The organism is Plantactinospora siamensis, from assembly GCF_042434095.1.
Taxonomy (GTDB): Bacteria; Actinomycetota; Actinomycetes; order Mycobacteriales; family Micromonosporaceae; genus KBS50.
In genome coordinates this window covers 655,075-711,249 of the sequence record NZ_JBHLUE010000011.1, presented here as the reverse complement: position 1 = coordinate 711,249, position 56,175 = coordinate 655,075, and the positions used below count along the sequence as shown (strand labels likewise).

Here is a 56,175-nt window from a genome sequence, read left to right as displayed (position 1 = left end):
CCGGCTCAGCCCGGGGACCCTGCTCGCCCCGGACATCACAGTGCTCCGGCCGGGCGCTCCACCGGACGGCATGTGGATAGAGCAGCCCCACGTCGCGCTGGTCGTCGAGGTGGAGTCGCCGGGCAGCCGTCGGCACGACCGCCTCACCAAGCCGGGCCTGTACGCGGAGGCCGGCATCGAGGCGTACTGGCGGATCGAACGCGGCGACCGCGGCCCGGTGGCGCACCTCTACCGGCTGACCGCGGCCGGCCACTACCGGCCGCTCGCCTCGGTCGGCGGCGCCGACAGCATGGTGATCGAGCAGCCCTTCCCGATCCGGGTGACGCCGGGCGACTGGGCCGCGACCCACTGAGGCGGCCTCGGCCGGCGCCGGCCTGACCGTCCGAGGGCCGTGACCGCAGTCAGGCCGCAGGTGCGTGATCGCGGTCAGGCCGCGCGTGCGTGACCACGTTCCAGGCCGCGCGTGCGTGACCGCGTTCAGGCCGCGGGCGCAGTTCCGCGGTCAGCGCGCGAGCTTGGCCCGGGAGGCGAGTTGGTCAAGGCCGGCCACGATGCCGCCGGCCAGGTCGCCGCCACCGAAGGCGGCCACCATGGACAGCGCCGCGAGCTTGGCGTCCCGGTCCGGGATGCGTCGACGGGCCTCCGCGCCCGTGACGACCTCCAGCCGGCGCTGGTTCGGCGACAGCGCCACCAGCACGCCGCGATCCGGCTCGGCCAGCTGCCGGTGCAGCCGCTCGGCGTGCTCCCGGATCGGCTCCTCCAGCGCGCCCACGTAAATCGAGAAGACCAGGCCGGTCGCGCGGTCCGCGGTGCGCATGGCCTCGTCGATGCGCAGCAACTGGCGGGTCGTGAACGGACCGTCGAGCACCACCGGCCGCTCCGAACGCTCCGTCATCTCACCAACGGTCACTTGCGCCTCCCGTCGCGCCGATCCGCGCCGCGGTCTCCGGCCGGTGCTCGACCTCGCTGCTGGTCAGCGCCGGAGTCTGCGCGCCGGGCGGCAGCGCCACCCCGGCCGTCTCGGCGAGCTGCTCGGGCGAGGAGAGGAACCAGACCGGCGTGAAGTCGAAGGGCCGGCCCGGCCGGTACCGCCGCGCCGCGCTGCCACCGCGACCCCGGCCGGCGAACACCAGGCCGGAGATCACGAGCACGACGAGGGCCGGGATGCCGACGTAGATCAGCAACGTCTCGGTAACAGACAACCTCAACGCCCCCAGGCGAAGATCTGAAGATTCGAATGGATGGTCGGGACGGCCGACGGCGCCGTCGCCGTCGCCGTACCCGCCTGCCGTGCTTCACGTTAGCGGAGAGCGGGCCGGGCCCTGCCTCCGGGTGCCGATCCGCCACGCCGGGCGATTGTGGTGTTCCCCGTCCGCCCGGGACATACACCACCCGGGCTCATCCCGCCACGACCGGCGACGATCAGGGGCCGAGCAGCTCGGCTCGGTCCGTGGTCGGCGCGTGAAGAATGTCCTCATGGCCGCCCCCGGAGCCGCTCCGCCGCCCGTACGGCCACCAGACGCTCACCGGCGCGCAGGCCGGCCGAGGCCATGATGTCCAGCCCGGTGTGCGCCGGCAGGTGGTGGCCGGCCCCGGCGACCTCCAGGAAGACCGACACCCGCAGCCCGGTGAACCGCCGGCCGAGCGTCGGCACGAACGCGTCCACCGGCTCGAAGCGGATCTCCCGCGCGAGCCGGTAGCCGGGCGCGTACGCCCGGACCTCGGCCACCATCCGGGCCACCGAGCCGGCGATGGCTGAGCGGTCGGCGGCTGCGTCCGGGCAGAGGCAGCAAACGGTGTCCCGCCTCGGCCGCGGCGGTACGGCCGGGTCCGGCAGGACGCTCGCGCCGCCCCGGCCGGCCCCGCCCACCACCTCGAGCGCGCGGGCCGTGGCCTCGGCGAGGCCGTCCGGCTCGCCGGACCCGCCCGGCCCGGTGACGCCCGCCGCGACGGCGGACACGACCTCCCCGTACGCCACCGGGGTGATCCGACCGACGGCCGCGACGATCGGCGCGGCGAGCTGCGCGCCGGGGGTGACCAGGTTGACGTTGCGCGCCCGGAGGTGGGCGTCCAGGTTGACCGCCGGCACCAGGTACGGGCCGACGGCGGCCGGCGTCAGGTCCACCACGGTGCGGCCGTGCCCGGCCAGCACCGCGTCATGGTGCCGGCGCGCGGCGGCCGACGTGGTGTCGAAGACCAGTTCCACCTCGGCGAACTCGGGGAGCGCCACCAGCTCGGCCACGCCGCCGGTCGCGACGGCCACGCCGAACCGGCGGGCCCGGGCCAGGCCCTCGGACTGCGGGTCGTCGCCGGCCATGGCCACCATGCGGAGCGTCTCCGACACCCGCAGAACCTTGATCATCAGGTCGATGCCGAGGTCGCCCGCCCCGAGCACCGCCACGCCGTGACTCATCGATGTCCCTGTCGAGGAGAACCGGTGGTTGACGTCAGGACCACGGCGAGGCCGACGACCCGGCGCGGACCGGCGCGATCTCGGCGTTCGGGTCGGTCACCGCGTCCTGCCGTCGGTTCACATGGCCGTCCGGGCCGACCACAGCTCGGGGAAGACCACCCGGGCCATGCTGCGCTGCAGCCAGGCCAGCCCGTTCGACCCACCGCTGCCGACCTTGGCGCCCATGCTGCGCTGCACGGCCTTGACGTGCTGGTAGCGCCAGTCGCCGAACTGCTCGGCCACCTCGGCGAGCGCCTCGCCGAGCATCCGCAGATGGTTGTCGGGGCCGCCGTCGGCGTAGATCTTGATCCAGGCCGCCTCGACGGCCGGGGCCGGCTCGTGCTCGTCCGAGTAGTCCCGGCGCAGCACCTCGGCCGGCACGTCGAAGCCGCGCCGGTGCAGCAGCTCGAGCACGTCGTCCCAGATGCTCGGCGCGGCCAGCGTGACCACCAGCTCGTCGTACACGTTGGTCTGCCGGTGGAACGGCCGGATCAGCGCCGGGTTGCGCAGCCCCAGCAGGAACTCCAGCTGCCGGTACATGGCGGACTGGAAGCCCGACGCCTCGCCGAGCTCGTCCCGGAACCGGTTGAAGTCGGCCGGCGTCATCCAGCGCAGCGCCGCCCAGGCGCCGTTGAGACCCGCCAGCTCCAGGGCGGCCCGACGCAGCGGCGCGAGGGCGCCCCAGGGGTCGTCCGCGCGGATCAGCCGGGACGCCTCGCGCAGCTCGAAGCAGATGAGCTTGAAGTACAGCTCCATGATCTGGCTGACCATGAGGAACGACATCTCGCCGGGTTCGCCGGTGATCCGGTGTTGCAGCCCGTGCAGGGTGCTGGCCCGCACGTAGGCGTCGTACGGCACCTGGTCGGCGAACTCGAGCGTCGGCCCGCCGCGGTTGGCGGCGGCCCGGGCCGCGCGGTCGGCCGCGCTGACCGGGCGCACCGGGGCGGGCGCTCGGACGTCCGTGCTCTCCATGGCTGCTGTTTCTCCTCCGGCTGCGGGTAGCGTTCATGGTCGCGCGGGTGGAAGCCCGGATGGAAGATCCATTCGACGGCCCACAGGGCATCGGACCGTCAGATTCGCGTTGCTGAAGCGGTATCGCTTAACGAAGGAAAGGCGCCGCATGGACGAGATGGACTGGGCGCTGCTCCGGGAGCTGCAGGCCGACGCGCGGCTGTCGTACAGCGAATTGTCCCGGCGGGTGCACCTGTCACCGCCGGCGGTGGCCGAGCGGGTCCGGCGGCTGGAGGAGTCCGGAGTGGTCACCGGGTACCACGCCCAGCTCGACCTGGCCCGGGCCGGCCGGAGCGTGGTGGCGCTCATCCAGATGTCCTGCTACGGCCCCCGCTGCGTGCTCCGGGACCCGGAGGTGGCGGGCTGGCCGGAGATCCTCGAGATCATGCGCGTCACCGGGGACGCGTGCAGCGTCCTGAAGGTGGCGGCTGGTTCCATCGACTCCTTCGAGCGCCTGATCGACCGGCTCGCGCCGTACGGGCGTCCGGCCAGCACCATGGTGCTGTCCACCCCGCTGGCCCGCCGCTCCATCGACCCCCTCCCCCCGCCCTGACCCACCGCGCTCCCCTTCCCCTCCCTGCCCCGGCGATCCTGCGCTCCTGGCGGCGACGCGGCACACGCGCCGCGAACCCGCCAATCGAAACCGCGGGAGCGCGATGCGCTCCCGGGGATCGCGGCGCCGGGACGGGTGTCCGATCGGCCTCGCCGGGAACACAGCCGGCACGTCGAGAGCACCCACGCACGAACCGGCCGCGGCCGGAAGAGGGGGGATCATGCGGGGTCTGACGTTTCTCCGCCGCGCGCTGCGCGCGGTGGCCACGGCGATAGCGCTCAGCGGCGCCCTCGCCCTGCTGACCGCCGGACCGGCCCGCGCCGGGCAGAACGCCTCGGTGGAGGTCACGCCCAGCACGGCCGAGCCCGGCACCCGGGTGAACATCCGGGCCGACTGCCCCGACGGGAACAATCGGCAGGCAACGGTGCAGTCGGACGCGTTCGGTCGGGTGATGGTGCGACCGGACAACGGCGTGCTCACCGGCTCGGCCACCATTCCGGGCAACAAGCCGCCGGGCGACTACCAGGTCAACCTCACCTGCTCCAACAACAACACGGCCAGCACGACCATCACCGTGGTCAACATGAGCAAGCCGTCCCAGGGACCGGCGACCGGCGGCGGCGGCACGGCCGGCGGCGGCACGGGAACGCTGGTCCTGGCCGGCGGGATCGGCATCGTCGTGCTGGGCCTCGGCTTCGGGCTGTACGGCCGCCGCCGGAACGGTCCGCTGCCCCGCTGAGGCCGCGGATGGACCGGCCGGCCCCGCCCGAGGGTCCGCTGGAACCGGCGCCGCACCGCGCCTGGGCGGTGCTGCGCCAGGTGCTGTTCCAGGCGGGCGCCGCGAGCGTCGCCACCCAGGACAGCGCCGACTACGTACCGCCGGGCACGCTGCCGGCCCGGTCCCCGGGCCGACGCCCGTCCGTGGCGGCGCGGCCCACGGCCACGGCTGTCCCGCCCGGCCGCCGGACCGGTCCGCGCCGGACCGTCCCGGGTCGCCGGGCGGCGCCGCTGCCGATCGCCCTGCTGGTCGTCGTGCTCGGCCTGGTGATCACGGGGGTCGGCTATCAGCGGGTCACCGGGACCTCGCTGCTGCCCAGCTCGCTCTACCCGGACGTGCAACCGCCGCCGCGGAAGTATCCGGTGCTCGCCGCCAGCGAGCCGAACCGGGTCCGGATCCGCGCTGTCGGTCTCGACGCGCCGGTCCAGCCGGTCGGACTGGCCCCGGACGGCACCATCGCCACGCCACCGGACGACCGGCCCGACACGGCCGGCTGGTACGACCAGAGCCCCACCCCCGGCCAGTACGGGCCGTCGGTGCTGGTGGGACACGTCGATACCCGGACCGGGCCGGCCGTGTTCCACGAGTTGACCCGGGTGCGCTCGGGCGACCGGCTGGAGATCGACCGGGCCGACGGGTCGACCGCGGTCTTCCAGGTCGACTCCACCAAGAAGTACGACAAGTCGGCGTTTCCGGCCGACCAGGTGTTCGGCGACTTCGACCGGCCCGGCCTGCGGCTGATCACCTGCGGCGGCCGCTGGGTGGGCGGCCGCCTGGGGTACGCCGACAACGTGGTCGTCTACGCCACCCTGGTGAGCGCCCGCGGCGGCTGACCGCGGCGGTCCGCGACCGAACCGCCGCTCTGCCGGCCCCGGGCTCGCGACCGCCGCTCAGCCGGCCGCAGGATCGCGACCGGCGCTTAGGCGGCCCCGGCTCGCTACCACCGCTCAGGCGGCCTCGGGCTCGCGCAGGTCCAGCCAGTCCGTCCAGCGCGGATCCGGGGTGCGGTGCCCCAGCACCCGCCAGGCGGCGCCCTTCGGCGCGGCCGGCACCGTGTGCAGCCGCCACCCCAGTTCGGCGGGCGTGCGGTCGCCCTTCGTGTGGTTGCACCGGGCGCAGGCCGCCACCACGTTCTCCCAGGCGTGCCGGCCGCCCCGGCTGCGCGGGAAGACGTGGTCGATGGTCTCGGCCGGGCCCCGGCAGTATGCGCAGCGCCAGCCGTCCCGGGCGAAAATGGCCCGGCGGGAGAGGCCGACGTGGGTCCGGTAGGGCACCCGGACGAACCGGGTCAACCGGACGACGGACGGCACCGGCAGCGCATTCCGGGCGCTGTGCAGCATGCCCTCGCCGTCGCACACGCAGACGGCCTTGGCCGAGAGGACCAGGATCGCGGCCCGACGCACCGACACGACACACAGCGGCTCGTAACTGGCGTTGAGCACCAAGGCACCAGAGCCCGCCATGGGTCGTATGTCAGGCATCCCGCTCACCCTCCCGGTCGACTCGCCGATCACTCCCGTCATCCCCGCGCCGGCCGCGGCCCGGCCCGTGGACCGCGACCGACGCCGGCAGATCACCGGCGTCCGTGCGCCCATCGTCCCCGATTGGTGCCTCGATTGCACGTACTAATCCGTGCTCACCCGGTGAACCTTCGCCGACGGGGCGGCGCGGCCGACGGCCGGCGCGGCGGCCCCGGCGGCTGCCGGTGGCCGGCGCGGCGATCCCGGCGGCTGCCGGCGGCCGACCCGGCCGTTCCCGACGGGACGGCGCGGCGATCCCGGCGGCCGGCCCGGCCGTGCCGGGCGGGACGGCGCGGCCGTTCCGGGCGGGTCGGCGCGACGGGCCGCGGCGGCGTGCGGTACGAACATAGGCGTGTTCGCCCTGTCCCTTGTTCTTGCTCCCGACCCGTCCGGCTCACCCAGCACGCCCCCCAGCCCGCCCCCCAGCCACGACTGCCTCGGCGACTGGGCCTGCCAACGGGTCTGGGACCTGACCGGCTCGGCCTGGTTCGCCGACAGCAGCTACTGGGTCATCGTGAAACCGGTGCGGATCATCCTGATCCTGCTCGGCGCCATGCTGATCCGCTTCCTGCTGCACCGGTCGATCAGCCGGCTCGTCCGGACGACCAGCCGGACCTCCGTACCCGGGATCCTCCGCCCGCTCAAGGAACGGCCGCCGGCCGACGCCCCGGAGCCCGCGGCCGTGCTGCCCGAACGCCGGCGGCAGCGAGCCGAGGCGATCGGCTCGGTGCTGCGCAGCGGGGTCACCGCGGTGGTCTTCTCGATCGCGGCCCTGACCATCCTCAGCGAGCTGAGCTTCAACCTGGGGCCGCTGCTGGCCAGCGCCGGCATCGCCGGCGTGGCCATCGGCTTCGGCGCCCAGTCGCTGGTGAAGGACCTGATCGCCGGCCTCTTCATGCTGATCGAGGACCAGTACGGGGTGGGCGACACGGTCGACCTCGGTGAGGCCACCGGGGTGGTGGAGTCGGTGGGCCTGCGCGTGACGACCGTGCGGGACGGCCGGGGGGTGCTCTGGTACATCCGCAACGGCGAGATCGTCCGGGTCGGCAACAAGAGCCAGGGCTGGGCCATGGTGATCGTGGACCTGCCGGTCGGCTTCGGCAACACCGAGGAGGCCACCGCGCTCCTCCAGACCGCGGCCGCGGAGGTGGCGGCCGATCCCGAGCTGGCGCTCTCGATCGTGGACCCGCCCGAGGTGCTCGGGGTGGAGCAGGTGACCGTGGACGGGGCCGTGATCCGTACGGTCGCCAAGACCACCTCCGACGGGCAGATCGCGGTCGGGCGGCGGCTGCGCCGCCAGCTCGCCGAGGCGCTGGACGAGTCCGGCATCACCCACCGGCTCGGGGCCGCCCGGGCGTACCCGCGACCGGCCACGCCGGACGCGGCCGGCGGCGAGGAGACCGGCACCGGGCAGGCCGGCGCGACCTGACCGGCCCGGCCCGGTCAGCGCCCGCCGACCGCCGCTCGGCCCATGGCCACGCGGCGGTCGGCACCGGCCTGATCGGCCGGTCAGCGGCAATCAGCGACCGAGGGGTCGCGCTCCGCACAGCCGGTCGGGTATCGTCCGTTCGTTCAGTCGAACATGCGACGAACCGCCCATTCGCACTAGCCAGTCGATGGACGATCGGGCAGAATTCCGTAGACGACTCCGTGTCGGAGCGTCACGAAACCCTCGCTGATCGGTTACGTCTGACAGCGTTTTTCGACGGCTCCCCGGAGAGTGGTCAGCGGTCGGGAACGACGGAGGCACTGTTGCCGGATGAGACGCACGGTCGGGAAAGGCCAGCCACCTTTCGCGAGGTGTTCGCCGGGGCCGAATACCGGGCGCTCTTCACGGCCTCCGCGCTGTCCTGGATCGGCGACAACATCACCCGGGCCGCCGTCACCCTGCTGATCTACCAGCGGACGTCTTCGGTGGCGCTCTCCGCCGCGGCCTTCGCGGTGAGCTACCTGCCCTGGATCCTCGGCGGGCCGCTGCTCGCGGCGCTGGCCGAGCGGTACCCGTACCGGAAGGTCATGGTCGCGTGCGACCTGCTCCGGATGGTGCTCGTCGCCCTCGTGGCCATCCCGCACCTGCCGGTGTGGGCCGTGCTCAGCCTGGTCTTCGCCACCACCCTGCTCACGGCGCCGGCCCAGGCCGCCCGGTCGGCCACGATGCCGCAGATCCTGTCCGGCGACCGGCTCGTGGTGGGGCTGGCGCTGAACACCAGCACCGGACAGGCCGCGCAGGTGATCGGCTACGTCCTCGGCGCGGCCATCGCCTCGGTGCAGCCGCAGTACGCCCTGCTGCTCGACGCGGTGACCTTCGCGACCTCCGCCGCGCTGATCCGGTTCGGGCTGCGCTTCCGGTTGCCGGCCTCCGCCGGCCAGGCCCGCCGGCACCTGCTGCGCGAGACCGGCGACGGGTTCCGGCTGGTCTTCGGCCGGCCGGTGCTGCGGGCCATCGCCATCATCGTCTTCGCTACCACGCTCTTTGCGATCGTTCCGGAGGGACTGGCCGCGGGCTGGGCCGACGAGCGGACCACCACCGAGGCCGGCCGCGGCGTGGCCCAGGCCCTCATCATGGCCAGCAACCCCGTCGGCTTCATCATCGGCAGCCTGCTCGTGGGGCGGATGCTGCGCCCCGGCGTGCGGCAGGCCCTGGTCCGGCCGCTGGCCGTGCTGGCGCCGCTGGCCCTGGTCCCGGCGTTGCTGGATCCGCCACCGGTGGTGGTGGCGGCGCTCTCCGCCGTCTGCGGCTTCGCCGTGGCCGGCCTGACCCCGGTGGCCAACGGCCTCTTCGTCCGGGCGCTCCCGAACGGCTACCGGGCCCGCGCGTTCGGCGTGATGGCCACCGGAATGCAGATCACGCAGGGCGGCGCGGTCCTGGTCACCGGGCTGCTGGCCGACCACTTCCGCATCCCCGTGGTGGTCGGCGTGTGGAGCCTCGCCGGGGTGGCGCTGGTCGGCCTGGCCGCGCTCTCCTGGCCCAGCCCGGAGCGCTTCGACCGGGCGATCGCCGCCGCCCAGCGCGAGGCGCCCACCCCGGAGCCGGCGCCCACCCCGGAGCCGACGCCCGCGCCACAGCCGGCGCCCCCGACGGTGGCGGGCCCCGGACCGGCGCCGAGCCCCGGACCGGTGCCGGCGACCCGCGCCGAGCCGGCGACGACCGGCCCGTCCCCAGACCCCCGACCGGCCGGCCAGCACCGGGCCGCTCCGACCAACGGGATGGCGCCCGATCGCGTACCGCCGGGTCAGCCCGGCGGGTCCGAACCGGGCCACCCCGAGCCGGGCCGCCCCGGGCGGCGGCCGCCCGGCTCGCCGGCCGATGCGCCGGCGCGCTGACCGGCATCCCCGGCCGCCCGAGGATCGGCTCCGGTAGCGCCCCGATCGGCGGACCATGGATCGCCTGGCAGGATGGAACGGTGAATCCGCACGGCGAGAACACCCAACCGGAGCCCACCGTGAGCTTCTTCGCGGCGATCGGCGGTGAGCCCACCTTCCGCAAGCTCGTCGCCGAGTTCTACGCCGGGGTGGCCCAGGATCCGCTGCTCCGCCCCATGTATCCGGAGGAGGACCTCGGCCCGGCCGCCGACCGGCTGGCGCTGTTCCTCATGCAGTACTGGGGCGGCCCCAACACGTATTCGGCGCAACGCGGTCACCCCCGGCTGCGGATGCGGCACGCCCCGTTCCGGGTCGACGCGGCCGCGCGGGACGCCTGGCTCCGGCACATGCACGACGCCGTGGACAGCCTGGGACTGCCGCCCGAGCAGGCCGGCATGCTGTGGGACTACCTGGAACGGGCCGCCTACTTCATGGTGAACACGGGGCCCGACGTCTGACCGCGGCCGAGCCCGGGGGCGCCCGCCGCACCCGAACCCGTCCCGCCCGGCCCGGCGCGATTCAGAGCAGGGCGCCCTCGTCGTGCAGCCAGTCGACGAACGCGGTGGCCGACCGGGCGCCGCACTCCACCACCTCGACGAGCAGGGCGTCGTGCGCGCCGGCCCCGAACGGCACCTGCAGCTCCACATAGATGGGCAGATGCCCGCGGTCGGTGGGATCGCCGACGTACGCCTTGCAGAACCGGCCGGTGTGGTTCCACTCGTTCACCGCCCGGTAGGCCCGGTCGGCCCAGTCCGGCGGCACCGTGGAGTGCGGACGCGCCCGGATCACCAGGATCTCGTCCTCCGGCCCCTCCAGGCTGAACAGCAGGGCGTGCCGCTCCCAGGTCGCCAGCAGGCTGTCCCCGCCGTCGGCCAGGTAGCACATGTCGAGCCGGTCCAGCGCCATGCCGACCCGGGCCAGGGTGACCGGTGCGACGCCCGGGGCGGCCTCCCGTACCGGGGCGGCCTCCCGTACCGGGGCGGCCTCCCGTACCGGGGCGGCCTCTCGCACCGGGGCGGCCTCTCGTACCGGGGCTCCGCCCGGGGCGGCCTCCCGCAGCTGTGGCCGGAGCCCGGCGCGGTCCGCGCGGACGGCGCGGTCCGACAGGCCCGGCGGCGGGCACTCGGCGCGACCCGGGCCGGTCCGGTCGGTAGGACCGCAGTCGTGCTCGGGCTCGCGCGGCGCGGGCGGACCGGTCCGGAGAACGCTGTCGATGGAAGTAATGCTGCGGGTTTCCGGTTCGTCGCCTCCGGGCTGACCGGGACGCCACGCCCACCACGGCATCTCGTGCACCTCACTCCCCAGCGGATCCGGCCGCCTACGTTGCGTTGGATCCGAGGGACGACGGTACCCGGATAGCCGGCCGAGGGCATCCCCCCAACGAGTGCACCAAACCACATGGACCATTCGGCATCATCCGTTCGGTCAGTTAGTGGCGTCCCCGGTTCTCGGCCGCGGCCGGATCGCGAGCGGGCCGCCGGCGGCCAGCCAGGCCGACCCGTACGGCGCGAGCAGGCCGGTCCACCGGCCCGCGACCCGCACCAGCACCCGCTGGTCGGCGGCCGACCAGGACCCGTCGCCGCCCGACCGGGGCCTGACGCCGCCCGACCGGGGCCCGTCGGCGCCCGACCGGGGCCCATCGGCGCCCGGGTCGTCCGCGCCCAGGAAGCCCATCCGGGCCACGGCCTGGACCAGCCGCTGCGGCACCCGTACCGGCTCCGCGCCGGGCAGGTCCGGCGTCACGACGATCGGCACATGGTCCAGCAGCGCGTCCCGGAGCGCCCGCTGGCCCACGGCGCGGCCCCGCACCCCGTGCGCGGCCGCGTCCCGCAGCGCCTCCTGGGCGGCGGCCGCCACCCGGCGCAGCTCGGCGACCGGCAGTTCCTCCACGGTCCGGGCCGCGGGCGGGGGCAGCGGCCAGCGCCAGTCGGCGTCCCGCCGGGGCGGCAGCTCGGCCGCGCCGGCCTCCAGCCGGGCCAGCAGATCCGCCGCCCCGACCGTGACGTCCGGGCCGCCGTCCCAGTCAGGGCCGCCACCTCCGCCAGGGCCACCGTCTCGTCCCGGGCCACCGTCTCGTCCCGAGCCGCCGAGGCCGCCGTCGGGCGAGCCGGACCGGGCGGCCACCGCACGGCCGACCAGGACCCCCCACGGCACCCGGCCCCAGAGTTCGATCCGGTCCGGGCCGGCCGGCCGCAGCCGGACCAGGGCGGCCGGATCCAGCCGCACCAGCCGGGACAGGAACGCCCCCGCGTCGCCCGTGCCGGCGAGCCGGTGCCCGGTCGGCGGGGTGTCAGCCATCGGTACCGGCCGGCGCGGGGAGGTAGCCGGCCAGGAACGCCCGTTCGGCCGGACCGAGCCGGCGCGGCGCCTGCCGGTCCAGGTCGAACGGGACCAGGACCGACCGCGCCCGCCCGGCCAGCCGATCGGCGTCGAAGAGCTCATAGGAGATGGTGAACCGGGACGGCCGCAGCTCCTCCACCCACATCTCGATCCGCACGGTGGGCGCCCGATCCGGGTCCGGCCAGTCCAGCGGGTAGTCGATCGGGCGCAGGTAGTCGACCTCGTGCCGGCGGATCACCACCCCGGCCGCGAACGAGTCGAGCCCGCTCGCCCGGCCGCCGGCGAACATCATGGCCACCCGCGCCTCCTCGTAGAGGGTGAGGAAGCGGGCGTTGTTGACGTGCCCATAGGCGTCCAGGTCGGACCAGCGCAGCACGCAGTGGTGCACGAAGCGCCGGCCCGACCGGGCCTGCGGATCAGTCACGGGTGAGCTTGCGGTACGTAATCCGGTGCGGTCGGGCCGCCTCGTCGCCGAGCCGGTCGATCTTGTTCTTCTCGTACGCCTCGTAGTTGCCCTCGAACCAGAACCACTTGGCCGGGTTCTGGTCATCGCCCTCCCAGGCCAGCATGTGCGTGGCCACCCGATCCAGGAACATCCGGTCGTGGGAGATGACCACGGCGCAGCCGGGGAACTCCAGCAGCGCGTTCTCCAGGCTGGACAGCGTCTCCACGTCCAGGTCGTTGGTGGGCTCGTCGAGCAGGATGACGTTGCCGCCCATCTTGAGGGTGAGCGCCAGGTTGAGCCGGTTCCGCTCGCCGCCGGACAGCACCTTCGTGGGCTTCTGCTGGTCGGGGCCCTTGAAGCCGAACGCCGCGATGTACGCCCGGGACGGCATCTCGACCTTGCCGACCATCAGGTAGTCCAGCCCGTCCGAAACCACCTCCCAAACGGTCTTGTTCCCGTCCAGGCCCTGCCGGTTCTGGTCTACGTACGACAAGGAAACCGTGTCGCCGATCCGGACCGCGCCGTCGGTCGGCTCCTCCAGCCCGACGATGGTCTTGAACAGGGTGGTCTTGCCCACGCCGTTCGGGCCGATCACCCCGACGATGCCGTTGCGGGGCAGCGAGAAGCTGAGATCGTCGATGAGCAGGCGGTCGCCGAACGCCTTCCGCAGGTGCTGGGCCTCGATGACCAGGCTGCCCAGCCGGGGGCCCGGCGGGATCTGGATCTCCTCGAAGTCCAGCTTGCGGGTCTTCTCCGCCTCGTTGGCCATCTCGTCGTACCGGTCCAGCCGGGCCTTCGACTTGGTCTGCCGGGCCTTGGCGTTGGAGCGGACCCACTCCAGCTCGTCGGAGAGCCGCTTCTTCATCTTGGCGTCGCGGCGCCCCTCGACGGACAGCCGGGCCGCCTTCTTCTCGAGGTAGGTCGAGTAGTTGCCCTCGTACGGGTAGGCCCGGCCGCGGTCCAGCTCGAGGATCCAGTTGGCCACGTTGTCCAGGAAGTACCGGTCGTGGGTGATCGCCATGACCGTGCCGGCGTACTTGGCCAGGTGCTGCTCCAGCCACTGCACGCTCTCGGCGTCGAGGTGGTTGGTGGGCTCGTCCAGCAGCAGCAGGTCGGGCGCCTCGAGCAGCAGCTTGCAGAGCGCCACCCGGCGGCGCTCGCCACCGGAGAGCTGGGTGACGTCGGCGTCCGGCGGGGGGCAGCGGAGCGCGTCCATCGCCAGCTCGAGCTTGGAGTCGATGTCCCAGGCGTCGGCGTGGTCCAGCTCCTCCTGGAGCCGGCCCATCTCCTCCATCAGCTCGTCCGAGTAGTCGGTGGCCATCTGCTCGGCGATCTTGTTGAACCGCTCCAGCTTGGCCTTGACCTCGGCCACCGCCTCCTCGACGTTGCCGAGCACGGTCTTGGCGTCGTTCAGCGGCGGCTCCTGGGCCAGCAGGCCCACGGTGAAACCGGGCATCAGCCGGGCCTCGCCGTTGCTGGGCCGGTCCAGGCCGGCCATGATCTTGAGCAGGCTGGACTTGCCGGCGCCGTTCGGACCCACCACACCGATCTTGGCGCCCGGCAGGAAGTTCAGCGTCACGTTGTCCAGCACGACCTTGTCGCCGTGCGCCTTGCGCGCCTTTTCCAGCACGTAGATGAACTGGGCCACGGTGCGGGCTACCTCCGTCGTCGCGTGTGGTTCCTGGGCCCGCGGACGGCACCCGCCGCGGTGGGCGGGCGCCAGCGCGGGGAGGTCGGTCACCCGCCGCCGGCCGGGGCCGGGCCGCGCGCACGCCGTCATCAATCCTGACAGGTACGGCGCGCCGCGCCCACCTCACCCCGCCGTTCCGGTACGCCCCGCGCTGAGACCGTCGTCACGACGGACCGGCCCGCGGTGAGACCGTCGTCACGATGGGCCAGCCACGGCACGGCCCGTTGCCGCCGGCGGTATAACTAGCTAGCGTCCTCGGTGTGACCAAGAAGATCGCCATCAGCATCCCGGACGACGTGGCCGAGCGGCTCGAGCGCGAGCCGAACGTCTCCGCCTTCATCACCCGGGCGGTGCGCCGGCAGATGGCCGGCGAGACGACCCGGGAGACCCTGCGCAGCGTCGGCTTCCGACTCACCGACGAGGGACTCACCGAGGCGGGCCGAAAACTCGACGACGCACAGGCGAAGATCACCCCCGAACTGCGGGCCAAGGCCATCGCGTTGCTGAGCGAGGCCTCCCGGGGTCGGTTGGCGAGCCGTGACTGAGCCCGGGCTGGTGCTCGACACCGCCTCCCTGCTTGCCTACTCCGACGGAGCGGAGGCGGTCGGGGGGCAGATCGCCAAGGTCGCAGACCAGGGCCGCACGGTGATCATTCCGGCACTGTGCCTGGCTACGGCCTATCGGGAGGTCACCCGGGACGGCTGGCCGCTGCTCGACATCGTCGGCGACCTCGACCAGGTCACCGTCGCCCCGGTCGAGCACGACATGTGCTCGATCCTCGGCGGCTGGTCCCGGATCCTGGGCGGCCTCGACTTCGCCCAGGCCGCCATGGAGACCGCCCGGGCCATGGTGCCGATCATGACCGACCGGCGGGAGTTGCTCGGCGAGGTGCTGCCGAAGGAATGGCCCATCATCGACCTGTGAGTCCGATCTCGCCATGATCAATGACCGTGACCAGGGCGGATTCCCCGCGTAGCCCGTGGGGTAGGAACTCCGGCACCGGGGACCTGAGGCCGCTGCGCGATTCAGTACGCTCAGCGGTGAACCCGTAATCACCGGAGGTGTGCGGAGCGTGGCGGAACGTAGCTCATTCGTGGTCGTGGCCAACCGTCTACCCGTGGACGAGGTGACCGGCCCCGAGGGGAAGCAGTGGCGCCGCAGCCCAGGCGGTCTGGTCACCGCGCTGCACCCCGTGCTCGTCCAGCACCAGGGCACCTGGGTGGGCTGGGCCGGCGGCACGGGCGCGGCCCCGGAGCCGTTCGAGTTGGACGGCATCGGTTTGCACCCGGTCCCGCTCAGCGCCGAGGAGCTGGAGCGCTACTACGAGGGCCAGTCGAACGCGACCATCTGGCCGCTCTACCACGACGCCGTGGAGACGCCCGCCTACAAGCGGCGCTGGCGGGAGGCGTACCGGATCGTCAACGCCCGGTTCGCGGAGGCCGCCGCGGAGGTCGCGGCCGAGGGCGCGACGGTCTGGGTGCAGGATTACCAGCTCCAGCTGGTGCCCGCGATGCTCCGGGAGCTGCGGCCCGACCTGCGGATCGGCTTCTTCCTGCACATCCCCTTCCCGCCCATCGAGCTGTTCATGCAGATGCCGCTGCGCGCCGAGGTGCTGCGCGGCCTGCTCGGCGCCGACCTGGTGGGCTTTCAGCAGCGGCTGGCCGCGCAGAACTTCGTCCGGTTGGCCCGGCACCTGCTGGGGCTGCGGTACGAGGGCCAGATGATCCAGGTGGACGGCCGGCAGGTGAAGGCCGGCGCGTTCCCGATCTCCATCGACGTGCAGGAGATGGAGAAGATGGCCGCCGACCCGGCCGTGCAGGCCCGGGCCAAGCAGATCCGGGCCGAGCTGGGCGACCCGCAGACCCTCATCCTGGGCGTCGACCGACTCGACTACACCAAGGGCATCGAGCTTCGGCTCAAGGCGTTCCGCGAGCTGCTCGCGGACGGCCGGGTGTCCGTGCCGGAGACCGTCATGGTCCAGGTGGCCACGCCGAGCCGGGAGCGGGTCGAGCACTATCAGGCGCTCCGGGTCAAGGTCGAGCGCGAGGTGGGCCGGATCAACGGCGAGTTCGGCAAGGTGGGTGTGCCGGCCGTCCACTACCTGCACCAGTCGTACAGTCGCAGTGAGCTGGCCGCGCTCTACTGCGCCGCCGACGTGATGATGGTGACCCCGCTGCGAGATGGAATGAACCTGGTGGCCAAGGAGTACGTCGCCTGCCGGTCGGACACCGGCGGCGCGTTGGTGCTGAGCGAGTTCGCCGGCGCCGCGACCGAGTTGCGGCAGGCGTTCCTGTGCAACCCGCACGACCCGGACGGGGTCAAGGACGCGCTGCTGCGGGCGGTCCACGTGGACGGCGCGGAGGCCCGCCGCCGGATGCGGTTGATGCAGCGGCACCTGCGCTCGCACGACGTGGGGCACTGGGCCCGGTCGTTCCTGCGCGAGCTGGGCGTGCCCGAGGCGGAACCGGAACCGGAGACGGGTGCGGCGTGACCAACCCCGTCCTGGATCCCACCCGCCGGGCGGGCGGGTTGGATCCCGCGCTGCGGTCCGCGCTCGGCCGGATCGCCCGATCCCCACACCTGCTGATCGCCTGCGACTACGACGGCACGCTGGCGCCGATCGTCGATGACCCCACCAAGGCCGTGCCGCTGCCCGAGTCGGTGGCGGCCGTCCGCGCGCTGGCCGCGCTGCCGCAGACCACCGTGGCGGTGGTCTCCGGCCGGGCGCTGCGGGACCTGGCCACGCTGTCCCGGCTGCCCAGCGAGGTGCACCTGGTGGGCAGCCACGGCTCCGAGTTCGACATCGGCTTCGTGGAGCGGCTGGCGCCCGAACTGATCGAGGTGCGCGCCCGGCTCCGCAACGAGCTGCGGCAGCTCGTGGCGGATCGGCCGGGTGTCCGGCTCGAACGCAAGCCCGCCAGCGTGGCCGTACACGTCCGGGGCGCCGACCCGGCGGTGGCCGCCGAGGTCGTCCACGCGGTCCGCACCGGCCCGGGATCGTGGGCCGACGTCACGGTCACCCAGGGCAAGGAGGTCATCGAGCTGTCGGTGATCCCCACCAACAAGGGCGCGGCCGTCGACCAGCTCCGGACCCAGCTCTCGGCCAGCGCCGTGCTGTTCATCGGCGACGACGTCACCGACGAGAACGTCTTCACCAACCTGCACGGCCCGGACGTGGGCATCAAGATCGGCGCCGGCGAGTCGGCGGCCGACCACCGGGTGGGCGACCCGATGGAGGCCGCGCGGCTGCTCGGCCTGCTGCTGGACATCCGCCGCAACTGGCTCTTCGGCGAGCGGGCGGTGCCGATCGAGCGGCACTCGATGCTGGCGAACGGCCGGACGGTCGCGCTGCTCACCCCCGAGGCGCGGGTCACCTGGCTGTGCCATCCCAAGCCGGACTCATCGGCGATCTTCGCCGACCTGGTCGGCGGCACGCCGGCCGGGCACTTCTCGGTGAGCCCGGAGCGCGGCGGCATCCCGCTGGGGCAGCGGTACCGGCCGAACACGATGACCGTGGAGACCCGCTGGTCCGGGCTCACCGTGACGGACTGGCTGGACCGCCCCTCGGCCGACGAGGTGCCGGGCGCCACCAGCGTGGTCTCCGGCGACTCGACGCTGATCCGGGTGCTCACCGGCTCCGGCCGGGTCCGCCTGGAGTTCGCCCCCCGGCCGGAGTTCGGCCAGGCGGCCGTGCAGCTCCAGCCGCTCGGCGACGGCCTGCTGGTGCTCGGCTCCAACGAGCCGGTCAGCCTCTACTCCCCCGGCGTGGAGTGGGACATCGTCGAGGACGGCAACTTCGAGACGGCCCGGGCCGTCGTGGATCTCTCCGCGGCGGGCGGCAGCGTCACCTGCGAGCTGCGATTCGGCTCACACAGCCTGGAGCACCACCGGCTGCCCATCCACGAGCGGCAGTCGCTCGCGGAGCGGCCGTGGCAGGACTGGGTGGCCGGGCTGAAGCTGCCCTCCACCGCCCGGGACATGGTGGCGCGCAGCGCGCTCACCCTGCGCGGGCTGTGCCACGAGGCCACCGGGTCGATCCTCGCGGCCGCCACCACCTCGCTGCCGGAGGAGGTGGGCGGGGTCCGCAACTGGGACTACCGCTACTGCTGGCTGCGGGACGCCGCCATGAGCGCGCGGGCCCTGGTCGACCTCGGCTCGCTCGCCGAGGCCGAGGGGCTGCTGCGCTGGGTCGACGGGGTGGTCGAGCGCACCGGCGGGCACCCGGAGCGGCTGCACCCGCTCTACACGGTGGACGGCTACGAGCTGGGCGCCGAGGCGGTCATCGACACCCTGCCCGGGTGGGCCGGTTCCCGCCCGGTACGCGTCGGCAACCTGGCCAACCACCAGCTCCAGCTGGACGTCTTCGGGCCGATCGCCGACCTGCTGGCCGCGGTGGCCGACCGGCGTGGATCCGTCCGCGAGGAGGAGTGGCGGGTCCTCGACTCCATGGTCGAGGCGGTCCGCCGGCGCTGGCACGAGCCGGACCACGGCCTGTGGGAGGCCCGCCTCGCCCCGCGCCACCACGTCTTTTCCAAGGTCATGTGCTGGATGACCGTGGACCGGGCGCTGCAGATGGTGCGCCGGCACGGCGCCGGGGACCGGCCGGAGTGGGCCGAGCTGCGCGACCGGATCGGCCAGAACGTCCTCGAGTACGGCTGGCATCCCGATTCCGAGGCGTACTCGGTGGCGTACGGGCACGAGGAGATGGACGCCTCGTCGCTGTGGATCGGGCTGTCCGGCCTGCTCCCCGACGACGACCCGCGGTTCCTCTCCACCGTCCTCAAAATCGAGGCGGACCTGCGCAGCGGCCCGGTCGTCTACCGCTACCACTGGGACGACGGCCTGCCCGGCCGGGAGGGCGGCTTCCACGTCTGCACCGCCTGGCTGATCGAGGCGTACCTGCGCACCGGCCGGCGCTCGGACGCCGAGGAGCTGTTCCGGCAGATGCTGGACACCGCGGGGCCCACCGGGCTGCTGCCCGAGCAGTACGACCCGCTGGCCGAGCGCGGCCTCGGCAACCATCCGCAGGCGTACAGCCACCTGGGCCTGATCCGCTGCGCCCTCCTGCTGGACGGCCAACTCACCGGCTAACCGCCACCGCCACCGACCGCTCCCGCTGATCATGAAGTTAGCGGGCGTTTCGGCTCCAATCCGCCCCCCAACTTCATGCTAAGCGGGAGGGGTCGGCGGCGGGGGTGAGGACCTCGACCACGTTGCCGAGGACGACCACGGCGGGGGGACGTACGCCGGCGGCGAGGGCGTCGGCGGCCACCGTTCCGAGGGTGGCCCGCAGCGCCCGCTGGCCACCGGTGGTCGCCTCCTGGACCACCGCAGCCGGTGTCCCGGGGGGCCGGCCGTGCGCCTGGAGGGTGGCCGCGATGGCTGGCAGGTGGCGAAGCCCCATGAGGATGACCAGGGTGCCGCGCAGCCGGCCCAGCGCCGGCCAGTCCACCAGCGAGGCCGGGTCGTCCGGGGCCAGGTGCCCGGACACCACGGTGAACTCGTGCGCCACGCCCCGGTGCGTGACCGGTACGCCGGCGGCGGCCGGCCCGGCCAGCGCGCTGGTCACCCCGGGCACCACGGTCACCGGCACCCCGGCCGCCGAGCAGGCCAGCAGCTCCTCGCCGCCGCGCCCGAAGACGTACGGGTCGCCGCCCTTGAGCCGGACCACGGTGGCGCCAGCGCGGGCCCGGTCCACCAGGATCCGGTTGATCTCGTCCTGGGCGCGCGCCGGCCCGTACGGGATCTTCGACGCGTCCACCAGCTCCGCGTCCGGCCGCACCTCGTCGAGGAGCAGCCCGGGCGCCAGCCGGTCGATCACCACCACGTCCGCCTCGGCGAGCAGCCGGCGCCCCTTCACGGTGATCAGCTCGGGATCGCCGGGACCCGCGCCGACCAGGGCGACCCGGCCGCGCCGGCCGGTCGGGGGGTTAACAGGGGGCCCTTCCTCTACCGAATCCGATAACAGGGGGCCCTTCCTTTCCAGCAGGGCGGCGATGGCGTCGCGGACGGCCACGGCGCGCCGGGGGTTGCCGCCCAGCACGGCCACCGTCACCGGCCCCTGCCGGGTCACCGCCGGGGTCCACGCGGTGGCCGCGGTCCGGTCGTCGGCCCGGACGCAGAAGACCCGGCGCTCGGCCGCGGCCGCGCTCACCTCGGCGGCGGCCAGCGGGTCGTCGACCGCCGCCTGCACCAGCCACGCGCCGTCCACGTCCGCCGGGACGAACCGCCGGGCGATCCAGCGCAGCCGCCCCGCCGTCGCGTGGGCGCGCAACGCCGGGGTCAGCTCCGGCGCCACGACGTCGACCAGTGCGCCCGCGGCGAGCAGCGCCGGCACCCGGCGGGTGGCCACCGCGCCGCCGCCGACCACCAGCACCCGGCGGCCGCCCAGCCGGAGCGCCAGCGGGTACACCTGCTCGCCGTCGGGCTTCACTTCTCGGACACCCCGGCCGAGTCGAAGGTGGCCACCTCGTGCAGCACCCGGACGGCCGCGGCCAGCACCGGGAGCGCGAGCAGCGCCCCCGAGCCCTCGCCGAGCCGCATCCCGAGGTCGATCAGCGGGTCCAGCCCGAGGTGCCGCAGCCCGGCGGCCGCGCCCGGCTCGACCGACCGGTGGCCGGCCACCAGGGCGGCCCGGGCGTCCGGCGCCAGGGCCACGGCGACCAGCGCGGCCGCCACCGTGCTCACCCCGTCCAGGATCACCGGCGTCCGGCGGGCCGCGGCGGCCAGGATGAAGCCGGCCAGCGCCGCGTGCTCCAGCCCGCCGAACGCGGCCAGCACCCCGAGCGGATCGCCGGGGTCGGGCCGGTGCCGGTCCAGCGCGGCCCGCACCACCGCCACCTTCCGCCGGTACGTGGGGTCGTCCACCCCGGTGCCGCGCCCGGTCACCTCGGCCGCGCCTGCCCCGGTGAAGGCCGCCACCAGCGCGGCTGCGGCCGTGGTGTTGGCGATGCCCATGTCCCCGGTGAGCAGGACGGCCGCCCCGGCGTCGATCAGGTCCTCGGCGGTGCCCACCCCGACCCGCACCGCGGCCAGCACCTCGTCCGGGGTCAGCGCCGGACCGGTGCTCAGGTCCCGGGTGCCGGCCCGGACGGCCGCCGACACCAGCGCCGCGCCGCCCGGGGCCACCGGGCCGGCCGCGCCGGTCGGGCCGGCCGCGCCGGTCGGACCGGCCGCGCTCGTCGGACCGGCCGCGCTGGTCGGACCGGCTGCGGTGGGTCCGGCCGGGCCGGAGTCGGAGTCGAGGTCGGCGGCGTCGGGGTTGGCGGCATCGGGGACGGCGATCGGCGTGGCCACTCCCACGTCCACCACCCGGACGGTCGCCCCTGCCTGCCGGGCGAGCGCGTTGACCACCGCGCCGCCGGCGAGGAAGTTCGTCACCATCTGGGCGGTCACCTCCTGCGGCCACGGGGTGACCCCCTGGGCGTGCACCCCGTGGTCGCCGGCGAAGACCGCGACCGCGGCCGGGGCGGCCAGCGGGGGCGGGCAGGCGCCGGCCAGGCCGGCGAGGCGTACCGACAACTCCTCCAGGGCTCCGAGCGAGCCGGCCGGCTTGGTGAGCCGGCCGTGCAGCGCGCGGGCCTGGGCCATGGCCTCCTCGTCCGCGGGGCCGATCGCGGCCAGGGTCTCGGTCAGCGTCACGGGTGGTCCCCTCCCTCGCGCCGCGGGACACCTGGCCCGCGGCGTGGCATCGGCTCCGCCAGGATCTCGGCCAGCGCGGCGGTGAACGCGTCGGTGGTGGCAGTGTCCCGCACGGCGACCCGGAACCAGTCCGCGCCCAGCCCCGGAAACGTGTCGCCGCGCCGCACCGCCCAACCGCGGGCGCGCAGGGCCAGCCGCACCCGATCGGCGCCTCGCAGGTGGACGAGCACGAAGGCGCTGGCGGGGGCGCCCTCGACGCGTACGCCGGGCAGGCCGGACAACCGGGCCACCAGGTGGCGGCGGTCGGCCGCGAGCCCGGCGGCGATCCCCCGCTCGGCCGCTACGGCGCGCGCGCTCGCGCAGGCGCGGGCGGCGGCCAGCGCCGGCGTGGAGACCGCCCAGAGCGGCTGCGCGGCGCCGAGCCGATCCACCAGGTCGGCCGCGGCCAGCAGGTAGCCGACGCGCAGACCGGCCAGCCCCCAGGTCTTGGTGAGGCTGCGGATCACCACGAGGCCGGGCAGGTCGGCCCGGCCCGCCAGCGATTCCGGTTCGCCGCCCCCGCCGGGCGCCGTGGTGCTGTCCGCGAACGCCTCGTCCACCACCAGCACCCGGCCGGGTCGGGCCAGCGCCGCCACCGTGGCCGCCGGGTGCAATACAGAGGTGGGATTGGTCGGATTGCCCAGCACCACCAGGTCGGCGTCGGCCGGGACCAGGGCCGGGTCGAGCCGGAAGCCGGTCCGGGCCGGCAGCAGCACCCGGCGCACGTCGTGCCCGGCGGCCCGCAGCGCGGCCTCCGGTTCGGTGAACTGCGGATGCACCACGACCGGCCGCCGCACCTCGCCCAGCGCCCGGGCGAGCAGCACGAACGCCTCGGCCGCGCCGGCCGTGAGCAGCACCTCCGCCGGTGGCCGGCCGTGCCGGGCCGCCACCGCCGCCCGGGCCGGGCCGGGGTCGGGATAGCGCGCCAGGTCGCGTAGCGCCGCGGCGATCGGCCCGGCGAGCCAGTCCGGCGGCGGCGCCCGCCGGACATTGACGGCCAGATCCACCAGGCCGGGGGTGGCCTCGGCGTCGCCGTGGTGGCCGAGGTCCGGATCGGGCATGAGCGCGATCCTGCCGGGTACGCCCCGGTCGCGACGCGGCGGGTCCCGCGGCGGTCTGCCCCGTCACCATGTTTGTGAATAATTCTCATACTCTGCCCCGGCCCGACCTAGCGTCAGGGTGTGATGTCGCAGTCCTCCGCCGCCTCCTCGTCCCGCTCCGCCACGATGGTCCGCGCCGGCCTCATCGCCGGCGTGGCCCTGGCCGCCGTGGCCTTCCCCGTCGTCGGCACCGGCGGCCTCGGTGCCAAGGCGTTCTCGGCCGCCGTGGGCGACCATCCCCAGGACCTGCGCCAGGTCCATCCGGCGCAGACCACCTACGTTTACGCCGCGGACGGCCGGACGCTGCTCACGATGTTCTATGAGGAACACCGCAAGTACGTCCCGATCACCCAGATCTCGCCGTACATGCAGCAAGCCATCGTGGCGGCCGAGGACTCGCGCTTCTACCAGCACCACGGCGTGGACGCCAAGGGCGTGCTCCGGGCCTTCGTGGTCAACCAGCAGGCCGGCGGGGTCTCCCAGGGCGCCTCGACGCTGACCATGCAGTTCGTCCGGATGGCGATGCGGGACGGCGCGCAGAGCCCCAAGGAGGCGCTGGAGGCCACCCAGCAGACCAGCGTGCGCAAGGTCCGCGAGATGGAGATGGCCGTCAACGTCGAGAAGGAGATGACCAAGTCCGAGATCCTCGAGCGCTACCTCAACTCCGCGTACTTCGGCCACCGGGCGTACGGCATCTACGCCGCCGCGGAGATCTTCTTCTCAAAGAAGCCCGCCGACCTCACCCCGCTGGAGGCGGCCACGCTGGCCGGCCTGGTCAAGGCGCCCACCGAGTACGACCCGGCCAGCTCGGACCAGCGGGAGGCCACCGACCGCCGCAACTACGTGCTCGAGCGGATGCGGGTGATGGGCTACCTCTCCCCGCAGAACGCCGCGGGATTCAAGAGCCAGCCGATCACGCTGCGCCTCACCACGCCGCCGAACGACTGCGTCTCGATCGACAAGCAGTACAACAGCTGGGGCTTCTTCTGCGACTACCTCAAGGCCTGGTGGAGCAAGCAGCCGGCGTTCGGCGACAACTACTCCGAGCGCCTGGACAAGCTGCGACGCGGCGGCTACAACATCGTCACCAGCATCGACCCGCGGGTGCAGAAGATCGCCGAGGAACAGGTGTCGTCCCGGGAATCCACCGACAGCCCGTTCGCGCACGGAATCGTGGTGGTCGAGCCCGGAACCGGCCGGGTCAAGGCCATGGCGGTCAACCGGATCTACTCGCTGGACCAGAGCCAGAACGGACCCAACTCCAACAGCGCGCTGCAGGGCAAGGTGCCGGGCAACTATCCGAACACGGTGGTGCCGCTGCTCGGCGGCGGCGACCTGCCGGGCTACCAGGCCGGATCGACGTTCAAGATGTTCACCATGCTGGCCGCGCTCAAGGCCGGGATGCCGCTCAACACCGAGTACAACGCGCCGAACCGGATCGTCAGCATCTATCCGGGTGGCGGCGGCGCGGACTGCGGCGGCCTGTGGTGCCCGTCCAATGCCAGCGGCGCGATGACCGGCCTGCAGACCATGTGGTCCGGCTTCGGGAAGTCGGTGAACACCTACTTCGTCTGGCTGGAGCAGAAGGTCGGGGCCGACAAGGCGGTGGCGATGGCCGAGGAGCTCGGGCTCACCTGGCGTACCGACGTCGACCAGCGGCAGGCCGCGCCGCAGAAGCGCAAGGAATGGGGCGCGTTCACGCTCGGCGTCTCCGACGTCAACCCGCTGGAGATGGCCGGCGCGTACGCGGCCGTGGCGGCCGACGGCCGGTACTGCGAGCCGCTGCCGGTGATGTCGGTGAGCAACCCGGACGGGACCCCGACCACCTACCGGGCCGCGGACGGCAACATCATCCCGGTCGCCAAGGGGCGCTGCCACCAGGCGTTCAGTCCCGACGTGGCGCGGGCCGCCACGGACGCGGCCCGCTGCCCCACCGGCGACCGGCCGGCCCGCGGCAGCTGCGGGGGCTGGTCGACCGCGGACAGCGTCCACGGCACGGTCGGTAGGCCGGTCGCCGGCAAGACCGGTACGACCGACAGCACCCGGTCGGCCTGGTTCGTCGGCTTCACCCCGGAGCTGGCGGCCGCGAGCTTCATCTCCGACCCGGACAATCCGAACAACGCGGTCGGCGACGGCCAGTCGAACAAGCCGGTCGACACCGTGGCCAACACGCTGAAGAACGCGCTGAAGAACCAGCCGGTCCGGCAGTTCTCGGCGCCATCTGACGCCATCGTGGGCAGCAGCTGACCCCGGCGCGGCGGCGGCTGGCCCCGGCGCGGCGGCTCGGCCCGGCAGCTCGCCTCGCCTCGGCCCGGCGGCACGCCTCGGCCCGGCCGTCGGCCCGGCAGCTCGCCTCGGCCCGGCGGGCCCGACCTCAGCGCAGGTCGGCGGGCACGAACGACCAGACCTCCAGGTCGGACCGGCCGCCCTGCACGTACCCGGCGTTGCGCAGCAGGCCCTCGTAGCTGAACCCGGCCTTCTCCATCACCCGCCGCGAGGCGATGTTGCCGGGGGCCACCCGCACCTCCACCCGGTGGAAGCCGTGCTCCAGCAGGAGCGCGATGGCCAGCGCGTCCACCGCCTCGGCGGCCAGGCCGAAGCCCCGCGCCTCCGGCGCCATCGCGTACGACACCTCGGTGACCCGGCAGGCCCAGTCGGTCCGCTTGGTCCACAGGCACCCGACCAACAGGTCGTCCTCGCGCCGCACCACCCCGTAGTGGTCGCCGCTGCCGCTGTCCCGCCGCTCCTGAGCCTGCTCGGTGCACCAGCGGACGGCGTCCACGGTCCCCCGCTGCGGCAACGGCAGCCAGCGCAGCGTCTGCTTGTCGGCGAAGACCTCGTGCACCGCCCCGGCGTCCGCGGCGGTCAGCGGGCGGACGTGGGCGCGCGGTGTGGAGACGGTGAGCCTCGGGAACCGGCGCACCGCCACCTCGCCGCTCACGCCCGATCCCCGCTCACGTCGCCGCCCCACCGGCCGGCCGCCGCGGCCCGCTCCCGCTGGACGGCCGCCGCGGCCCACCAACGCCGCACGGCCGCCGCGGCCCGCTCAGGCTGGACGGCCGCCGCGGCTCGCCGACTCCGCAGGCCCGCCGCGGCCCGCTCACGCCGGGCGCTCGTCGTCCGCGGGCGTGGCGGCCGACCCGCCGCCGGGCGAGGGCAGGGTCACGGCCGGAGAAACGGGATCGACTCCCATCCGGCTGGACTGCGCCGGGTCGGGGCCCAGACCGGCCGGCGTCACGGCCACCTCGCCGGCCGGCGCCACCGTCTCGCCGGCCGGCGCCACCGCGGCTCCGTAGCCCGGGAAGCCGCCGCCGGCCTCCGGCGCGGCCGGGAACCCGGCGCCCGGGCCGGCCGGGGACATCGGATCGGTCTGCGCCGGCACGCCGGGCGTCGTGGCGGCGGGCGGGTCGACCACCGCCCGGGGCACCACCGCCGGCCGGCCGGTCCGCGGAGCCGGGCCGGCCGGCTGGGCCGGGGCGGCCGCGGTGACCAACCGGCCGGCGAGCCCGGGCACACCGGCCCAGTGCAGGGTGAGCTGCGAGGCGTGCACGCCGCGCCAGACGAACCCCTCGTCGGTGCCGGCCCAGCGCCAGGCGGCCGCCTCCCCGGAGCGCGGATGCACGACGCCGCGATGCTGCTTGTAGCCCACCACGCGGTCGTCGACGCCGGCCACGACGCTGGCGGACCGGGCGGTGGCGTCCCGGTAGCCGACCACGATCGAGTCCATGCTGCCGCCCTCGGCGTCCAGCACGCCGCACATCGGCTGCCCGTCGAACTGGCGGAGCAGCCACAGCAGCCCGGTGCCCTCGGCGACGACCGGATGGCCGGTGCGGGCCAGCTCGGCCACGGCGATGCACAGCCGCCGGTTCGCCGACAGCTCCGGCGCGTACGTCTCGGGCAGGCCGCCGCCGATCACCAGCGCGCTCGTCCCGGCCGGCAGGCCCTCGTCGCGCAGCGGGTCGACGGTGACCACGTCGGCGCCGGCGGCGGCCAGCAGCTCGGCGGTCTCCGGGTGCGAGTAGGAGCCGGCGCTGCCGCCCGCCACCGCCACCACGGGTCGCTGCCGGGGCCCGAGCGTCACCTGGTCCACCGTCGGCCCGGCGGCCGCGTCGGCGACCGACCACGGGTCCACCGACAGCCGGGGCGCCGAGGACGCCAGCCGGAGCATGCCGTCGAGATCGACGGTGGCGGCCACCGCCTCGCCCAGCCGCCGGACCCCCTGGGCGGCCTCGGCGCTGCCGCGCAGCACCGGCACCACCCCGTGCTGCCGGGACGGCAGCACGGATGGCAGGTCGTGCCGGCGCAACGCGCCGAAGACCGGCACGCCGAGATCGTCGAGGGCCTCCCGCAGCAGCTCCTCGTGCCGGTCCGAGGCCACCCGGTTGAGGATCACTCCGCCCAGCCAGAGCAGCTCGTCGTAGGCCCGGAAGCCGTGCACCAGCGCGGCCACCGACTGACCCATGGCCGCCACGTCGACGACCAGCACGACCGGGGCGCGCAGCGCGGTGGCCACCGCCGCCGTGGAATCCGCGTCGGGGCGGCCGGAGAGGCTGTCGTACAGCCCCATCGTGCCCTCCACCACGGCGATGCCGGCGCTGGCCGCGCCAAACGCGAAGAGCGGGGCGACCCGCTGCGGGCCGATCAGGCGGGCGTCCAGCGTGCGCCCCGGACGCCCGGCGGCCAGCCCGAGGTACGCGGCGTCCGTGCGGTCCGGCCCGATCTTGAAGCCGGCGGCGTCCAACCCGCGGGCCGCCCAGGCGGCGAGCAGCCCGACGGTGATCGCCGTCTTGCCGTGCCCGGACGACGGTGCGCTCACAACCAGGCGGGGCACGGCGGTCATCGTCCACTCCTCGTTGAGACGTGCGGCCGGGATTATCGGGCACAACCCGGACGAGCCCGGCCCCCGGCGGTCGGACGTCCGGCGTGACGATACCGGGCAGCTGGGACAGAACGCACGCCCGCTCGCCGGCTGGGCGGCGGGCGCTCGCCGGCTCGGCGGCGGACGGCACCGGCCGGCCGAGTAGCCTCGGAGCGTGTACCGCTTCCTGTTGACGCCGCGCTGGCTGGGGTTTCTCGCCCTCACCATCGCCGCCGCGGTGGTGATGGTCCTGCTGGGCAACTGGCAGCTGCACCGTTACCACCAGCGCGCCGAGGTCAACGCCCGGATCGACGCGGCCGGCCGGACGGCCCCGGCGCCGCTGGACCGGGTGCTGCCCGCCCCCGCCGGGACCGCCGGCACGGCGGGCGCGGAACCGCCGGCCGGCACCGAGTGGGACCGGGTCACGGCCACCGGCCGGTACGACGCGGCGCGGCTGGTGCTGGTCCGCAGCCGGACCGTGGACAGCCAGGTCGGCTTCGAGGTGGTCACCCCGCTCCGGCTGGCCGACGGCAGCGCGGTGCTGGTCGACCGGGGCTGGATCCCGCCTGCGCCGGGCGGCGCCACCGCGATTCCGCAGGTGCCGGTCACCCCGTCCGGTGACGTCACGGTGGTGGCCCGGGTACGGCGTTCGGAGAGCGGGCCGGGCGCGGTGCTGCCCCGGGACGGCCGGCTGGAGACCCGGCGCATCTCGGCGCCGCGGATCGCGGCCGAGCTGCCGTACCCGGTGCGCGGCGGCTACCTGCTGCTGGACCAGCAGACCCCGCCGGCCGACCCGGCCTTCGCGGCCGTGCCGGTGGAGCATCAGAACGACTGGCAGAACGCCGGCTACGTGGTGCAGTGGTGGCTGTTCGCCGGGATGGCGCTGTTCGGCTACGGCTGGGCGGCCCGCCGGGAGGCGCGGGGTGGCCCCGACACCGGCGCCGAGCGGGACGCCGACCGGGTGCCGGCCGCCACCGGCTCCTGACCGCGACCGCACCAGCCCGCGGTGTCGGTCCGACGGCGGCGCCGCCAGCGCGGTACGCCGGGCTCCTGACCGCCGGCGGCCCGCACCGGCACGGCCGCCCGCCAGGAGCCCGGCACCGGCACGGTCGCGCGCGTCGCCGCGGGTCCGGGGTCACTGCGATGGACGGCCGGCGTGGATCGCCCGGACCGCGTCGATCGTGTCGGCCTCGGCGGCCGACTTGTCCGCGCGGTAGCGGACCACCCGGGCGAAGCGCAGGGCCACCCCGCCCGGATAGCGGCTGCTGGTCTGCACCCCGTCGAAGGCGATCTCGACCACCTGCTCCGGGCGTACCCGCACCACCCACTCGCCCCGCTCGACGGCCAGCTCCAGGAACCGCTCGGTCTGCCAGCGCAGCAGCTCGTCGGTGAGCCCCTTGAACGTCTTGCCGAGCATGACGAAGCCGCCGGTCTCCGGATCGCGGGCGCCCAGATGGAGGTTGGACAGCCAGCCCCGGCGCCGGCCGCTGCCCCACTCGACGGCCAGCACCACCAGGTCGAGCGTGTGCCGGGGTTTGACCTTGACCCAGGCGGCGCCGCGCCGCCCGGCGTCGTACGGCGCCTCCGGCGCCTTCACCACCACGCCCTCCTGGCCGGCGTCGACCGCCGCCGCGAAGGCGGTGGCCGCCTCCTCGGCGGTGTCCACCTCGACCCGCCCCACCACCAGGGCCGGCCCGACGGTCGCGGCCAGCGCCGACCAGCGCTCCCGGCCGGGCGCGTCCAGCAGGTCCGCGCCGTCGAGGTGCAGCAGGTCGAAGAAGTACGGGGTGAGCCGGGTCGCACCGACCGGGTCCGGAGCGGCGACGCCGTCTCCGGTCGGGGCTGTGCCCGCGGTCCCGGCGCTGGCGACCACCGCGGCCCGCGCCGCGCCCGCAGCCTGCCGGCGGGCTCCCCGGGTGGCGGCCCGGCTCGCGGTCTCCTGGAACGGCCGGGGCCGGCCGGCGGCGTCCAGCGCGATGGCCTCGCCGTCCAGGACCAGCTCCCGGGCCGGCAGCGCCCGCACGGCCGCCACCACCTCCGGCACCCGCACGGTGATGTCGTCCAGGCTGCGGGTGAACACCGCGATGTCGCCACCCGAGCGGTGCACCTGGATGCGGATGCCGTCGAGCTTCACGTCCACCACGGCGGGGCTGCCGGTGGCCGCCAGCGCCTCGTCCACGGACCCGGCGCTCTGCGCAAGCATCGGCGCGAGCGGCCGGCCCACCCGCAGCGTGAACTCGCCGAGCGCCACGGCGCCGCCGGTGAGCGCGGCGACCGCCACGGCACGCAGGTCGCCCGCCATCAACAGGGCCCGCCGGACCAGCGGCAGCGGGACCTCCGCCGCCCGGGCCACCGCGTCGGCCAGCAACCCGGCCTGCGCGCCCTGCCGCAGCTCGCCGCTGAACAGGCCCACCAGCATCCGCTGCTCGTCGGCGGTGGCCCGGGCGAACAGCGCGGCCAGCAACGCCCGGCGCCGGGCCTGCGAGCCCGCGCCGGCCACCTCGGCCAGCTCCTCGATCGCGGCGTCCACCTCGACCAGGTCCAGCGTCGGCTCGGGCGCCGGCGGCGGCAGATCGCGCAGGCCGGCGTAGCCCACCCCGGTCTGTCGCTGCCGCAGCTCGCCGGACAGGTAGGCGGCGCCGATGCTGATCTCGTCGATCCCAAGGCCGCGCAGGGCGGCGGCCAGCAGATCGACCTTGGCCTTCCGCCCGGAGGTCGCAGTCACGGCGGCGGACGTGGCCGCCAGGTCGAGGAACCGCACGTCCCCATCCTGGCAGCCACCCCCGACGGTTTCCGCCCGACCGCACGGCCGAGCGGCGAACTCAGGCGGCGACGGGCTCCTCCACCCGCAGGCCGCGGGCGCGGATCCCGTCAGCCACCCGGGACAGCACGGTGTCGAGCGCCACGAGCGCGGTGGAGAGCTCGGAAAGCTGGTCCTTCAGCGTGTCGTCGGACCACCCGGAGACGTCCACGTCCCCCAGCGCACTGACGGCGGCGTCCAGCCGCGCAATGGCTTCTTTCGTACTCATGTTCGAAAGCTTACCGTATCGTGCCGCTCAATATGGGGGTTTTCAGCCGGCGCGTCTCAGCCCCGGCCGGCCTCGGCCACGTTCGCCAGCAACAGCGCCTCGGCCAGGCACACCCGGGCGAACTCGCCGAGGTGCAGGCTCTCGTTCGGCCCGTGCGCCCGGGAGTCCGGGTCCTCGACGCCGGTCACCAGGATCGCCGCCGCCGGGAACATCTCCTGGAACGTGGCGATGAACGGGATCGAGCCGCCGACGCCCATCTCCACCGGGGCGGTGCCGTCCCAGGCCGTCTCGAAGGCGGCGCGGGCGGCGTCGTACATCGGGCCCGAGGCGTCGATCTCGCAGGCGTCGCCGTCGTGTTCGAAGCTCACGGTGACCTGCGCGCCCCACGGAGCGTGCTTCTCCAGGTGGGCCACGATCGCGGCGTACGCCCGCTTGGGGTCGTCACCGGGCGCGAGCCGCAGGCTCAGCTTGGCCTTGGCCACCGGCACGATGGCGTTCGGCGCGCCCGCCGTGGGCGGCGCGTCGACGCCGAGGACGGCCAGCGCCGGCTTGGTCCAGATCCGGTCGGTGAGCCGGCCGGTGCCGATGAACTCGACCCCGTCCAGCAGCCCGGCCTCGTGCCGCAGCCGATCCTCCGGGTAGTCGACGGTGGCCCCGGTGCGGCCGACCAGGCCCTCCACGGCCACGTCCCCGGCGTCGTCGTGCAGCGTGGCCAGCAGCCGCGCCAGCGCGGTCACGGCGTCCGGCACGGCGCCGCCGAACATGCCGCTGTGTACGGCGTGCGTGCCCGTGCGGACCTCCACGAAGCAGTTGACCAGGCCGCGCAGCGAGGTGGTCAGCGCGGGCTGGCCAATGTCCCAGTTGCCCGAGTCGGCGATCACCATGACGTCGGCCGCCAGGTCCGCCCGGTGCTCCTCCAGCAGCCGCTCCAGCGAATCGGAGCCGAACTCCTCCTCGCCCTCGATGAACAGCACGACACCGACCGGCAGCCGGTCGCCGAACGCCCGCAGCGCGGCCACGTGCGCCATGACCCCGGCCTTGTCGTCGGCCGCACCCCGCCCATAGAGGCGGCCGTCCCGCTCCACCGGCTCGAACGGGTCGCTCTGCCACAGCGAGCGGTCGCCCACCGGCTGCACGTCATGGTGGGCGTAGAGCAGCACGGTGGGGGCGCCGGGCGGCGCCGGCCGGGTGCCGATCACCGCGGGCTGACCGCCGGACCGGACGATGCGGACGTCCAGCGAGCACCCGCGCAGCAACTCGGCGACCGCCTCGGCGGAGCGCTCGACATGCGAGTGGTCGAAGCCGTCGAACGCGATGCCGGGAATGCGCACCAGCCGTTCCAGGTCGGCGCGGACACCGGGAAGCTCCCGTTCGATGGCGGCACGCAGGTCGGACTCGGTCAGGCTCGGATTGGTCATGACCGCGATCGTAGGCGGCCCCACCCTGACCCGCCGCCTCTCCCGTCGATCATGGGGGCGTGCTGCCCGTTATGGGCGTCGGCGACCGTCGCGTCCCCACCGCCACCGCACGATCGATGAAACCCGGGCGAGCAGGGTCAGTCGACCGGGTCGGCGGGGCCCGGCCAATGGGCGTCCCCGGTGGCTCGGCGGGCGCGGGCGGCGCGCGCCGCCGCCTCCCCCGCCGCGCCGGCCCAGGCGCGGGCCCGGCCCACGCCGCCGCCCACGAACGCGCCGACCTCACCCGCACCGTCTCCCAGCCGGCGCAGCAGCCCCACCAGCGGGTCCGCCGAGGAGTTGAAGGATTCCCGGTACGACTGGGCCGCCGCCCTGATCTCGTCGGTGACCGAGGACGAGCCGTCGTCGTCGCGCCGCGGATAGTCGCCAGCCAGGATCCGCCCGTACTCCCCGGAGTCCACCCACCGACGCAGGTCGGCGGCCCGGGCCACCGGCGCGGGATGGCTGCTCCACGCGGTCATCCGGAGCTTGTGCACGCTGTCCCGCAGGTCACCGCCGCCGTCGTACTCGCTGGCCTGCTCGAGGAACGCGGCCGTGTCGATCTGGCTGAGGTCGCCGCCGCCGGCCAGCTTGATCAGCAGCCGGGTGGCGGCCGCCGGGTCCTGGCCGGCGAGCAGGCCGGCGCGGTCCGCCGAAAGCTCGGCCTTGCGCCACCATTCCAGCATCGCCGCGATGATGGCCCGCAGCGCGAGGGCGCCCACCGGCAGCCAGCTCAGGTTGGCCGCCCACCGGCTGAGGATCGTCAGCATGGTCTTGTACACGGCGTGGCCGCTGACCACGTGGCCGAGTTCGTGCCCCAGCAGGCACCGCAGCTCGTCGTCGTCCAGCTGGTTGATCGCGCCGGAGCCGAGCACCACGAATGGGCGATCCAGCCCCACGGCCTCGGCGGTGATCCACGGAGACTGGGTGACGAAGAGCTCGGGCAGCTCGGCCAGGTCGAGCGCGCTGGCCGCCTCGGCGTACCGCTGGTGTACCCGGGGGTACTGACGGTGGTCGACGCGGATCCCGGCGGCCAGATAGGACAGCCGGAAGGACCGCTCGTTCCACATGCCGACGAACGCCTTGATCACCTCGTCGAAGCCGCGCAGCTCGCGCAGCGCGGTCAGCGCGCCCCGGTCGGCGGGGTGTTCCCAGGCCCGGGACGAGATCCCGGTGAGCACCACCCGGCGCCGGGCCGGCAGCGCGGCCCCGGTGTCGTCAGCTGTCGTCATGGCGTACTCCCCGATCGCCGGCTGGGCCGCCGCCGATTCCTCCGCGCCGGCTGGCCCGTCCCGATCGTGCCCCAGCCGGACCGCCGAGTCCATGGCCTACGGCAACGGTTCAGCGCAACCGCTGATAGTGCCGACCCGGATCGACCAGCCCGGTGGGAGCGCCGTCGACGAGCAGATCCGCGGCCTCGGCCGTACCGTCGGCGGCGAAGTGCCCGGCCTCGGCCGCGCGCCAGCGCAACAGGTGCGGGCGCAGCCGCTCCCCGTCCCGGGCCAGCGTCCGATCCAGCCGGAGCGGGTCGGGCGCGGTGACGAACACCGCCAGGGTGAGCTCGGGCCGGATCGCGGCGCGCGCGGCGCTCACCCCCTCGATCAGCAGCACCCCGTGCGCCGGGACCGGCACGCGAGGCGTGGTGAAGCGTTCCCGCAGCCAGCTGTACCGGTGGTAACCACCCGGCCGGCCCGCACGCAACGGCTCCAGCGCCTGCTCGTCCAGCCGGCGCCAGAAGGTGAACTGGTCGGCCCAGCCGTCCAGCAGGTCATCCGTGTGCAGCACCGTCACGTCGTCCGCCCGTTGCTCCCGGGGACCCTGCAGCGCGTCGGCCAGCCGGGCCGTGAAGAGCGTCTTGCCGGCGCCGCTCGGTCCGTCCACGGCGACCAGCCGGACGGCGCCGAGCCGGGCGGGCGCCGCCCGGATCCGCCGGGCCAGCTCCGCGTACGTCTCCACCACCACCGCCGACCACCCCCTTCGCATCCAGTCTCCCGCGCCGAACCGAGGCCCTGGAGTTGGCGGCCGATCCGGAGATCAGCCGTCATGATCGGCGCGGGACAGGGGTCGGGGGGCGGTGGGTTCGCCGGCGCGGTGGATGGCGGGGCGGCAGAATGATCCGGTGCGACAATTTTCCGCTCAGCGGCCGGAGGTGTCCGCTCCCGGAGTGGACGGTCTGCTGGCCCGGGCCCGGACCGGGATGCGCCGGTTGAGCCCGCGGGAGACCCTCGCGGCCCGCGAGCGCGGCGCCCTGGTGGTCGACACCCGTACCGAGACGCAGCGGGCCGAGCAGGGCGAACTGCCCGGCGCGATCGTGATCGACCGGACGGTCCTCGAGTGGCGACTCGATCCCCGGAGCGACTGGCGGATCCCCGAGGCGGAGAGCTACGACCTCGAGATCGTGGTGGTCTGCCACCAGGGCTACAGCTCCAGCGTGGCGGCGGCCAGCTTGCGCGGCATGGGCCTGCACCGGGCCACCGACCTGGTGGGCGGCTTCGCCGCGTGGCGCGACGCCGGCCTTCCGGTCACGGCCGGCCCGGCCGATGTACGCCGCTGACGACCCGACGGTCAACCCGCCGGGGCGGGCGGCGCGCCCGGTGGCACGAACGGCAGGCCGGGCGGCGGGCCGGACTCGATCAACCGCCAGAGCCGATCGGTGTCAAGGTGTTCCTCCACCAGGTCGCCGAGCAGGTCGAGGGTCCGCTCCCGGGCTCCCGCGAACGAGGTGTCCGGGGCGACCCGGAACCCGGCGCGGCCGGCCAGCCGGGCCACCTCGGTGAGGAACCGGCGCCGGAACGGGTCGGCGCCGAACGCACCGTGCCAGTGGGTGCCGAACACCGGTCCCCGAACGGCGCCTTCTCCGGTCCCGTCGGCGTACCGCAGGAACGGCGACGCGCCGCTCCCGGCACCGACCATCCGCCCGTGGTGGATCTCGTAGCCGTGCACCGGAATCCCGTCGAAGGCCGAGCCGGTCGATCGGGTGACCGTCTTGCGCCGCTGGAATGCCACCTCGGTGGGGAGCAGGTCGAGGCCCGGCACCCGGCCACGTCCGCTCTCGACGCCGTCCTCGATGCTGCGGCCGAGCATCTGGAAGCCGCCGCAGATGCCCAGCACCGGGCGGCCGGCAGCGGCGTGCCGGAGCACCGCCTCGGCCAGGCCGGTACGGCGCAACCAGTCCAGATCCTCGACGGTGGCCTTCGTGCCGGGCAGGACCACCAGGTCGGCCGCGTCGAGTTCGGCGGGCTCGACGGTGAGCCGGACCCGGACCCCCGGCTCCACGGCCAGCGCCTCCAGATCCGTGGCGTTGGAGATGCGGGGCAGCCGGACCGCTGCCACGTCCAGCCACTGGGTGCCCCGGGGCGGACCGGGCCGGCCCAGCACCCGCCCGTACGCCAGGGAGTCCTCGGCGTCGAGCCACAGGTCGACGTTCCACGGCAGCACCCCGTACGTCGGCCGTCCCGTCACGGCCGCGAGCATGTCCAGGCCCGGGCGGAGCAGCCCGGGGTCGCCACGGAACTTGTTGATCACGAATCCGGCGATCAGCGCCTGGTCGGCCGCGTCCAGCAGCGCCAGGGTGCCGAACATGGCAGCGAACACGCCACCCCGGTCGATGTCGCCGACCACCACGGTGGGCAGGCCGGCGTGCCGGGCCAGACCGAGGTTGACGTAGTCCGCGTCCCGCAGGTTGATCTCCGTGGGGCTGCCGGCACCCTCGCAGACGACCACGTCGTACCGGGACCGCAACTCCGCCAGGGCCGTAAAGGCGGTCTCGGCCAGCCGGGGCCGCAGCGCGCGGAAGTTGGCGGCGTCGATGGTGTCGACCGCCTGGCCGAGCAGCACGACCTGGCTCGACCGGTCGCTGCCGGGTTTCAGCAGGACCGGGTTGAACCGCAGGTCGGGTGCCAGGCCGCAGGCGGCCGCCTGCATCGCCTGGGCCCGTCCCAGCTCACCGCCCCGGCCGTCGGCGTCCACCACCACGGCCGAGTTGTTGGACATGTTCTGTGCCTTGAACGGCGCCACCGACACGCCCCGACGGCGCAGCCACCGGCAGATCCCGGCCGTGACGACGCTCTTGCCGGCGTCCGACGTGGTCCCGGCGACCAGCAGTCCACCGCTCACCGGTCACCGCGGGCAGTCCGGAACGCCGCGGCCGACCCGGCGACCGCGCCCCGAACGGTGGCCGCCGCGACGGCGCCGGCCAACGCGGCCAGGCCCACGGCTCGGGAGATCCGGACCGCCCGGCGGATGTGCCGGAACTCCGGCCGGGGCCCGTCCCCGAGGAACGGGCGGACCTCGACCCGGCCGGCGTAGACGTTGCGCCCGCCCAGCCGTACGCCGAGCGCGCCGGCCATCGCGGCCTCGCACTGACCGGCGTTGGGGCTCGGATGCTCCGCCCGGTCCCGGCGCCAGACCCGCCATGCCCGGTGCCGGTCGCCGTGCGCCACCGGGCCGACGGCGATGGTCAGCAGGCCGGTCAGCCGCGCCGGCGCGAGGTTGAGCAGATCGTCCAGCCGGGCGGCCGGCGTGCCGAACCGGGCGTACCGGGGCGACCGGTGCCCCACCATCGCGTCGAGCGTGTTGGCCGCGCGGTATGCCAGCAACCCCGGCAGCCCCGCCACCGCCCCCCAGAACAGCGGCGCCACCACCGCGTCGGAGGTGTTCTCGGCGACGGACTCGATGGTTGCCCGGGCCAGCTCGGCCTCGTCCAGCGTCGACGGGTCCCGACCGCAGAGGTGGCTGAGCCGGGACCGTGCGGCCGGTAGGTCGTCCCGGGCGAGCGCCCGGGCCATCGCCCGGCCCTCCGACCGGAGCGTCCGGCCGCCGAGAACCGCCCAGGTGCCGGCCGCCATCAGCCCGATCCGGGCCGCCGGACAGCGTCGGGTCAGGGCCGCCCCGGCCAGCCCGAGCAGCGTGGCCGAGCCGACGGCGACCGCCGTGTGCGCCGCTCCGGCGGGGCGATTGTCCCGGTACAGCCGCCGTTCCAGGGCCGCTGCGGCACTGCCAAAGCCGGCCACCGGGTGCCACCGGCGCGGATCACCGAAGGCGGCGTCCAGCAGGTAGCCGGCGGCCAGCCCGACGGCGTCGGCCCGGATCCCCCGCACCGTTCGTGCCACTCCGCGCTCCCCTCCGCCGTCATTCGTGCCGGCAGCCTAGCCAGCGCCGCCCGTGGCGCCGGCACCCGGCACCGCCGGCCCTGCCCCTGCCCCGGATGCCGGAACCACCCCGGCCGCCGGCAGCAGCGCCTCGCCGGCCCGGTTCCCTGGCCCGTATGCCGGACGCCACCGGGGCCGCCGGCGGCGCCTCGCCCCCAGGGTCCGTGACCCGGGTGCCGGCCGGCGTCGCGGCGTTGACGCCCGGTCCCAGCGGGCTTGCGGGGAGGCGGACCCGTCGCGGAGCCGCGTCCGCCTCCCCGCCGGCGTACCGCCCGTTGCCGCGAGCGGTGCGCCTCGGGCGTCCCGCGAGACACCCGCTGGCCGCGGTCAGACGCCGGCGGTCGCCCGCGCCCTGCCGCGGCGACCCCGCGGACCGGACCCCTCCGCCGGTCCGCCGGTCGTCGGCCCGGTCTCCCCGCCCGGCACCGGCCCGCCATCCTCACCGCCGGCGAGCTCCGCCCGGCCGCCCGGATCGGTCCCGGTCGGCCGATCCCCGGCCACGCCCGATCCGGACGCCACCGGCTCCACCGCCGCCGGACCCGCCACCGGACCCGCCGCCACCGGACCCGCCGCCACCGGTCCCGCCGCCACCGGTCCCGCCGCCACCGGTCCGGCCGGCACCGGCTCCGTTGCCGCCCTTGGCGACAACGGCTCGAGGTCCCGGTCCAACGCCATCGGACCGCCCCCGACGGTCGCGGCCCAGTCCGCCGCCCAGCTCCCGGCGCCATCGCCGAGCCCGTCCGCCGGCTCGGCCGGATCGCCGGGATCCTCATCCTCGTCGGGCTCCAGATCCCGGCCGGGAACGAGATCGGGCGGCCCGTAGCCCAGCGGCCCACGATCGGCCGCCGCGAAGGTGCGGAACCCGCCCCACGGCGGCACCGGCTCGTCGGCCAGCTCGCCGTCGTCGTCCACCGGCACCTCCCCCGGCCGGGACGGCGCCTCGGACAGCGGCACCGACTCGCTCGCCTCGCCCCGGATCCGGGCCTCGGCCTCGGCGTCCTCCACCGTGCTGGTGACCAGGTTGGGCCGGTTGCGGACAAACTTGCTGCGCCCGCGGGAGAGGTCGTGGCCCACGGCCAGGGCCTCCAGCTCGTAGAGGGTGCGGTGGTTGCCGGCGTCGTCCTTCCAGTCCCGGGTGTAGAGCCGCCCGACCACCACCACCGGGTCGCCCACCATCACCGACGCCGCCACGCCCTCGGCGAGCCGCCGCCAGGCGTTCACCCGGACCCGCAGGCTGTTGCCGTCGATCCACCGGCCGGTGTCCCGGTCCAGCCGGCGGGCGGTCGAGGCGACCTTGAAGTTGGCCACCAGGGTGCCGCTCTGGGTCGTCCGCCGCCATTCCGGCGCGGTGAGCACGTTGCCCACCACGGTCACGTACGTATCGAACATCTCGTCTCCACTGCTTCCAGGCTTGACTGCTGTGCTGGCTTGCGGTCCGAGTCGACTCGCCATCCAGCGTCGACCCGAGCCGGTCCGGCGGCCAGCGCGGATCGGCGAGCTGTGGACAACCGGCGGCCCTGTGGACAGCCGCCTGATCAAGGAAAAACCTGCTACGGCGGGGTAACGTCGAGCGGGTGGAACCGGATGTGCTCGGCCCGCCGTACGAGAGCCAGGTCCTGGACCTGGGCCACGACGATGAGGGACCGGTGGTCGCGACCCTGGTCCGGCGCCGGGCGGCGGACCGCACCGGACGGGCGGTGCTGTACCTGCACGGCTTCGTCGACTACTTCTTCCAGACCCACCTGGCCGACTTCTTCGTGACGCGCGGCTGGGACTTCTACGCCCTCGACCTGCGCAAGTACGGCCGGAGCCTGCTACCGCACCAGACGCCCAACTTCTGCCGCGACCTGAGCGACTACTTCCCCGAGCTGGACGAGGCCGCCCGGATCATCCGGGCGGACGGCAACGACGTGCTGCTGGTCAACGGCCACTCCACCGGCGGGCTCATCGCGGCGGTCTGGGCCGACGCCCGGCGCGAGGCGGGCCTGGTCGACGGCCTCTTCCTGAACAGCCCGTTCTTCGACATCAACGCGCCCTGGCTGGTCCGCCGGCCATTGGCCGCGGCCGTCGCCCGGGTCGGCCGCCGCGCGCCGTACCGGGCCATCCCGCGCACGCTCTCCCCCGTGTACGGGCAGAGCCTGCACGCCGACCACCGCGGTGAATGGCGGTACGACCTGGCCTGGAAGCCGCTCGCCGGGTTCCCGGTCCGGGCCGGCTGGCTCGGTGCGATCCGCGCGGCGCAGCGTCGGCTGCGGGCCGGGCTCGCCATTCCCGTGCCGATCCTGCTGGCCTGCTCAACCCGCAGCTTCCGTGGGACGAAGTGGCACGAATCGGCCTCGCTGGCCGACGCCGTGCTGGACGTCGAACACATCGTGCGCTGGGCGCCACGGCTCGGCCGGCACGTCACGCTGGTCCGCTTCGACGGCGGGATGCACGACCTCACCCTCTCCGGACCGGCCGTGCGGGAGCGGGTGTTCAGCGAGTTGGGTCGCTGGGTCGACGCCTTCGTGGTCCGGGACGACGCCCTGCGGGACGCTCCGGCCACTCATCGCGACGGTCGTCAGCCCTTCGCGGTGCCGGCGGCCGGTACGGACGAGCACCCGGACCGTACGCCGGCCGTTCCGGCTCCCGGTCGTATCCCGGCGGCTCCGGCTCCCGGTCATACGCCGGCCGTTCCGGAGCAGGGTCGTACCTCGGCCGCTCCGGGTTCCGGTCGTACCTCGGCCGCTCCCGCCGGCCGTACTCCCGCTCAGGACCGTAACCGGGATCCGGGGCGTACCGCGGGTCCGGCTCGTACCGGGGATCCGGGTCGTAGTCAGGCTCCGGACCATAGCCCGGCTCCGGACCGTACGACGGCTCCGGGTCGTAGCCCGGGTCCGGATCCGGCTCGTACGGCGCCCCCGAGCGAGGCTCGTACGGCAGCCGATCCGGCGTCCCCGCGGCCGGCTCGTACGGCAGCCACCTTCCCTCCCGCCACACCAGCAGATCCTGGGTGAGCAGGTGCTCCGTCTGGGCGAAGAAGATCCGGTCGACGGCCCGGCGGGCGCGCTCCAGGCCCGGCCGTGACCCGGTGCCGGTGAGGATCACCACGTCCCGGGCCGGCACCCCGACCACGGGATCGCCCGGCACGGCGCCGGCGAGGTCCAGCCAGACCTCGTCGGCGAGCAGCGCGGAGGATTCGAGGCCGCGCTCGAGGCCGGAGAACGAGAGCATCGGCGCCGGGGGTTGCCCGTCCACCTGGAGCCGGGCCAGCGCCCGGTCCAGGTTCTCCAGCGCCGTCCGCCGCAGCATCCGCCGCGACAACCCCAGGTCGTCCAGGTCCGCCCAGGTCACCAGCCGCTGCCCGTAGGGTGGCCCGTACGAGTAGGCCACCCCGATCTCGTCGGTGAACTCGTCGATCACCTGGTCGGGGCGTGCCTGGGGGTCGGTCGTCGCCACGAGGACGGGCAGGAACCGGGTACGCGTCACCTTCACCCGGAAAAACCTAGTATGGCCTCGCCCGATCGGTCAGCCCTGGTAAGCAGGTATCTCCGGTTCGCACCCGCCGGGTACCCTCTTGGCGCACCACCGGAGCGCCCGTAGCTCAGCGGATAGAGCAGGGGACTTCTAATCCCAAGGCCGCAGGTTCGAATCCTGCCGGGCGCACCCTCCCCATCTCAGGCCAGCGGCTTGCCCGTGCCGATCGAGACGATCACCCACGTCACTGCAGCGCGACGTCTGGCCGTGTCCACGCTTTCTCAGCCATGTGGCACCGTGGCGGACGAGCAACCGGCCGGGGGACACATGAGCAAGAAGAGCCGATCCATCGGTCCAGCGTGAGCGGGCCGTACAGGGGGGTCCCGGAGCAGGCGGACCGCTTGACGCTGATCACTCGTTGGCAGAACTTCGTGCCCGAGCGCCCTGTCCTGGTCCAGGCCGGCGAGACCATCTGGATCGAGGACCACCGACAACCTGAACACCGAAGGCCGCGTTATCACCTCATGGTGAGGCGCAACAACGGCCAGCAGGACTCGTACCCCGGCGAGCTGTACCGCTGAGGTACTGCGACCAACGCTGTTTCATCATGGACGCTCAGGTGTGATCCGGAAGCGTGCGCACCCGTCGTTCGGCGAGGTCCGGCAGATGCTGCGAGGCCGTGCCGAAGTCGTTGTCGTCGTGCAGGACCACCAACGCGTTGATCGCCGCACAAGCGCAGACCAAAAGGTCCACGCAGGACAACGCCCGGTGGGCTCACGAACGGCAAAACCCGATGCGCCATACCGGCGCGCCGCGGCACAATGCCGCTCGATGATGATCGACCATTGGCCGCTGTTCGGCCTGCGCGTGCGTACCCCCCGGCTGGAACTCCGGCTGCCGGCCGAGAACGAGCTGGCCGAGCTGGCGGACGTGGCCGCGGCCGGCGTACACGAGCCGGGCCGGCGGCCGTTCCTCACGCCCTGGACCGACGGCACGCCCGCGGACCGGGCCCGGCAGGTCGTGCAGGGCCACTGGAGTGCGCTCGGGCGGTGGACGCCGCAGGACTGGACGCTCCAACTGGTGGCCTTCCTCGACGGCCGGCCGGTGGGCGCCCAGGCGACCCGTGCCGGGGACTTCGCCGCGCTGCGCGAGGCGAGCAGCTGGTCGTGGCTGGGCCTCGCGCACCAGGGTCGCGGTCTGGGCACGCAGATGCGCGCGGCGGCCCTGCACCTGCTGTTCGCGGGCCTCGGCGCCACCGACGTGACCAGCGCGTCGTTCCTGGACAACCCCGCGCCGCTGGCCATCTCCGGCCGGCTCGGCTACCGGCCGGACGGGATCACCCGGGACCTGCTGCACGGGCGGGTGGTGGTGTCGCAGCGGCTGCGGCTGACCCGCGACGACTGGGAACGCGTCGACCGGCCGCCGGTCACGATCGAGGGCCTGGAACCCTGCCTGCCGTTGTTCGGGATCGGATCCGAGGTCACCCCAGCGCCGCCGCCCGGGCGCTGAACAGCCGGCGCTCCGCGGCGTTGCGGGTCATCGCCGCGGCCCGCTCGAACTCGCGGCGCGCCTCGGCGGTCCGGCCGAGCCGGGCCAGCAGGTCGCCGCGAACCGCCGGCAGGAGGGCGTACGCCGGCAGGTCCAGGCCGTCCACGATCGCCAGCGCCCGGTCCGGCCCGTACGCGTTGCCGACCGCCACGGCCCGGTTCAGCTCGACCACCGGCGACGGCCAGACGTACGCGAGCACCTCGTAGAGCGCGGCCACGCGTACCCAGTCGGTGTCCTCGGCCGCGGCGGCCCGGGCGTGGCAGGCGGCGATCTCGGCCTGCAGGACGTACGGGCCGAGGGTGCCGGCGGCGCGGTCCAGGGCCGCGAGCCCGCGCCGGATCAGCAGCCGGTCCCACCGGCCACGGTCCTGATCCTGGAGCAGTACGGGGTTTCCGTCCGGGTCGGTCCGCGCCGCGGTGCGGGATGCCTGCAGCTCCATCAGCGCCACGAGCCCGTGCACCTCCGGCTCGGCCGGCGCCAGCCCGGCGAGGATCCGGCCGAGCCGCAGCGCCTCCCCGCACAGCGCCGGGCGCATCCAGTCGTCGCCGGCGGTGGCCGCGTACCCCTCGTTGAAGATCAGATAGATCACCTCGAGCACCGACGCCAGCCGCTCGGCGGCCTGGCCGGGCGGCGGCAGCTCGATGGGCACCCGCAGCTCGGCCAGGGTCCGCTTGGCCCGGGTGATCCGCTGGCCCACCGTGGCCGCGCTGACCAGGTACGCCCGGGCGATCTCCGCGGTGGTCAGCCCGCCGAGCAGCCGGAGCGTCAGCGCGACCCGGGCCTCGGTGGGCAGCGCCGGATGGCAGGTGGTGAAGATCAGCCGGAGCAGGTCGTCGCCCACGTAGTCGTCCAGCCCGGCGGCGAGGTCCGGCTCCGCGGCGACCGGCGTGGCCCGACCGAGCTCGGCGAGCTTGGCCCGGTAACGGGTCTGCCGGCGGAGCAGGTCGATGGCGCGGTGCTTGGCGGTGGCCATCAGCCAGGACGCCGGATGGTCCGGCACGCCGTCGGCCGGCCACTGCTCCAGAGCGATGACCAGGGTGTCCTGGGCGATCTCCTCGGCCAGCCCCACGTCACCGACCAGCCGGGCCAGCGCCGCCACGATGCGGGCGGACTCCATCCGCCAGACCGTCTCCACGGCGCGGCGAGGATCGGCAGCCGTCACGGCCACCGATCCTCCCACCCGGTCCCGACAGCGGGCGCGCGCGGCGCCGGAAGCCCGCGGCTCAGGCGGGCGGGCCGCCGGGCAGGTCCTCGGCGCCGAACACCTTGAGTACGTCCACCTCGCCCTGCCAGCCCGGCCAGAGGTCCCGGTGGATCTTCATGAACCGGGTGGCCCACTCCACCGCCTCGGCCTTGGACCGGACCTCGTAGATCGCGTAACTGATGGTCTCCTTCGTCTCCGCGAAGGGCCCGTCGGTGACGCTGAGGCCGCCGCCGCGCAACGTCACGCGGGCGCCGGCGGTGCTGGGCGCGAGGCCGGCGGTGTCCAGCAGGGCGCCCGCGGCGGTGGCCTCGGCGCCGAGTTTCATGATCGCGTCCAGCAGCCCGGGCGGCGGCGGGCCGGCCGGCTGGGTGGCCTTGAGCAGGGTGAGGTAGCGCATGCTGCGGATCCTTTCACTCGTCGGTCGATCAGGCCGGGTGCCGGTAGAAATGCGCCGACACCCGGGAGAACCAGGCCCAGACCAGCAGCACGGCCGCCACGAAGGCGAGCGTCGTGGGGCCGTGCGAGCCGCTGGCGATGCCGGCGAAACCGGCCAGGAACACCACCCCGGTGATCCGGGAGAACGCGGCCAGGCCACGCCGGCCCTCCCGGGAGAACCGGCCGGCCAGCACGAAGCAGGCCGCGATGAGGCAGCCGAAGCCCACCGCGCCGCACACCAGGTGCAGGACGCCGTGCCAGCTCACCGGGGTGCGCTCCGGCGTACCCGGGGGAAAGCCCTGCGCCGGGTCGGCCCTGAAGATGCCCGCGGCGACCAGGCTGAGGCCGTACGCCCCGATCAGCACCGGCGCCCAGGCGCGGCCGCGGCCGGGCCGCAGGGCCCGGCGAAGGCCGACCGCCGCCGCCACGGTCATCAGGCCGGTGAGGACGAAATTCACGATCTGGATCCAGCCGTACGCGCCGTTGGCCAGCAGGCTCCAGGAGTGCCGGGTCAGGTCGAACCCGTCCCGGGTGAGCGCCTGGCCGAGCGCGATGGCCACGTAGCACGGCCCGGCGATGACGCCGTAGCCGAGCAGGGAGCGGGTGATGGCGTCGGTGCGGCTGCAGGTGCGGTTCATGGTGCCGGGTCTCCTCCGTCGACGGTCGCTACCTGGACCTCGAACGGGAGACGCCGACTCCGACACGACCGCCGGACTTTTTTCCGGCGCCGGTCCATGAGTTAACAGGGGGCCCTTCCTATACAAAAAGCGATAACAAGGGGCCCTTCCTTTCTGAGACCGTGGGGCGCATGAGCGAGGTGGAGTTCTCGATGAGCACCGATGGGGTGGACTGGGCGGGGCTGCGCGCGGCCCTGGTGACCGACCGGTTCGACAACGGGCGCACGCCCGAGCAGTACCGGCGCTCGCACGAGAACTCGCACGCGGTGGTCTTCGGCCGGGTCGGCGACGGATACGTCGCCAATGGACGGATCCTCAGCGACGGGGTGTGCAACGCCTACCTGGTGGACATCTGGACGGCCGCCCCGTACCGCCGTCGTGGGGTCGGCCGGGAGGTGGTGCGCCGGCTGCTGGCCACCGTGCCCGGCCAGCACGTGGCGCTGTTCACCGACGACATGACCGCCTTCTACGCCACCCTCGGGTTCCGGGCCCAGGCGGGCGGGATGAGCCGGATCGTCGGCCGCTGGTTGGACGACGGTCGGGGGTGACCGGCCGGGGCTGATCGGGCCGGGCGCGGCGGGCCCGCGCTCAGCCGGACCCGGCCGCCGGCAGCTCTCGGTGACCTCGTCGACCTAGGCCGCCGAGCCGGAGGACTGCCGCCCCCGCGCGCCGGCGGCCCCCCGGATCAGCCGCGGGCCGCCCGCCGGCGGATCGAGCAGCGAACTCGGCACGAACAGCCCCAGCCGGAGCGCCCGCAGGGCCGCCATCGTGCGGGTCGGCACCTCCAGTTTCACCAGGATGTGCTCGATGTGGGCGGCCACGGTCCGTTCCGATACGAACAGGGCCGCCGCGATCCGCCGGTTGGACCAGCCGTCCACCAGCAGACCCATGACCTCCAGTTCCCGCGGCGTGAGCCCCTGGGCGTCCCCCATCCGGGAGAGCAGGACGGCCACGGACCGCCGGTGGGGCGGATCGCCCGGCGACGGCAGGACGGTGGCGCACACGTGCTCCTCACCGGTCGCTCCCGGCACGAGGAAGGTGCGGTAGAGCCGGCCGTCCCGGAGCGAGGCGGCGGCCGTGTCGAGCAGCGGGGCCGGGGGGACCAGCAGCGGGTGCCCGGGGAGCCCGGGCACGCTCAACACCGTCCCACCGGCCGTGAGCACCGCGCCGGCGAACACCCCCGGCACGGCCGCCAGGAGCGCGGCCATCTGGCGGAGCGGGTCGACGGCGTTCGCGATGGTCGGTGCCAGGCCGCCGAGCACGTCCAGCACGTCCTCGCCCGGTCCGGGCATGCGGGTGTGCAGCATGAGCAGGCCCACCGACCGGCCGTCCGCCGTGGTCAGCGGGACGAACACCCCGGCCGGTAGGCCGGCCGCGGTAAGCAGCCGACGGATCGGGTGCTCCCCCTGCGCCGGCGGCAGATCGTCCAGCCGCAACGGCGGGCCCGGGCGATCCAGCCGGGCCCGGACGATGTGCCGGTAGGCGCCCTCGAGGCCGCCGGGCGGACCGTCCCTTATGGAGGAAAACCCTCGATATCCGGTTATCGCCAGCGGAAGGATGGCCGGTCGGTCGGCGTCGAACAGGACCACCGACCCGGCGTCGTACGGCAGCAGCCTCCGCAGGGCCAGCAGGACGGTGGCGGCCCGCCGGCGGGAGCCGCCGGCGGACGACGCGATCCGGCCGACCGCCAGCACGACGCTGAGCCATCGCTCAGCATCAGGACCGCCGTAACCCCTTGTGGACACCGCTGTCACCTCCGGTGAATCGGCAGAGCTGCCAATCGACAGCCCTGGCGACCGCACTGTGTGATCAAGAAGGGATCGCACTACGGAGCCGGTCGCGGCAACGGCCGACAGCCTCAGGAATTTCCGAGTTCTGCAGCCCACCGAAGGGTGGACGAGGGGGGTGACTCGTCACACGGTACGGCAGGCGGAATGCCACCGCTACACGTTCGGCGAATGCGACGGCGGCCCGTGGGGGGGCCTGGTGAGGTGCCGGCGCGACCGCCGCAGCGGCAAGACGACCGTCTCTATCGCTGGGGGGCAAGATGAGCGGTACGACAAGTCAGGTGACCGCGGTCCGGGCCGCGGTCCGACGCTTCTACCGGCTGGTCGAGCTGGATCAGCAACTGGCGCCACACTTCATGGACAGCGACCTGTCCCGGCTGGCCGACGCGCTGACCGCCGGCCTGGTCGACGCCCTGCACTCCGACGCGCCGGCGCTGCCGGTCGGTCTGGTCGCCGCGCACCGGGGGCTGGGTCTGTCCGAGGACGACTACGACCTCCTCGGGCACCTGCTGCTGACCACTCTGCTGCCGTTGCGACTCGGCCCCGACCTGCTGATCCGGGTCACCGCCGGGCTGACCCGGGCCCGCCCACAGGTGGTCACCGGGGTCGGCGAGCCGAGCGGGGAGCGGGTATGACCGGGCACGGTGGGGGGCACCGATGAGCGTTATGCGAGCGGGTGACGAGCCGATGCACTACCACGACGGTTCGCACCGCTGGATGTCGCCGAATGGAAAACAGGACCAGAAGGTCTGGGAGGAACGGGTCCGCGAACACCAGCGCCGGCACCGGGAACGGCTGGGTAACCGCCCGGTCCGCCGGCCGGGCAGCACGGGCCAGCCCCTGCGCCGCGCCAGTTGAGGCGGTGCCCGGGACCGACCGGTATGCTATTCCCCCGCGTCGATGTGAACCCGTCGGCCCGCGCGCGGCACGCCACGAACCGGGGAGAGCCAGCGAGTGTTTCCGTCGTCCCCACTCGCCGGTCCGGACGCGGCCACGACTCCGGCCGGCGCCGCGCTGAGTCGGGTGTTCGGGATCTTCTCGGCGGCCCTGCACGCCAGTTCCGGGCTCGCCTGCGCCGCCGCGGCGCTGGCCGTGCCCGGGCCGCCGGTCTCGATGCCGCTGCTGGTGGCGTCGCTGGCCGTGCTCACCCCCTGGTCGCTGCTGTTCGCCGGGCTGGCCGTGCGCCGCGGGCTGCGCCCGGCGCCGGTCGCGATCGACGTGGCGCTCACCGCGACGGCCTGCCTGCTGCTCGGCCGGCTCGTCGCCGCCGAGGTGCTGCCCGGCGAGGTCAGCTGGGTGGCCATCATGGCCAGCACCACCGTCATCGTGGCCCAGCTCGGCCTGCCGGCGAGCCGGTCCGTCCCGGCCGGGCTGCTGGTGACCGGGGCGTACGCGGCGGGCGCGCACCGGGCCGGGGCGGACGCCGAGGCCACCGCGCACGCCATGACGCTGACCGTGCAGACCCTCTCGGCCGCCGGGCTGGCCTGGCTTGCCCGGCGGGGCAGCCGGAGCGCGGACACCGCGTTCGCCGGGTACCAGCGGGCGGTGCGCCGGGCCGTGTCCGAGCGGGCCGCCCGGGCCGCGGAACGGCGGCACAACCGCGACCTGCACGACACGGTGCTGTCCACGCTGACCGTGGTGGGGCTGGGCGCGGCCCACCCGGACGCCCGGCTGCGCGACCGGGCCGCCGCGGATCTGCGTACCCTCGCCGAACTGGCCGACGCCCGCGACGGACCCGCCGGGGCGGCCGGGACCGAGCGGCTGGACGAGCGGTTGCGGGCCGTCCTGGCCGCGGCGCCCGGTCAACCGGCCGCAGACCTGGCGCCGGCCACGGTGCCCGGGCCGGTGGCGGCCGCCGTGGCCGCCGGGGTGACCGAGGCGTTGCGCAACGCGGACCGGCACGCGCCCGGGGCTCCCGTCCGGGTCACGCTCCGGGTCGCCGACGCCGTCCGGGTCGAGGTGGCGGACGACGGTCCGGGCTTCGACCCCGGCTCGGTGCCGGCCCACCGGTACGGGCTGCGCGAGTCGATCCGGGCGCGGCTGGCCGCGGTGGACGGCCGCGCGCAGGTCGACTCGGCGCCGGGCCGGGGCACCCGGATCCGGCTGGAGTGGCCGGGCCTGGAGCCGGAACCGTGACCGCGGCCGGCCGCGCCCCCGCGCGCACCTCCCAGCAGGCGGCCGCGGCCGTCGCGGCCATGGCCGACCGGGCCACCCGGATCGCCGCCGTGGTCATCGCCTTCGGTTGGCACCTGGCCATCAACCTGCCCGCCCTGCTCGGCAGCTGGTCGTCGTACCGGGCGCCCTGGGTCCAGGGCGCTGCCTGGCTCGCCTTCGTGGTGGTGGGCCTGGTGGCCGGGTACGCGCTGCTGCGCGACGTGCCGCTGCCGGCCTGGCCGCTGCTGGCGGCGCTGCTCGGCGCGGACGCCGTCTCCTTCGCGTTCGTGCCGGGCGGCCTGCTGTTCCTGCCCGCCAACTGGGCCTGGGGCACGCTGGGCTGGTTCGCCGCGCTGGTGCTCTGGCGCCGCCGGATCGGCGGTCTGGTCGCCGTGCTGGCCGCGGGCGCCGGCATCGCGCTGGCCGCGCTGCTGGCCCGGACTGACCCGCGGGCCGCCGACCTGAGCCGGTTCGGCATGTACGTCTACGGCACGGTGGCGCTGCCGGTGATCCTGGTGGTCGGGGCACAGACGCTGCGCCGGCTGGCCGCCGACACCGCGGGCACGGCCGCCGCGCGTACCACGCTGGACGCCGAGCGGGCCGCGGCCGCGCGGGCCCGCCGGGAGCGCCGGGACCGCCTGGCCGTGGTCAGCCGGACCGCGGGGGCCCTGCTGGCCGAGCTGACGGACGGCCGCGCCGATCCGACCGATCCGGCGGTACGCCGGCGCTGCGCCCTGGCGGCGGCCCGGCTGCGCCGGCTGATGGCCGAGTCCGACGACGTGCCCGATCCGCTGCTGCACGAGCTGCGGGCCGGCGCGGACATCACCGAGCGGCGCGGGGTGCCGGTGGAGTTCGTGGTGGTCGGCGAGCTGCCGCCGGTGCCGGTGCAGGCCCGCCGGCACCTGGCCGACCCGTTGCTGGCCACCCTCGCCACCGCCCGGGAGTGGGCCCGGCTGACCGTGGTGGGGCAGCCGGACGAGGTGGTGGTGAGCGTCACCGCCGGGCCCGCCCCCGAACCGCCCGCCGGAACGCCCGCTTCCGGTTCGGCCGGGTACGGGGTGGAATGGTTTTCCGAGCACGACGAGGAGATGGTGTGGACGCAGACCCGGTGGCGGGCGGGATGAGCCAGGCGGCCCAGCGGATCACGGTCGCGATCGTGGACGACCATCCCGTCGTGGTGGAGGGCGTCCGCTCCTGGCTGGCCACCGAGCCCCGGCTGGCGGTGGTGGCCACCGGGGACGACCCGGACCTGCTGCGTCACGGCGCCGCCCGGACCGCCCAGGTGATCCTGCTCGACCTGCGGCTGCACGGCCGGATGGCGCTCGACCAGGTCGCCGAGCTGAGCGCCGCCGGGCGTCGGGTCGTGGTCTATTCGGAGCACACCGAGCAGGAGACCATCCTGGCCGCCCTGGATGCCGGCGCGGTGGCGTTCCTGGCCAAGCACGAGGGCCGGGAGCACTGCGTACGCACCGTGCTGGCGGCGGCCGACGACCGGCCGTACGTGCCGCCGTCGCTGGCCGGCGCGTTCGTCGGCGATCGCCGGTCGGATCGGCCGGCGCTGTCCGATCAGGAGCGTGAGGCGCTGCTGCTGTGGTTCCAGTCCATGTCCAAGGCGTCGGTGGCCCGCCGGATGCGGATCAGCGAGCACACCGTCAAGCAGTACCTCGACCGGGCCCGGATCAAGTACGCCCGCGCGGGCCGGCCGGCCGCCACCAAGGCGGCGCTGCTCGCCCGGGCAATCGAGGACGGCCTCGTCCGCCCGGAGGAGATCGGCACCTATCGGTCGTACGCGTCGACCGACCGGCCGACCCCTCAACGACCGTCATGACACGCGCGACCTGAGCCGGCAGCCTGGCGGGGGAGAATCCCCTCGATGGGAGGCCGGGCGACGATGAGGTCCGACAGCGCACCCTTCTTCGTTCAGCCGTACCGGATGGACCGCGCGGAGGACGACTCCTCCCCCCGGCTCGGGTGGCGGCGCGAGCTCGTCCTGGAGGACGGTGAGCGGGTGTGCTGGCGCGGGCTGGCGGACCTGGCGGGCTACCTGCTGCGACCGCGGTTCGTCGACCGGGAGCGGGTCTGGTCGCTGCCCCGTCCCGCCGAGGTCACCGTGACGGACCGGCGGCTCGCGTACGTCTGCGCCGGCTGGACGCTCTCCGCCGCGGCGCCGGCCCGCGGTCCCCGGCACCGCCGTCACGAGCCGCCGGCGCGGATCGCCACCGGTCAGGTGCGCTGGCAATGGCCCTCCCGGCTGCACGTGCCGCCGCCGGCAACCCGGCCGGACCGGCCGGGTCACCTGCTCCTGGTCTGCGACTCGCTGCGCACCATCCGGCAGCCGGCCCTGGCTCTCGGCGGTGGCGATCTGGCCGACCCAGCCGCCCGTTACGAGCTGGCCCAGCTGATCCGGCGCGCCGTTGCGACGTTCCGGCTGGCCGATCCGGTGGTCACCGACCTGTCCCCGACCGAGCGGGACGCCCTGCGGCGGCAGGCGCACACCGCGGCCACGGCGGCCGAGCTGGCCGACCGGCGCGGCGTGGACCTGCCCGGATCGCTTCCGGTGGAGTTCCTGCACCGCGCCGACTACTACCGGCGGGCCGAGCCCGGCGCGCCGTGGGTGCTGCCGGAGCCGGCCGGCTGGCCGCTCGACGATCCCGCCGGGCCCGCCGCGGGCCGGAACCGGTCGGCCGCGCCGGGCTGACCACCATCCGGGCCGGCACCTTCGGCCGCGCCGGGCTGACCACCATCCGGGCCGGCGCCCTCGGCCGCGCCGGAACCTGTGGTTGACCAAGGGGTTTCGGCCCGGCGCCGCAAGCCAGTGTGGCCGGGCGGCCCGGCCGGCCTCTGAGCCGGTTTGACCGGACTTGCAGGACTCGCCGTCACAGGGTTCTGCCCGCAGCAGACTGGCTGGGCGGCGGATCCCCGGCCCCGGCACGATGGGGCGGTGACCCCTATCGCGAACGTCCTCTGGCTGCACGGCGGCGGTTGGCACTCCCGGTCCGACGAGGACGGGGCGGCGCTGGCCGCGCACGGCCTGCGGGTGGTGCCCGGCCGGTACCGGCTGACCGGCGAGGCGAGCTGGCCGGCGCAGTTCCACGACGCCCGGGCGGCCGCCCGGGCCGCCCGGGCGGGCGCGCCGCACCTGCCGCTGCTGGTGGCCGGCGACTCGGCGGGCGGCACCCTCGCGCTGCACGTCGGGCTGCGCGGCGTGGACGAACCGGGGGACGTGGCCGGCGTGCTGGCGTTCTGGCCGGCGGTGGACCCGCTGGCGCCGGACTTCCTCCGGTTGCGCCGGCACAACAACCCGTGGACCGGGCTGCTCGGGCACGAGCCGGCGCCGGACGACCCGCGCACGGCCGACGCCACGGTGACCACCCACGTCGGCTCCGGGGTGCCGGTGCTGCTGGCCCACGGGCACGCCGACCGGTCCGTGCCGGTGAGTCAGAGCCTCGACCTGGCCGCCGACCTGACGGCGGCCGGGCACCCCGTGCACGCGCTCGTCACCCACGGTGGGCACGCGCTGGACCTCGGGCGACCCGACCTGCACGCGCTCGTCGCGGCGTTCCTGGCCGCGCACCTGCCGGCCCGGATCAGCCAGCCGGCGTAGCCGCCAGGTCCCGGCCGGCCGGCAGCACGACGTACTGCCGCAGACACAGGTCGCGGTAGGTGACCGGCCCGCGCGGGCCGGGCACCCGGTCGATGTTGATCCCCGTCTCCGGCAGGGCGAGCAGCTTGAATCCGTCCAGCAGCCGGGTCGTGGCGTTCCAGAAGCCGCCCGTGCCGGCGTACGCCCCGAGGAACTCGGCGGCGGCCGCGGCGTCCTCGGTCACGATGGCGGCCGCCAGCCCGGAGGTCTCCTCGTTGGCGATCCGCGCGGCGTCGGCGGCGCCGTGCGCCGGCGCGATCGTCACGGTGGCCTCGTTGCCGTCGTCGAGCGCCCACTCGTAGCCCAGCGGGTGCGGGTGCGGCGGCAGCGACGCGGCCACCTTCGGCTCCCGCCGGCCCAGCAGCTCGACCATGGCGGGGGCCAGCTCGTCCCAGCATTCGGCGTCGATGAGCAGCAGGTTGAGCCGGTTGCAGACGCCCAGCCGGTCCAGCCCGCGCTCGACCATGTCGGCGGCCATCGCCCGGTCCGCCGCCGGGTGCAGGTAGAGCACGCCGCCCCCGTCGGCGTGCGCCAGCGTACGGACCCCGGACAGCGCCGCCTCCCGGGCGAGGTGCCGGGTGCTGTCGCCGCTGCCGCGCAGGATCACCAGCGGCACCAGGTCGGGCAGCCGGACGAGGGCCTCGGCCGACGCCCGGCCCGGCTCGCGGACCAGCTGGATGGCCCCGGGGTCGATGCCCGCGGCGGCGAGGGCCGGGGCGACGACCCGGTCGACCAGGGCCACGGCCGAGCCGAGCGCGGCGGAGCCGGTGCGCAGCACCCCGGCGTTGTGCGACTTGACCAGCTGGGAGGCGACGTCCACCACGACATTGGGCCGGGCCTCGAAGTTGGCGCCGATCACCCCCACCGGCCGGCGCCACTCGTACAGCGCGAGGCCGCCGTCGAGGTCCCGCAGCCGCCGGCGGGCCGGCTCGGACCGCAGCCCGGCCAGCGCCTCGAGCTGGCCGGCCATCCCGCGCAGCCGGTCGCGGTCGAGCCGGAGCCGGTCCAGCAGACCACCACCCATGCCGCCGGCCCGGGCCGCCCGCTCGTCCTCGGCGTTGGCCGCCAGCACCGGTTCGGCCGCCTCGGCCAGCAGCCGGGCCATGCCGCGCAGGGCCGCGTCGATCTGACCGTCGTCCGCACCGGCGATCGAGCCGCTGGCCGCCCTGGCCGCCGTCGCCGCGGCCGCCACCGCCGCCCCGGTCCCCCGCTCGCTGCGCTCGCTCATGCTTCCGCGTCCCTCCGTCGTCCCCATGGCGTAGGTTGTCGCTGTCGGTTGCCCAATCGATGAAGGTACGCCATGGCCGGGGCCCCCTCGGGCTCCCGCGACGAGTGTCCCAGTGGTCGGGTTGGAGGCCGCGTGGTGAACCCGGTCCGGGTGCTGCCGGTCGGCCGATGGTCCTGGTTGCTCGAGGTGCCCACCGGGCCGGCCGCCCAGGCCCTGCACCGGCACCTCGCCGCGCGGCGGTCCGCCGGGCTGCTGCCGGGCGTGCTCGACCTGGTTCCGGGGGCCCGCACGGTGCTGCTGGACGCCGGGCCGGCGGGGCCCGACCGGGCCCACCTAGCCGCCCTGCTGGACACCTGGGACGGGACGGCCGCGGCGGTGCCGCCGGGTCCGCCGATCGAGATTCCGGTCCGGTACGACGGACCCGACCTGGCCGAGGTGTGCCGGCGCACCGGACTGGACCGGGACGGGCTGATCGCCGCGCACACCGGCGCCGACTTCACCGTGGCGTTCTGCGGGTTCGCGCCCGGCTTCGCGTACCTCACCGGGACGCCGGCGGCGTTGCACGTCCCCCGGCGGCCCACGCCGCGCGCCGTCGTACCGGCCGGCGCCGTGGGGCTGGCCGGCGAGTACAGCGCCGTCTACCCCACCGGCTCGCCCGGCGGATGGCAGCTGATCGGTCGGACGGCGATGGCGCTCTGGGACGAGACCCGGCCGGAACCGGCCCGGCTCACGCCGGGCGTCCGGGTCCGGTTCACAGCCCTGCCCGACGCGACCGAACCGGTGCCAGACCGTCCGGAGACCGGCCCGAGCCCGGGCCGACGCGAACCGGACCCCGACCGCGCTGAGACCGGCCCGGACCGCTGCGACCCGGACCGCCGCGGCCCGGACCCCGACCGCGCTGAGACCGGCCCGGACCGGCGCTACCCGGACCGCCGCGGTCCGGACGCCGACCGCCCGGTGGGCCGGTCCTGAGCCGGGCCCGCGGGCGGCCGGGAACGCCGCGGGCCGGCCTGGTCGTGGAGCGACCGGGCCTGCTGAGCACCGTGCAGGATCTCGGTCGGCCCGGCCTGGCCCATCTGGCCGTGCCCCGGTCCGGCGCGGTCGACCCGGACAGCCTCCGCCTGGCCAACCGGCTCGTCGGCAACCCGGAGTCGGCGGCCGGGCTGGAGACCACCCTGCTCGGTGTCGACCTGCGGCTCACCGCCGGTCGCTGGGTCGCCGTCACCGGGGCGCCCGGTGCGCTGGCCGTCGACGAGCGGGCGGTCGACCCGGACCGTCCCGTGTACCTGCCGGCCGACCGGCTGCTCCGGATCGGGCCGGCGGACCGCGGGGTCCGGCGCTACCTCGCCGTGGGCGGCGGGCTGGCCGTGCCGCCCGTGCTGGGCAGCCGCGCCACCGATCTGCTCTCGGGGCTCGGGCCACCGCCGCTGACCGCCGGAAGCCGCCTGCCACTGGGCGATCCGGCCGGCCCGCCGGCCGCGGTCGACCTGGCGCCACGCCCGGGCATCCCCGTCGAGCTCCGGCTGCGGATCCTGCCGGGACCACGGGACGACCGGTTCACCGCCGCCGCCATCGCGGGGTTGCCGGAGACGGCGTACGAGGTGAGCCCGGCGAGCAACCGGATCGGCCTCCGGTTGACCGGTCCGGCGCTGACCGCGGCGGACCGCACGGAGCTGCACAGCGAGGGGATGGTGCTCGGGTCGGTGCAGGTGCCGCCGAACGGCCAGCCGATCATCTTTCTGGCCGACCATCCCACCACCGGCGGATATCCGGTGATCGGCGTGGTGCATCCGGACGACATGTGGCGGGTGGGGCAGGCCCGACCGGGAAGCACGGTCCGGTTCCGCTGGCACCGGCGCTGAGCCGAATGTCGGCGCCGAGTCCGTTGCCGGCGCCAAGGCCGAGGCCGGCGTGAGGCCCTTGCCGGCGCTAGGCCGTTGCCAGCGTTAAGGCCGTTGCCGGCGCTCGGGCCGGGGCCGGCGCTGGGCGGCGCGCGGGTCAGCCCGCGAAGCGTCGGGGATCGCGCACGTCCACCCGGCCCCGACCGAAGGCGTCGACCCGGCCCCACCGACCGGGGATGTCCAGCAACTCGATCCGGCCCATGCTGGTGGGCAGCGCCGGGTCCACCGCGAGGTGACCCTCGTGCGGCTCCAGGCCAAGCATGGTCCGCATCAACAGCAGCGGGGTGCCGCTGGACCACGCCTGCGGGCTGCACGCCGTCGGATACTGCACGGGATACTTCGTCAGCTCCCGGTCGTAGCCCGCGAACGCCTCCGGCAGCCGGCCGTGGAAATACTCGGCGGCGTCGATGATGGCATCGGCGACCCGGGCGGCCTCCTCCACGAACCCGTACCGGCGCAACCCCCACGCGATGAACGAATTGTCGAACGGCCACACCGTCCCCGTGTGATAACCGATCGGGTTGTACCGACCCTCCCCCTCGGCCAACGTCCGAACCCCCCAGCCGGAGAACAACCGGTCACCCATCAGATGCGCCGCCACCTTGCCCGCCCGCTCCTCGGTGACAATCCCACTCCACAACAGATGCCCGATGTTCGACGACAACGCGTCCACCTGCCCACCCTCGGCATCCAACGCCAACGCGTAATACTCCCCATCC

Annotated in this window: 54 protein-coding genes, 1 tRNA gene and 2 pseudogenes (1 of these 57 only partly in view); 28 read left to right on the top strand and 29 right to left on the bottom strand. The window is 74.9% G+C overall.

The features are described 5' to 3' along the window. On the top strand, positions 1–352 hold the 3' portion of the coding sequence (locus ACFFHU_RS16280) for a Uma2 family endonuclease (protein WP_377339698.1). Its footprint begins 221 nt before the window's first position; only the last 352 of its 573 coding nucleotides appear in the window; its start codon lies beyond the left edge, outside the window; it ends in the stop codon at positions 350–352. A gap of 150 nt (positions 353–502) precedes the next feature. On the opposite strand, the gene ACFFHU_RS16275 is transcribed toward ACFFHU_RS16280, so the two are convergent. From ACFFHU_RS16275 to ACFFHU_RS16260, 4 genes are all read right to left on the bottom strand, one after another. Then, positions 503–910: a DUF5130 family protein gene (locus tag ACFFHU_RS16275; protein ID WP_377339696.1), complete on the bottom strand. Its 408-nt coding sequence runs from the start codon at positions 908–910 to the stop codon at positions 503–505. Further along, positions 897–1,208, bottom strand: coding sequence for an aa3-type cytochrome oxidase subunit CtaJ (ctaJ, locus tag ACFFHU_RS16270; protein WP_446686815.1), 312 nt, complete (start codon positions 1,206–1,208; stop codon positions 897–899). Before ctaJ ends, ACFFHU_RS16275 begins: the two co-directional genes overlap by 14 nt. A gap of 266 nt (positions 1,209–1,474) precedes the next feature. Then, entirely contained in the window at positions 1,475–2,413 is a 939-nt protein-coding gene (locus ACFFHU_RS16265; protein WP_377339695.1) for an acetaldehyde dehydrogenase (acetylating), read from the bottom strand. Positions 2,414–2,530: 117 nt separating this feature from the next. Continuing rightward, entirely contained in the window at positions 2,531–3,424 is an 894-nt protein-coding gene (locus ACFFHU_RS16260; RefSeq protein WP_377339693.1) for a tryptophan 2,3-dioxygenase, read from the bottom strand. Between the two features lie 148 nt (positions 3,425–3,572). Here ACFFHU_RS16260 and ACFFHU_RS16255 point away from each other — a divergent pair, with 148 nt between their 5' ends. The 3 genes from ACFFHU_RS16255 to ACFFHU_RS16245 all read left to right on the top strand — a co-directional run bounded on the left by ACFFHU_RS16255 (position 3,573) and on the right by ACFFHU_RS16245 (position 5,627). Continuing rightward, positions 3,573–4,016, top strand: a complete 444-nt coding sequence (locus ACFFHU_RS16255) for an Lrp/AsnC family transcriptional regulator (protein ID WP_377339691.1) — start codon at positions 3,573–3,575, stop codon at positions 4,014–4,016. Positions 4,017–4,236: 220 nt separating this feature from the next. After that, positions 4,237–4,755 (top strand): hypothetical protein, encoded by a 519-nt coding sequence (locus ACFFHU_RS16250; RefSeq protein ID WP_377339689.1) that lies wholly within the window; start codon positions 4,237–4,239, stop codon positions 4,753–4,755. Positions 4,756–4,763: 8 nt separating this feature from the next. Next, complete coding sequence (locus ACFFHU_RS16245; RefSeq protein WP_377339687.1) at positions 4,764–5,627, top strand: class F sortase; 864 nt, start codon at positions 4,764–4,766, stop codon at positions 5,625–5,627. Positions 5,628–5,741: 114 nt separating this feature from the next. Here ACFFHU_RS16245 and ACFFHU_RS16240 read toward each other — a convergent pair whose 3' ends face one another. Further along, positions 5,742–6,275 carry an HNH endonuclease gene (locus ACFFHU_RS16240; RefSeq protein WP_377339685.1) on the bottom strand — a complete coding sequence of 178 codons (534 nt, stop codon included), beginning with the start codon at positions 6,273–6,275 and terminating at the stop codon, positions 5,742–5,744. Between the two features lie 391 nt (positions 6,276–6,666). Here ACFFHU_RS16240 and ACFFHU_RS16235 point away from each other — a divergent pair, with 391 nt between their 5' ends. The 3 genes from ACFFHU_RS16235 to ACFFHU_RS16225 all read left to right on the top strand — a co-directional run bounded on the left by ACFFHU_RS16235 (position 6,667) and on the right by ACFFHU_RS16225 (position 10,135). Further along, the gene (locus ACFFHU_RS16235) at positions 6,667–7,743 is read left to right on the top strand and encodes a mechanosensitive ion channel family protein (protein ID WP_512699518.1); all 1,077 of its coding nucleotides are present in this window, start codon (positions 6,667–6,669) and stop codon (positions 7,741–7,743) included. A 320-nt stretch (positions 7,744–8,063) separates the two neighbouring features. Next, a complete protein-coding gene (locus tag ACFFHU_RS16230; RefSeq protein WP_377339827.1) occupies positions 8,064–9,638 on the top strand; it encodes an MFS transporter in 1,575 nt (524 codons plus the stop codon). Positions 9,639–9,718: 80 nt separating this feature from the next. Further along, on the top strand, positions 9,719–10,135 hold the full coding sequence (locus ACFFHU_RS16225) for a globin (protein WP_377339684.1): 417 nt from the start codon (positions 9,719–9,721) through the stop codon (positions 10,133–10,135). A 61-nt stretch (positions 10,136–10,196) separates the two neighbouring features. Here ACFFHU_RS16225 and ACFFHU_RS16220 read toward each other — a convergent pair whose 3' ends face one another. The 4 genes from ACFFHU_RS16220 to ettA all read right to left on the bottom strand — a co-directional run bounded on the left by ACFFHU_RS16220 (position 10,197) and on the right by ettA (position 14,110). After that, the gene (locus ACFFHU_RS16220) at positions 10,197–10,688 is read right to left on the bottom strand and encodes a type III secretion system chaperone family protein (protein ID WP_377339682.1); all 492 of its coding nucleotides are present in this window, start codon (positions 10,686–10,688) and stop codon (positions 10,197–10,199) included. Positions 10,689–11,102: 414 nt separating this feature from the next. Next, positions 11,103–11,975, bottom strand: coding sequence for a DUF8185 domain-containing protein (locus ACFFHU_RS16215; RefSeq protein WP_377339680.1), 873 nt, complete (start codon positions 11,973–11,975; stop codon positions 11,103–11,105). Continuing rightward, positions 11,968–12,441 (bottom strand): acyl-CoA thioesterase, encoded by a 474-nt coding sequence (locus ACFFHU_RS16210; RefSeq protein ID WP_377339677.1) that lies wholly within the window; start codon positions 12,439–12,441, stop codon positions 11,968–11,970. Before ACFFHU_RS16210 ends, ACFFHU_RS16215 begins: the two co-directional genes overlap by 8 nt. Beyond that, on the bottom strand, positions 12,434–14,110 hold the full coding sequence (gene ettA / locus ACFFHU_RS16205; protein WP_377339675.1) for an energy-dependent translational throttle protein EttA: 1,677 nt from the start codon (positions 14,108–14,110) through the stop codon (positions 12,434–12,436). The genes ACFFHU_RS16210 and ettA overlap by 8 nt, the downstream gene beginning before the upstream one ends. Positions 14,111–14,412: 302 nt before the next feature. On the opposite strand from ettA, the gene ACFFHU_RS16200 reads away from it, so the two are divergent. The 4 genes from ACFFHU_RS16200 to otsB all read left to right on the top strand — a co-directional run bounded on the left by ACFFHU_RS16200 (position 14,413) and on the right by otsB (position 19,243). After that, entirely contained in the window at positions 14,413–14,697 is a 285-nt protein-coding gene (locus ACFFHU_RS16200; RefSeq protein ID WP_377339673.1) for a hypothetical protein, read from the top strand. Continuing rightward, positions 14,690–15,076, top strand: a complete 387-nt coding sequence (locus ACFFHU_RS16195; RefSeq protein ID WP_377339671.1) for a PIN domain-containing protein — start codon at positions 14,690–14,692, stop codon at positions 15,074–15,076. Before ACFFHU_RS16200 ends, ACFFHU_RS16195 begins: the two co-directional genes overlap by 8 nt. A 148-nt stretch (positions 15,077–15,224) precedes the next feature. Further along, positions 15,225–16,643 carry an alpha,alpha-trehalose-phosphate synthase (UDP-forming) gene (locus ACFFHU_RS16190; protein ID WP_377339669.1) on the top strand — a complete coding sequence of 473 codons (1,419 nt, stop codon included), beginning with the start codon at positions 15,225–15,227 and terminating at the stop codon, positions 16,641–16,643. After that, positions 16,640–19,243, top strand: a complete 2,604-nt coding sequence (gene otsB / locus ACFFHU_RS16185) for a trehalose-phosphatase (protein ID WP_377339667.1) — start codon at positions 16,640–16,642, stop codon at positions 19,241–19,243. Before ACFFHU_RS16190 ends, otsB begins: the two co-directional genes overlap by 4 nt. A 73-nt stretch (positions 19,244–19,316) precedes the next feature. Here the strand turns inward: otsB and cobA are convergent, their stop codons facing one another. The 3 genes from cobA to cobC are packed head-to-tail and all read right to left on the bottom strand — an operon-like array spanning position 19,317 to position 22,893. Then, positions 19,317–20,585 (bottom strand): uroporphyrinogen-III C-methyltransferase, encoded by a 1,269-nt coding sequence (gene cobA, locus ACFFHU_RS16180; RefSeq protein ID WP_377339664.1) that lies wholly within the window; start codon positions 20,583–20,585, stop codon positions 19,317–19,319. Beyond that, a complete protein-coding gene (locus ACFFHU_RS16175; protein WP_377339662.1) occupies positions 20,582–21,793 on the bottom strand; it encodes a nicotinate-nucleotide--dimethylbenzimidazole phosphoribosyltransferase in 1,212 nt (403 codons plus the stop codon). The genes cobA and ACFFHU_RS16175 overlap by 4 nt, the downstream gene beginning before the upstream one ends. Then, positions 21,790–22,893 carry an Rv2231c family histidinol phosphate aminotransferase CobC gene (cobC, locus tag ACFFHU_RS16170; RefSeq protein WP_377339659.1) on the bottom strand — a complete coding sequence of 368 codons (1,104 nt, stop codon included), beginning with the start codon at positions 22,891–22,893 and terminating at the stop codon, positions 21,790–21,792. The genes ACFFHU_RS16175 and cobC overlap by 4 nt, the downstream gene beginning before the upstream one ends. 123 nt (positions 22,894–23,016) lie before the next feature. Between cobC and ACFFHU_RS16165 the strand changes: the two genes are divergently transcribed. Then, positions 23,017–25,179 (top strand): transglycosylase domain-containing protein, encoded by a 2,163-nt coding sequence (locus ACFFHU_RS16165; protein WP_377339657.1) that lies wholly within the window; start codon positions 23,017–23,019, stop codon positions 25,177–25,179. Between the two features lie 127 nt (positions 25,180–25,306). Here ACFFHU_RS16165 and ACFFHU_RS16160 read toward each other — a convergent pair whose 3' ends face one another. Next, a complete protein-coding gene (locus tag ACFFHU_RS16160; RefSeq protein ID WP_377339655.1) occupies positions 25,307–25,873 on the bottom strand; it encodes a GNAT family N-acetyltransferase in 567 nt (188 codons plus the stop codon). 159 nt (positions 25,874–26,032) lie between these two features. Then, positions 26,033–27,772, bottom strand: a complete 1,740-nt coding sequence (locus ACFFHU_RS16155; RefSeq protein ID WP_377339652.1) for a cobyrinic acid a,c-diamide synthase CobB — start codon at positions 27,770–27,772, stop codon at positions 26,033–26,035. A 193-nt stretch (positions 27,773–27,965) separates the two neighbouring features. Here ACFFHU_RS16155 and ACFFHU_RS16150 point away from each other — a divergent pair, with 193 nt between their 5' ends. After that, complete coding sequence (locus ACFFHU_RS16150; protein ID WP_377339650.1) at positions 27,966–28,775, top strand: SURF1 family cytochrome oxidase biogenesis protein; 810 nt, start codon at positions 27,966–27,968, stop codon at positions 28,773–28,775. 150 nt (positions 28,776–28,925) lie between these two features. On the opposite strand, the gene ACFFHU_RS16145 is transcribed toward ACFFHU_RS16150, so the two are convergent. The 5 genes from ACFFHU_RS16145 to ACFFHU_RS16125 all read right to left on the bottom strand — a co-directional run bounded on the left by ACFFHU_RS16145 (position 28,926) and on the right by ACFFHU_RS16125 (position 34,256). Next, on the bottom strand, positions 28,926–30,551 hold the full coding sequence (locus tag ACFFHU_RS16145) for an ATP-dependent DNA ligase (protein WP_377339647.1): 1,626 nt from the start codon (positions 30,549–30,551) through the stop codon (positions 28,926–28,928). A 61-nt stretch (positions 30,552–30,612) separates the two neighbouring features. Next, positions 30,613–30,819, bottom strand: a complete 207-nt coding sequence (locus ACFFHU_RS16140; protein ID WP_377339645.1) for a hypothetical protein — start codon at positions 30,817–30,819, stop codon at positions 30,613–30,615. 56 nt (positions 30,820–30,875) lie between these two features. Next, positions 30,876–32,222, bottom strand: a complete 1,347-nt coding sequence (locus ACFFHU_RS16135; RefSeq protein WP_377339825.1) for a dipeptidase — start codon at positions 32,220–32,222, stop codon at positions 30,876–30,878. Between the two features lie 152 nt (positions 32,223–32,374). Then, positions 32,375–33,505, bottom strand: coding sequence for a M48 family metallopeptidase (locus ACFFHU_RS16130; protein WP_377339643.1), 1,131 nt, complete (start codon positions 33,503–33,505; stop codon positions 32,375–32,377). Positions 33,506–33,614: 109 nt separating this feature from the next. Further along, entirely contained in the window at positions 33,615–34,256 is a 642-nt protein-coding gene (locus ACFFHU_RS16125; RefSeq protein ID WP_377339640.1) for a uridine kinase family protein, read from the bottom strand. Positions 34,257–34,368: 112 nt separating this feature from the next. Between ACFFHU_RS16125 and ACFFHU_RS16120 the strand changes: the two genes are divergently transcribed. Beyond that, entirely contained in the window at positions 34,369–34,827 is a 459-nt protein-coding gene (locus ACFFHU_RS16120) for a rhodanese-like domain-containing protein (protein ID WP_377339639.1), read from the top strand. A gap of 11 nt (positions 34,828–34,838) precedes the next feature. On the opposite strand, the gene ACFFHU_RS16115 is transcribed toward ACFFHU_RS16120, so the two are convergent. From ACFFHU_RS16115 to ssb, 3 genes and pseudogenes are all read right to left on the bottom strand, one after another. Then, positions 34,839–36,389, bottom strand: coding sequence for a cobyric acid synthase (locus tag ACFFHU_RS16115; protein WP_377339637.1), 1,551 nt, complete (start codon positions 36,387–36,389; stop codon positions 34,839–34,841). After that, on the bottom strand, positions 36,386–37,384 hold the full coding sequence (locus ACFFHU_RS16110; RefSeq protein ID WP_377339635.1) for a cobalamin biosynthesis protein: 999 nt from the start codon (positions 37,382–37,384) through the stop codon (positions 36,386–36,388). The genes ACFFHU_RS16115 and ACFFHU_RS16110 overlap by 4 nt, the downstream gene beginning before the upstream one ends. A gap of 771 nt (positions 37,385–38,155) precedes the next feature. Continuing rightward, a pseudogene (ssb, locus tag ACFFHU_RS16105) lies at positions 38,156–38,812 on the bottom strand (single-stranded DNA-binding protein); the annotation flags it as partial. Between the two features lie 185 nt (positions 38,813–38,997). Between ssb and ACFFHU_RS16100 the strand changes: the two are divergent. The 3 genes and pseudogenes from ACFFHU_RS16100 to ACFFHU_RS16090 all read left to right on the top strand — a co-directional run. Then, positions 38,998–40,026, top strand: a pseudogene (locus ACFFHU_RS16100) (alpha/beta hydrolase); the annotation flags it as partial. Positions 40,027–40,995: 969 nt separating this feature from the next. Next, positions 40,996–41,068 (top strand) — tRNA-Arg (locus ACFFHU_RS16095). Positions 41,069–41,280: 212 nt separating this feature from the next. Next, a complete protein-coding gene (locus ACFFHU_RS16090; protein ID WP_377339633.1) occupies positions 41,281–41,460 on the top strand; it encodes a hypothetical protein in 180 nt (59 codons plus the stop codon). A 34-nt stretch (positions 41,461–41,494) separates the two neighbouring features. Here the strand turns inward: ACFFHU_RS16090 and ACFFHU_RS16085 are convergent, their stop codons facing one another. Continuing rightward, positions 41,495–41,632, bottom strand: coding sequence for a hypothetical protein (locus ACFFHU_RS16085; protein WP_377339630.1), 138 nt, complete (start codon positions 41,630–41,632; stop codon positions 41,495–41,497). A 78-nt stretch (positions 41,633–41,710) separates the two neighbouring features. On the opposite strand from ACFFHU_RS16085, the gene ACFFHU_RS16080 reads away from it, so the two are divergent. Continuing rightward, entirely contained in the window at positions 41,711–42,388 is a 678-nt protein-coding gene (locus ACFFHU_RS16080; RefSeq protein WP_377339627.1) for a GNAT family N-acetyltransferase, read from the top strand. Here ACFFHU_RS16080 and ACFFHU_RS16075 read toward each other — a convergent pair. From ACFFHU_RS16075 to ACFFHU_RS16065, 3 genes are all read right to left on the bottom strand, one after another. Continuing rightward, positions 42,360–43,589, bottom strand: coding sequence for an RNA polymerase sigma factor (locus ACFFHU_RS16075; protein ID WP_377339625.1), 1,230 nt, complete (start codon positions 43,587–43,589; stop codon positions 42,360–42,362). The two genes, ACFFHU_RS16080 and ACFFHU_RS16075, sit on opposite strands and share 29 nt — an antisense overlap. 61 nt (positions 43,590–43,650) lie before the next feature. Beyond that, complete coding sequence (locus ACFFHU_RS16070; protein ID WP_377339622.1) at positions 43,651–44,028, bottom strand: YciI family protein; 378 nt, start codon at positions 44,026–44,028, stop codon at positions 43,651–43,653. 28 nt (positions 44,029–44,056) lie between these two features. After that, positions 44,057–44,704: a DUF998 domain-containing protein gene (locus tag ACFFHU_RS16065; protein ID WP_377339619.1), complete on the bottom strand. Its 648-nt coding sequence runs from the start codon at positions 44,702–44,704 to the stop codon at positions 44,057–44,059. Between the two features lie 170 nt (positions 44,705–44,874). Between ACFFHU_RS16065 and ACFFHU_RS16060 the strand changes: the two genes are divergently transcribed. Beyond that, positions 44,875–45,291 (top strand): GNAT family N-acetyltransferase, encoded by a 417-nt coding sequence (locus ACFFHU_RS16060; RefSeq protein WP_377339616.1) that lies wholly within the window; start codon positions 44,875–44,877, stop codon positions 45,289–45,291. 84 nt (positions 45,292–45,375) lie between these two features. Here ACFFHU_RS16060 and ACFFHU_RS16055 read toward each other — a convergent pair whose 3' ends face one another. Next, positions 45,376–46,488, bottom strand: a complete 1,113-nt coding sequence (locus tag ACFFHU_RS16055; protein WP_377339614.1) for a LuxR C-terminal-related transcriptional regulator — start codon at positions 46,486–46,488, stop codon at positions 45,376–45,378. A gap of 323 nt (positions 46,489–46,811) precedes the next feature. Between ACFFHU_RS16055 and ACFFHU_RS16050 the strand changes: the two genes are divergently transcribed. From ACFFHU_RS16050 to ACFFHU_RS16020, 7 genes are all read left to right on the top strand, one after another. Then, entirely contained in the window at positions 46,812–47,165 is a 354-nt protein-coding gene (locus ACFFHU_RS16050; RefSeq protein ID WP_377339611.1) for a globin family protein, read from the top strand. Between the two features lie 22 nt (positions 47,166–47,187). Further along, the gene (locus ACFFHU_RS16045; protein ID WP_377339608.1) at positions 47,188–47,388 is read left to right on the top strand and encodes a hypothetical protein; all 201 of its coding nucleotides are present in this window, start codon (positions 47,188–47,190) and stop codon (positions 47,386–47,388) included. A 96-nt stretch (positions 47,389–47,484) separates the two neighbouring features. Next, positions 47,485–48,666 (top strand): sensor histidine kinase, encoded by a 1,182-nt coding sequence (locus tag ACFFHU_RS16040; RefSeq protein ID WP_377339606.1) that lies wholly within the window; start codon positions 47,485–47,487, stop codon positions 48,664–48,666. Next, on the top strand, positions 48,663–49,808 hold the full coding sequence (locus ACFFHU_RS16035; RefSeq protein WP_377339603.1) for a hypothetical protein: 1,146 nt from the start codon (positions 48,663–48,665) through the stop codon (positions 49,806–49,808). The genes ACFFHU_RS16040 and ACFFHU_RS16035 overlap by 4 nt, the downstream gene beginning before the upstream one ends. After that, positions 49,778–50,512, top strand: coding sequence for a response regulator (locus ACFFHU_RS16030; protein WP_377339600.1), 735 nt, complete (start codon positions 49,778–49,780; stop codon positions 50,510–50,512). The genes ACFFHU_RS16035 and ACFFHU_RS16030 overlap by 31 nt, the downstream gene beginning before the upstream one ends. Positions 50,513–50,575: 63 nt before the next feature. Beyond that, positions 50,576–51,382 (top strand): hypothetical protein, encoded by an 807-nt coding sequence (locus ACFFHU_RS16025; RefSeq protein WP_377339597.1) that lies wholly within the window; start codon positions 50,576–50,578, stop codon positions 51,380–51,382. A 243-nt stretch (positions 51,383–51,625) separates the two neighbouring features. Next, positions 51,626–52,288 carry an alpha/beta hydrolase gene (locus ACFFHU_RS16020; protein ID WP_377339594.1) on the top strand — a complete coding sequence of 221 codons (663 nt, stop codon included), beginning with the start codon at positions 51,626–51,628 and terminating at the stop codon, positions 52,286–52,288. Here ACFFHU_RS16020 and ACFFHU_RS16015 read toward each other — a convergent pair. After that, positions 52,272–53,555, bottom strand: a complete 1,284-nt coding sequence (locus ACFFHU_RS16015) for an aldehyde dehydrogenase family protein (protein ID WP_377339591.1) — start codon at positions 53,553–53,555, stop codon at positions 52,272–52,274. The genes ACFFHU_RS16020 and ACFFHU_RS16015 overlap by 17 nt on opposite strands. A 132-nt stretch (positions 53,556–53,687) precedes the next feature. On the opposite strand from ACFFHU_RS16015, the gene ACFFHU_RS16010 reads away from it, so the two are divergent. Then, complete coding sequence (locus ACFFHU_RS16010) at positions 53,688–54,527, top strand: 5-oxoprolinase subunit B family protein (protein ID WP_377339588.1); 840 nt, start codon at positions 53,688–53,690, stop codon at positions 54,525–54,527. Continuing rightward, on the top strand, positions 54,524–55,417 hold the full coding sequence (locus tag ACFFHU_RS16005) for a 5-oxoprolinase subunit C family protein (protein WP_377339824.1): 894 nt from the start codon (positions 54,524–54,526) through the stop codon (positions 55,415–55,417). Before ACFFHU_RS16010 ends, ACFFHU_RS16005 begins: the two co-directional genes overlap by 4 nt. 136 nt (positions 55,418–55,553) lie before the next feature. Here ACFFHU_RS16005 and ACFFHU_RS16000 read toward each other — a convergent pair. Next, positions 55,554–56,175: amylo-alpha-1,6-glucosidase (locus ACFFHU_RS16000; protein WP_377339585.1), on the bottom strand; the 622-nt coding region annotated here is incomplete at its 5' end.

Excerpts from the sequence above, each read along its gene's own strand:
- ACFFHU_RS16165 (WP_377339657.1), top strand. The coding sequence starts at position 23,017 with ATGTCGCAGTCCTCCGCCGCCTCCTCGTCCCGCTCCGCCACGATGGTC.
- cobC (WP_377339659.1), bottom strand. The coding sequence starts at position 22,893 with ATGCCCGATCCGGACCTCGGCCACCACGGCGACGCCGAGGCCACCCCC.
- ACFFHU_RS16120 (WP_377339639.1), top strand. The coding sequence starts at position 34,369 with ATGGCGGGGCGGCAGAATGATCCGGTGCGACAATTTTCCGCTCAGCGG.
- ACFFHU_RS16015 (WP_377339591.1), bottom strand. The coding sequence starts at position 53,555 with ATGAGCGAGCGCAGCGAGCGGGGGACCGGGGCGGCGGTGGCGGCCGCG.
- ACFFHU_RS16025 (WP_377339597.1), top strand. The coding sequence starts at position 50,576 with ATGAGGTCCGACAGCGCACCCTTCTTCGTTCAGCCGTACCGGATGGAC.
- ACFFHU_RS16240 (WP_377339685.1), bottom strand. The coding sequence starts at position 6,275 with ATGCCTGACATACGACCCATGGCGGGCTCTGGTGCCTTGGTGCTCAAC.
- ACFFHU_RS16245 (WP_377339687.1), top strand. The coding sequence starts at position 4,764 with ATGGACCGGCCGGCCCCGCCCGAGGGTCCGCTGGAACCGGCGCCGCAC.
- ACFFHU_RS16155 (WP_377339652.1), bottom strand. The coding sequence starts at position 27,772 with ATGACCGCCGTGCCCCGCCTGGTTGTGAGCGCACCGTCGTCCGGGCAC.
- ACFFHU_RS16215 (WP_377339680.1), bottom strand. The coding sequence starts at position 11,975 with ATGGCTGACACCCCGCCGACCGGGCACCGGCTCGCCGGCACGGGCGAC.
- ACFFHU_RS16125 (WP_377339640.1), bottom strand. The coding sequence starts at position 34,256 with ATGCGAAGGGGGTGGTCGGCGGTGGTGGTGGAGACGTACGCGGAGCTG.
- ACFFHU_RS16070 (WP_377339622.1), bottom strand. The coding sequence starts at position 44,028 with ATGCGCTACCTCACCCTGCTCAAGGCCACCCAGCCGGCCGGCCCGCCG.
- ACFFHU_RS16060 (WP_377339616.1), top strand. The coding sequence starts at position 44,875 with ATGAGCGAGGTGGAGTTCTCGATGAGCACCGATGGGGTGGACTGGGCG.
- ACFFHU_RS16045 (WP_377339608.1), top strand. The coding sequence starts at position 47,188 with ATGAGCGTTATGCGAGCGGGTGACGAGCCGATGCACTACCACGACGGT.
- ACFFHU_RS16065 (WP_377339619.1), bottom strand. The coding sequence starts at position 44,704 with ATGAACCGCACCTGCAGCCGCACCGACGCCATCACCCGCTCCCTGCTC.
- ACFFHU_RS16255 (WP_377339691.1), top strand. The coding sequence starts at position 3,573 with ATGGACGAGATGGACTGGGCGCTGCTCCGGGAGCTGCAGGCCGACGCG.
- ACFFHU_RS16265 (WP_377339695.1), bottom strand. The coding sequence starts at position 2,413 with ATGAGTCACGGCGTGGCGGTGCTCGGGGCGGGCGACCTCGGCATCGAC.
- ACFFHU_RS16140 (WP_377339645.1), bottom strand. The coding sequence starts at position 30,819 with ATGAGTACGAAAGAAGCCATTGCGCGGCTGGACGCCGCCGTCAGTGCG.
- ACFFHU_RS16260 (WP_377339693.1), bottom strand. The coding sequence starts at position 3,424 with ATGGAGAGCACGGACGTCCGAGCGCCCGCCCCGGTGCGCCCGGTCAGC.
- ACFFHU_RS16130 (WP_377339643.1), bottom strand. The coding sequence starts at position 33,505 with ATGACGACAGCTGACGACACCGGGGCCGCGCTGCCGGCCCGGCGCCGG.
- ACFFHU_RS16080 (WP_377339627.1), top strand. The coding sequence starts at position 41,711 with ATGATGATCGACCATTGGCCGCTGTTCGGCCTGCGCGTGCGTACCCCC.
- ACFFHU_RS16250 (WP_377339689.1), top strand. The coding sequence starts at position 4,237 with ATGCGGGGTCTGACGTTTCTCCGCCGCGCGCTGCGCGCGGTGGCCACG.